This window comes from Pseudomonas sp. LLC-1, assembly GCF_002992185.1.
In the GTDB taxonomy this organism is placed as follows: Bacteria; Pseudomonadota; Gammaproteobacteria; order Pseudomonadales; family Pseudomonadaceae; genus Aquipseudomonas; species Aquipseudomonas monteilii.
The window spans coordinates 285100-334545 of record NZ_LUVY01000016.1 but is presented as its reverse complement, the minus strand read 5'-3'; the positions used below and the strand labels follow the sequence as shown (position 1 = coordinate 334545).

Annotated in this window: 47 protein-coding genes and 1 tRNA gene (1 of these 48 only partly in view); 33 read left to right on the top strand and 15 right to left on the bottom strand. The window is 62.7% G+C overall.

The window, feature by feature from the left end:
* From A0O30_RS18525 to A0O30_RS18500, 6 genes are all read left to right on the top strand, one after another.
* A partial coding sequence (locus A0O30_RS18525; protein WP_146256317.1) for an immunoglobulin-like domain-containing protein occupies positions 1–4720 on the top strand: 4720 nt, incomplete at its 5' end.
* A gap of 145 nt (positions 4721–4865) precedes the next feature.
* Positions 4866–5207, top strand: coding sequence for a tryptophan synthase subunit beta (locus tag A0O30_RS18520; RefSeq protein ID WP_105947449.1), 342 nt, complete (start codon positions 4866–4868; stop codon positions 5205–5207).
* A 198-nt stretch (positions 5208–5405) separates the two neighbouring features.
* Positions 5406–6305, top strand: coding sequence for a TauD/TfdA family dioxygenase (locus tag A0O30_RS18515; protein WP_105947448.1), 900 nt, complete (start codon positions 5406–5408; stop codon positions 6303–6305).
* A 17-nt stretch (positions 6306–6322) separates the two neighbouring features.
* Positions 6323–7342: an ABC transporter substrate-binding protein gene (locus A0O30_RS18510; RefSeq protein ID WP_105947447.1), complete on the top strand. Its 1020-nt coding sequence runs from the start codon at positions 6323–6325 to the stop codon at positions 7340–7342.
* 6 nt (positions 7343–7348) lie between these two features.
* Positions 7349–8212, top strand: coding sequence for an ABC transporter ATP-binding protein (locus A0O30_RS18505; RefSeq protein ID WP_105947446.1), 864 nt, complete (start codon positions 7349–7351; stop codon positions 8210–8212).
* Positions 8213–8226: 14 nt separating this feature from the next.
* On the top strand, positions 8227–9090 hold the full coding sequence (locus A0O30_RS18500) for an ABC transporter permease (protein WP_060499481.1): 864 nt from the start codon (positions 8227–8229) through the stop codon (positions 9088–9090).
* A 110-nt stretch (positions 9091–9200) separates the two neighbouring features.
* On the opposite strand, the gene A0O30_RS18490 is transcribed toward A0O30_RS18500, so the two are convergent.
* Complete coding sequence (locus A0O30_RS18490; protein ID WP_105947444.1) at positions 9201–9761, bottom strand: WYL domain-containing protein; 561 nt, start codon at positions 9759–9761, stop codon at positions 9201–9203.
* A 207-nt stretch (positions 9762–9968) separates the two neighbouring features.
* Here A0O30_RS18490 and A0O30_RS18485 point away from each other — a divergent pair, with 207 nt between their 5' ends.
* The 8 genes from A0O30_RS18485 to A0O30_RS18450 all read left to right on the top strand — a co-directional run bounded on the left by A0O30_RS18485 (position 9969) and on the right by A0O30_RS18450 (position 17117).
* Entirely contained in the window at positions 9969–10763 is a 795-nt protein-coding gene (locus A0O30_RS18485) for a tetratricopeptide repeat protein (protein ID WP_016714395.1), read from the top strand.
* A gap of 234 nt (positions 10764–10997) precedes the next feature.
* Positions 10998–11450 carry a MarR family winged helix-turn-helix transcriptional regulator gene (locus tag A0O30_RS18480; RefSeq protein WP_060499478.1) on the top strand — a complete coding sequence of 151 codons (453 nt, stop codon included), beginning with the start codon at positions 10998–11000 and terminating at the stop codon, positions 11448–11450.
* The gene (locus tag A0O30_RS18475) at positions 11447–13534 is read left to right on the top strand and encodes an FUSC family protein (protein ID WP_105947443.1); all 2088 of its coding nucleotides are present in this window, start codon (positions 11447–11449) and stop codon (positions 13532–13534) included. Before A0O30_RS18480 ends, A0O30_RS18475 begins: the two co-directional genes overlap by 4 nt.
* Positions 13531–13743: a DUF1656 domain-containing protein gene (locus A0O30_RS18470; protein ID WP_003255905.1), complete on the top strand. Its 213-nt coding sequence runs from the start codon at positions 13531–13533 to the stop codon at positions 13741–13743. Before A0O30_RS18475 ends, A0O30_RS18470 begins: the two co-directional genes overlap by 4 nt.
* Positions 13740–14615 carry an HlyD family secretion protein gene (locus tag A0O30_RS18465; RefSeq protein WP_019097418.1) on the top strand — a complete coding sequence of 292 codons (876 nt, stop codon included), beginning with the start codon at positions 13740–13742 and terminating at the stop codon, positions 14613–14615. Before A0O30_RS18470 ends, A0O30_RS18465 begins: the two co-directional genes overlap by 4 nt.
* Positions 14612–16030: an efflux transporter outer membrane subunit gene (locus A0O30_RS18460; protein WP_105947442.1), complete on the top strand. Its 1419-nt coding sequence runs from the start codon at positions 14612–14614 to the stop codon at positions 16028–16030. Before A0O30_RS18465 ends, A0O30_RS18460 begins: the two co-directional genes overlap by 4 nt.
* A gap of 563 nt (positions 16031–16593) precedes the next feature.
* Positions 16594–16869 (top strand): hypothetical protein, encoded by a 276-nt coding sequence (locus A0O30_RS18455; RefSeq protein ID WP_105947441.1) that lies wholly within the window; start codon positions 16594–16596, stop codon positions 16867–16869.
* On the top strand, positions 16866–17117 hold the full coding sequence (locus A0O30_RS18450; RefSeq protein WP_025337270.1) for a DUF3077 domain-containing protein: 252 nt from the start codon (positions 16866–16868) through the stop codon (positions 17115–17117). Before A0O30_RS18455 ends, A0O30_RS18450 begins: the two co-directional genes overlap by 4 nt.
* Positions 17118–17393: 276 nt before the next feature.
* On the opposite strand, the gene A0O30_RS18445 is transcribed toward A0O30_RS18450, so the two are convergent.
* A complete protein-coding gene (locus A0O30_RS18445; protein ID WP_105947440.1) occupies positions 17394–17849 on the bottom strand; it encodes a transposase in 456 nt (151 codons plus the stop codon).
* Between the two features lie 325 nt (positions 17850–18174).
* Here A0O30_RS18445 and A0O30_RS18440 point away from each other — a divergent pair, with 325 nt between their 5' ends.
* Positions 18175–20106 carry a cytochrome c/FTR1 family iron permease gene (locus A0O30_RS18440; protein WP_105947439.1) on the top strand — a complete coding sequence of 644 codons (1932 nt, stop codon included), beginning with the start codon at positions 18175–18177 and terminating at the stop codon, positions 20104–20106.
* A 27-nt stretch (positions 20107–20133) separates the two neighbouring features.
* Here the strand turns inward: A0O30_RS18440 and A0O30_RS18435 are convergent, their stop codons facing one another.
* Both A0O30_RS18435 and A0O30_RS18430 read right to left on the bottom strand, forming a co-directional pair.
* Complete coding sequence (locus tag A0O30_RS18435) at positions 20134–20379, bottom strand: TIGR02647 family protein (protein WP_016714401.1); 246 nt, start codon at positions 20377–20379, stop codon at positions 20134–20136.
* Positions 20380–20448: 69 nt separating this feature from the next.
* Positions 20449–20751 (bottom strand): hypothetical protein, encoded by a 303-nt coding sequence (locus A0O30_RS18430; protein WP_105947438.1) that lies wholly within the window; start codon positions 20749–20751, stop codon positions 20449–20451.
* Positions 20752–20898: 147 nt separating this feature from the next.
* On the opposite strand from A0O30_RS18430, the gene A0O30_RS18425 reads away from it, so the two are divergent.
* Positions 20899–21561 carry a glutathione S-transferase gene (locus A0O30_RS18425; protein ID WP_105947437.1) on the top strand — a complete coding sequence of 221 codons (663 nt, stop codon included), beginning with the start codon at positions 20899–20901 and terminating at the stop codon, positions 21559–21561.
* 131 nt (positions 21562–21692) lie between these two features.
* Here the strand turns inward: A0O30_RS18425 and argH are convergent, their stop codons facing one another.
* Positions 21693–23087, bottom strand: a complete 1395-nt coding sequence (gene argH, locus A0O30_RS18420; protein ID WP_105947436.1) for an argininosuccinate lyase — start codon at positions 23085–23087, stop codon at positions 21693–21695.
* Between the two features lie 296 nt (positions 23088–23383).
* On the opposite strand from argH, the gene A0O30_RS18415 reads away from it, so the two are divergent.
* The 7 genes from A0O30_RS18415 (at position 23384) to rsd (ending at position 29888) form a co-directional block, all read left to right on the top strand.
* On the top strand, positions 23384–24127 hold the full coding sequence (locus A0O30_RS18415) for a LytTR family DNA-binding domain-containing protein (RefSeq protein ID WP_015268539.1): 744 nt from the start codon (positions 23384–23386) through the stop codon (positions 24125–24127).
* A gap of 243 nt (positions 24128–24370) precedes the next feature.
* Positions 24371–25312 (top strand): hydroxymethylbilane synthase, encoded by a 942-nt coding sequence (hemC, locus tag A0O30_RS18410; protein WP_016714405.1) that lies wholly within the window; start codon positions 24371–24373, stop codon positions 25310–25312.
* Positions 25309–26076 carry a uroporphyrinogen-III synthase gene (locus A0O30_RS28035; protein ID WP_256589714.1) on the top strand — a complete coding sequence of 256 codons (768 nt, stop codon included), beginning with the start codon at positions 25309–25311 and terminating at the stop codon, positions 26074–26076. Before hemC ends, A0O30_RS28035 begins: the two co-directional genes overlap by 4 nt.
* 45 nt (positions 26077–26121) lie before the next feature.
* Positions 26122–27222, top strand: coding sequence for a uroporphyrinogen-III C-methyltransferase (locus A0O30_RS28030; RefSeq protein ID WP_198749558.1), 1101 nt, complete (start codon positions 26122–26124; stop codon positions 27220–27222).
* The gene (locus A0O30_RS18400) at positions 27219–28457 is read left to right on the top strand and encodes a heme biosynthesis protein HemY (RefSeq protein ID WP_105947435.1); all 1239 of its coding nucleotides are present in this window, start codon (positions 27219–27221) and stop codon (positions 28455–28457) included. Before A0O30_RS28030 ends, A0O30_RS18400 begins: the two co-directional genes overlap by 4 nt.
* A gap of 222 nt (positions 28458–28679) precedes the next feature.
* The gene (locus A0O30_RS18395; protein WP_105947434.1) at positions 28680–29186 is read left to right on the top strand and encodes a disulfide bond formation protein B; all 507 of its coding nucleotides are present in this window, start codon (positions 28680–28682) and stop codon (positions 29184–29186) included.
* Between the two features lie 231 nt (positions 29187–29417).
* Positions 29418–29888 (top strand): sigma D regulator, encoded by a 471-nt coding sequence (gene rsd / locus A0O30_RS18390; protein ID WP_105947433.1) that lies wholly within the window; start codon positions 29418–29420, stop codon positions 29886–29888.
* Positions 29889–29897: 9 nt separating this feature from the next.
* Here rsd and A0O30_RS18385 read toward each other — a convergent pair whose 3' ends face one another.
* Entirely contained in the window at positions 29898–30536 is a 639-nt protein-coding gene (locus tag A0O30_RS18385) for an FKBP-type peptidyl-prolyl cis-trans isomerase (protein ID WP_105947453.1), read from the bottom strand.
* Positions 30537–30715: 179 nt separating this feature from the next.
* On the opposite strand from A0O30_RS18385, the gene A0O30_RS18380 reads away from it, so the two are divergent.
* Positions 30716–31723 carry an AlgP family protein gene (locus A0O30_RS18380; protein WP_105947432.1) on the top strand — a complete coding sequence of 336 codons (1008 nt, stop codon included), beginning with the start codon at positions 30716–30718 and terminating at the stop codon, positions 31721–31723.
* Here the strand turns inward: A0O30_RS18380 and A0O30_RS18375 are convergent.
* Positions 31699–32181 carry a TIGR02444 family protein gene (locus tag A0O30_RS18375; protein WP_105947431.1) on the bottom strand — a complete coding sequence of 161 codons (483 nt, stop codon included), beginning with the start codon at positions 32179–32181 and terminating at the stop codon, positions 31699–31701. The two genes, A0O30_RS18380 and A0O30_RS18375, sit on opposite strands and share 25 nt — an antisense overlap.
* Positions 32182–32231: 50 nt before the next feature.
* Between A0O30_RS18375 and A0O30_RS18370 the strand changes: the two genes are divergently transcribed.
* The 3 genes from A0O30_RS18370 (at position 32232) to A0O30_RS18360 (ending at position 35441) form a co-directional block, all read left to right on the top strand.
* Positions 32232–34142: an ATP-binding cassette domain-containing protein gene (locus A0O30_RS18370; RefSeq protein WP_105947430.1), complete on the top strand. Its 1911-nt coding sequence runs from the start codon at positions 32232–32234 to the stop codon at positions 34140–34142.
* Entirely contained in the window at positions 34142–34729 is a 588-nt protein-coding gene (locus A0O30_RS18365; RefSeq protein ID WP_060499459.1) for a mechanosensitive ion channel family protein, read from the top strand. The genes A0O30_RS18370 and A0O30_RS18365 overlap by 1 nt, the downstream gene beginning before the upstream one ends.
* Positions 34730–34808: 79 nt before the next feature.
* The gene (locus A0O30_RS18360) at positions 34809–35441 is read left to right on the top strand and encodes a LysE family transporter (RefSeq protein ID WP_105947429.1); all 633 of its coding nucleotides are present in this window, start codon (positions 34809–34811) and stop codon (positions 35439–35441) included.
* Positions 35442–35471: 30 nt separating this feature from the next.
* Here the strand turns inward: A0O30_RS18360 and A0O30_RS18355 are convergent, their stop codons facing one another.
* Both A0O30_RS18355 and A0O30_RS18350 read right to left on the bottom strand, forming a co-directional pair.
* Positions 35472–36224: a slipin family protein gene (locus tag A0O30_RS18355; RefSeq protein WP_105947428.1), complete on the bottom strand. Its 753-nt coding sequence runs from the start codon at positions 36222–36224 to the stop codon at positions 35472–35474.
* A gap of 2 nt (positions 36225–36226) precedes the next feature.
* Positions 36227–37573 carry a nodulation protein NfeD gene (locus A0O30_RS18350; RefSeq protein ID WP_105947427.1) on the bottom strand — a complete coding sequence of 449 codons (1347 nt, stop codon included), beginning with the start codon at positions 37571–37573 and terminating at the stop codon, positions 36227–36229.
* 98 nt (positions 37574–37671) lie between these two features.
* Here A0O30_RS18350 and A0O30_RS18345 point away from each other — a divergent pair, with 98 nt between their 5' ends.
* From A0O30_RS18345 to A0O30_RS18335, 3 genes are all read left to right on the top strand, one after another.
* Positions 37672–38130, top strand: a complete 459-nt coding sequence (locus A0O30_RS18345) for an aminoacyl-tRNA deacylase (RefSeq protein WP_016714419.1) — start codon at positions 37672–37674, stop codon at positions 38128–38130.
* A 61-nt stretch (positions 38131–38191) separates the two neighbouring features.
* A complete protein-coding gene (locus tag A0O30_RS18340; RefSeq protein ID WP_105947426.1) occupies positions 38192–38434 on the top strand; it encodes a DUF2789 domain-containing protein in 243 nt (80 codons plus the stop codon).
* 69 nt (positions 38435–38503) lie between these two features.
* Positions 38504–39142 carry an NADH:ubiquinone oxidoreductase subunit N gene (locus A0O30_RS18335; RefSeq protein ID WP_105947425.1) on the top strand — a complete coding sequence of 213 codons (639 nt, stop codon included), beginning with the start codon at positions 38504–38506 and terminating at the stop codon, positions 39140–39142.
* A gap of 6 nt (positions 39143–39148) precedes the next feature.
* Here the strand turns inward: A0O30_RS18335 and A0O30_RS18330 are convergent, their stop codons facing one another.
* The 5 genes from A0O30_RS18330 to A0O30_RS18310 form a co-directional block, all read right to left on the bottom strand.
* Positions 39149–39586, bottom strand: a complete 438-nt coding sequence (locus tag A0O30_RS18330) for a CBS domain-containing protein (protein WP_043200239.1) — start codon at positions 39584–39586, stop codon at positions 39149–39151.
* Between the two features lie 354 nt (positions 39587–39940).
* Complete coding sequence (locus A0O30_RS18325) at positions 39941–41671, bottom strand: dipeptidase (RefSeq protein WP_105947424.1); 1731 nt, start codon at positions 41669–41671, stop codon at positions 39941–39943.
* Between the two features lie 162 nt (positions 41672–41833).
* Positions 41834–41910 (bottom strand) — tRNA-Arg (locus A0O30_RS18320).
* Between the two features lie 100 nt (positions 41911–42010).
* On the bottom strand, positions 42011–42871 hold the full coding sequence (locus tag A0O30_RS18315) for an ABC transporter ATP-binding protein (RefSeq protein WP_105947423.1): 861 nt from the start codon (positions 42869–42871) through the stop codon (positions 42011–42013).
* Positions 42868–44457, bottom strand: coding sequence for an ABC transporter permease (locus A0O30_RS18310; RefSeq protein ID WP_256589713.1), 1590 nt, complete (start codon positions 44455–44457; stop codon positions 42868–42870). The genes A0O30_RS18315 and A0O30_RS18310 overlap by 4 nt, the downstream gene beginning before the upstream one ends.
* A gap of 297 nt (positions 44458–44754) precedes the next feature.
* On the opposite strand from A0O30_RS18310, the gene A0O30_RS18305 reads away from it, so the two are divergent.
* On the top strand, positions 44755–45792 hold the full coding sequence (locus A0O30_RS18305) for an ABC transporter substrate-binding protein (RefSeq protein WP_105947421.1): 1038 nt from the start codon (positions 44755–44757) through the stop codon (positions 45790–45792).
* A 38-nt stretch (positions 45793–45830) separates the two neighbouring features.
* Positions 45831–46736: a TauD/TfdA family dioxygenase gene (locus tag A0O30_RS18300; RefSeq protein ID WP_105947420.1), complete on the top strand. Its 906-nt coding sequence runs from the start codon at positions 45831–45833 to the stop codon at positions 46734–46736.
* A gap of 123 nt (positions 46737–46859) precedes the next feature.
* On the opposite strand, the gene A0O30_RS18295 is transcribed toward A0O30_RS18300, so the two are convergent.
* Positions 46860–47774, bottom strand: coding sequence for a LysR family transcriptional regulator (locus tag A0O30_RS18295; RefSeq protein WP_105947419.1), 915 nt, complete (start codon positions 47772–47774; stop codon positions 46860–46862).
* Positions 47775–47966: 192 nt separating this feature from the next.
* Here A0O30_RS18295 and A0O30_RS18290 point away from each other — a divergent pair, with 192 nt between their 5' ends.
* A protein-coding gene (locus tag A0O30_RS18290) for a TonB-dependent receptor (protein WP_105947418.1) crosses the window boundary here: on the top strand, positions 47967–49446 show its 5' portion. It continues 857 nt past the right edge of the window; the window shows 1480 of its 2337 coding nt (coding positions 1–1480); the start codon lies at positions 47967–47969; its stop codon lies off the right edge, out of view.

Below are 49446 nucleotides of genomic sequence, written 5' to 3'. Positions count from 1 at the left end.
GACCACCACCGTCACCGACGAACCGGGTTCGGGTACTCCGGGCACCGGTAACCAGGGTGACCTGGTGCTGGTCACCATTACTGCCGACCAGACCTCGGTCGCCGAGAATGTGAAGCCGAGCTTCACCGTGCACATCAACACGGCACTGGCCAACGACTTGGTCGTGACCCTGAGCAACAACGCCCAGGTCACCATCAAGGCCGGCCAGACCAGCGCGCCATACGAGCACGCTGCCCAAGGCGACGACGTCTACAAAGACGGCGGTGAAATCAGCCTGGGCATCAAGTCGGCTGCCGACATCGGCAACCGTCCGTTCGAGAACCTGCAGCTGGGCGATGCGGCGAAAGTCACCGTCACCGACACCACCGACGAAGTGATCGCGAAGCTGACTGCCACGCCTTCGGTGACGGAAGGCGGCGTGATCACCTACACCGTGACGCTGACCAACAAAGACGGCTTGCCGATCAACAACCACTCGGCCCTGACCTTCACGCTGAACGATGGCAAGACCACCATCACCGTGCCGGCCAACGGCACTGTGGGTACTACCACCGTCACCGCGCCGGACAACGTCTACATCGGTACCAACGACTCGATCGTGAAATCGATCGCCTCGGTCAGCGGCACCGACGTCGGCAAGTTCGAACAGCTGACCCTGGACAAGGCCCCGGTCACCACCACCGTCACCGACGAACCGGGTTCGGGTACTCCGGGCACCGGTAACCAGGGTGACCTGGTGCTGGTCACCATTACTGCCGACCAGACCTCGGTCGCCGAGAACGTGAAGCCGACCTTCACCGTGCACATCAACACGGCACTGGCCAACGACCTGGTCGTGACCCTGAGCAACAACGCCCAGGTCACCATCAAGGCCGGCCAGACCAGCGCGCCATACGAGCACGCTGCACAAGGCGACGATGTCTACAAAGACGGCGGTGAAATCAGCCTGGGTATCAAGTCGGCCGCCGACATCGGCAACCGTCCGTTCGAGAACCTGCAGCTGGGCGATGCGGCGAAGGTCACCGTCACCGACACCACCGACGAAGTCATCGCGAAACTGACTGCTACCCCGTCGGTCACTGAAGGCGGCGTGATCACCTACACCGTGACGCTGACCAACAAAGATGGCTTGCCAATCAACAACCACTCGGCCCTGACCTTCACGCTGAACGACGGCAAGACCACCATCACTGTGCCGGCCAACGGCACTGTGGGTACTACCACCGTGACTGCGCCGGACAACCCGTACGTGGGCGCCAACGACCCGGTCGTGAAGTCGATCGCTTCGGTCAGCGGCACCGACGTCGGCAAGTTCGAGCAACTGACCCTGGACAAGGCGCCGGTCACCACTACCGTGACCGACGAACCAGGCTCGGGCACACCGGGTACGGGCAACCAGGGCGACGTCACCACGGTCGGCATCACCGGTACCACTTCGCTGACTGAAGGTGAAACTGGCCAGTACACGCTGACCCTGAGCAATGCGTCCAAGTCCGAAGTCACCATCACGCTCAGCTACAGTGGCACCGCCAAGAACGGTGAGGACTTCTCTGGTGTCACCACCGTGAAGATCCCGGCCAACAGCACAGGCACGACGTTCAACATCGCTACCATCGACGACAAGCTGGTCGAAAGTACTGAGAACTTCACCGTGAAGATCGAAACCGCCACCGGTGGTACCTTCGAGAACCTGCAAGTTGACAGCACCAAGTCGAGTGTGACCACTGCCATCCTCGACAACGACCACCTGCCGGTTTCGCCCGGTGGCGCGGTGTTTGGTGTGGAAGACACTGACTACGTGTTTGCATGGAGTGATTTCAAAACCACCGATGCCGATGGCAACACTGGCTTGTCCGTAACCATTACCTCGCTCCCGGCCGCTGGCACCCTGCAATTCTTCAACGGTACTGCATGGGTGAACGTGACGGTCAACCAGGTGATCAGCCAGGCCGACATCACTGCCAATAACCTGAAGTTTGTGCCGGCTCTCAACCAGTCGGGCGCGGACAACTATGGTGGCAACGGCGTAGGCAACAAGCAGGCCGACTACGCGCAGTTCAAGTTCAAGCCGAACGACGGCACCAACCTGGGCAGCGAAGTGACCATGAAGGTCGACATCAGCCCGGTTGCCGACAAGCCGACCCTGAGCTTCGGCAGCGCTGATATCGACTCCAAAGGCCTGACCAAGGAAGTCTGGAACACCCTGAAAAACTTGGGTACTGGTGGTAATGGCATTACCGGTGACGACCTGAAGACGGTCTTTGCCAACTCTGGCAGTGCCAACTCCAGCAGCACCATTATCAACGTGCAGTCCGATGGCAGCGTCACCGCTGGCACCGGTTCGAAGACCTCGGGCCTGATCTACCTGGAGGCTGGCAAGACCTATACCTTCAGCGGTACCGCTGACGACAGCTTCGTGCTCACCATCGGTGGCAACACTGTGGTCACGGCTACCTGGGGTGCTGGTGGCAAGATTTCGGGCACCTTTACCCCGACCACCAGCGGTTACTACCCGATCGAGGTCTACCATGCCAACCAGTCCGGTCCAGGCAGCTATGACCTGAACATCCAGGTAGGCTCGGGTACTGTTACCGACCTGAGCAGCTCGAACATCAAGATGTACCAGAACGTCACCGAGATGGCCAACGCTGGCCTGGGCGTGTCCGATCTGCACACCGTGAATGGTCAGAGCTACTACGACGGCTACAAGCTCAACGAAGGGCCGGAAGGTGGTTCGGTGAAACTGGTCGGTATCTCCACCGCCCTGACCGATACCGACGGTTCCGAAACCCTGAACGTAACCCTCAGCGGCATTCCGAAAGGGACCGTGCTGAGCGATGGTGCTGGCCATACCGTAACGGTAGGCAGTAGCCCGGTAGATGTGACGGGCTGGAAACTCAGCAGCCTGACACTGACTCCGCCGGCCTACTACAAAGGCTCGTTCGACATCACGGTCACCTCGACTGCCACCGAAAGCCTGGGCGGCTCGGCCATCACTACCGGCAATATCCCGGTGACGGTGTATGCCGCAACCTACAAGGCCAGCGTGGGTACCTCGGGTAACGACACGATGACCGGCAGCGAAGGCAACGACATCATCGTTGCTGACGTGGCGGGCCTGAACGTGGTTCAGGGCAAGAACTACAACATCGCCTTCATGGTCGACAGCTCGGGCAGTATGAGCGACAAGTCGATTGCCGACGCGAAGACGCAGCTGGCTTCGGTGTTCAATTCGCTCAAGGCCAGCCTGGGCTCCGACACCTCGGGTACCGTGAACATCTTCCTGGTCGACTTCGACACTCAGGTGAACAAGAACGTGGCGGTGAACCTTGCCGACCCGGATGCCCTGAGCAAGCTGCAGGCGGTGCTGAACTCGATGGTGGGTGGCTACAACGGTGGCGGTACCAACTATGAAGACGCGTTCAAAACCACGTCCAACTTCTTCAACAGCACCATGGCCACCAGCAATAAAGGTGCGGAGAACCTGACCTACTTCATTACCGATGGTAAGCCGACCTATTACCAGAGCGGGGAGAACACCAACCCTAGCCTGTGGAAGAATGGCAAGAACCTGGATGATGTGGTCAACGTCAACAACTACAAGATGGGCGATACCTTCAGTGCCTGGGCCGACGCGACTCACAAGGTCGAGATCAGCAGCAGTGGCGTAGTCAAGGTGCTGACATACTCCGAGAACCGCTGGGGTACGCTGGTGCTTGACTCCACCAAGACGGTCGGCACCCTGCATGCACAGGGCGATGGCACCTACGAGTTCTCCAACCTGGACGGTACTGGCTACGCAGAGTACTGGAACTACGTGGACTCGGCGGCAGGTTCCACCGCGAGTTTCGCTGTGCTGGGTGGCACCAGCGGCTTGAGCAAAGTCCAGGCTATCGGCCTGAACAGCGATGTCACGCTGAACGACTTGAAGCCATACGACAGCGCCGGCAAGCCGCAGACCAACATCGACCCGTCCGACCTGGCGAAGGCGATTCTCGGCCACTCCGAAGCAACGGTGCCAGGTGCCGACACCATCGATGGTGGTAATGGCAACGACATCATCTTCGGTGACTTGATCACCCTCAACGGTGTTGTCAGCGAGGGTTACCAGGCCCTGCAGACTTACGTCGCGCAGAAGAGCGGTGTCGAGGTCAGCTCCGTTACCACCAGCAATGTCCACCAGTACATCACCGAGCACTACACCGAGTTCGATATCTCCGGTGCCAAAGACGGCAACGACATCCTGTCGGGCGGCAATGGCAACGATATCCTCTTCGGTCAGGGTGGTAACGACACGCTCGATGGCGGCAAAGGTAATGACATCCTGCTGGGCGGTACCGGCAATGACACCCTGATCGGTGGCCAGGGCAACGATATCCTGATCGGTGGCAGCGGTGCCGACACCTTCGTGTGGAAGGCGGGCGACATCGGTAACGACGTGATCAAGGACTTCAAGGTGGCCGAGGGCGACCGTATCGACCTGAAGGACCTGCTCCAGGGCGAGAAGGGCAGCACCATCGACAACTACCTGAAGCTCACCACGGTGGAAGGCACGACGACGCTGCAAGTCAGCAGCGAAGGCAAGCTGAACGCCGAAGGTGGTATCGCCAACGCCGACGTGACCATCAAGCTGGAAGGGGTGAACTGGTCCAACACCACGATCAACTCGTTGATCAGCGGTGCCGACCCAACCATCATCATCCACAACAAAGACAGCTGATAGACCACCGGGGCCGCTTAGCGGCCCCGGCTCTTTCCTGCCATCTGCCAACAGCGCATACTCTTGCGCCGGGCCTGCGTGCCTGGCGATCTTTGCCTATGCTGCTGTCTACCAACAAGGAACCAACGTGACGAGGGACACCGCCATGTTCTACGTGCAACGCGACGCCGCTGGCCAGTTGCTGCGGGTAGAAGCAGCCGCTTTTGACCAGTTCACCGAAATGCTCCCCGCCGACCATGCCGATGTTCAGGAATGGTTCGCCGATGACGTTGTGGAAAACAGCCTGAACCAGCTCAAGCAAAGCGATCTGGACATGATCCGCGTGCTTGAAGACCTTATCGATGTGCTGACCGCCAAGGGCGTGTTCAAGATCACTGACTTGCCGCCAGGCGCGCAGGCCAAGCTGCTCAACCGCTCCACGGCACGCAAGGCGCTCAGCAGCCTGAATAACCTCATCGATGAAGAAGAGCAGGGCGGGCTGATCTGATCGCGGGCCGCCCCGCCCCCAGTGCTATGGTTATGCGTTAAAGGTATTTAAAATATTGCTCTTATGACTTTATAGTCACTTCCACTGCGTACCCGTCGACCAATCGATGCGCCGCACGACTTGAACCCACACGGGAAAACCCCGTGCGTTTCTGATCGTTGCGCGCCATTGAAGTCGCGCACTGCGTGGGAGTGAAAAATGTCAGCCGCCTTGAACGCCTTGTCGTCCATCGACAGCGCCCAGCCGCAAGTGTTTGAAATCCGCCCGTTCTCCGGTGCCGTAGGCGCCGAGATTATCGGCCTGGACTTGACCAAACCGGTCAGCGCCGAGGATTTCACCCGTATCCACCGCGCCCACCTCGACCACCATGTGCTGGTGTTCCGCGACCAGCGCATCAGCCCGGAACAGCAGATCGCCTTCAGCCGCCGCTTCGGTGAGTTGCAGATCCATGTGCTCAAGCAGTTCCTGCTGACTGGCCACCCCGAGATCCTGATCGTTTCCAACATCATCGAGAACGGCCAGAACATCGGCCTGGGTGATGCCGGCAAGTTCTGGCACTCGGACCTGTCGTACAAGGAGCTGCCAAGCCTCGGTTCCATGCTGCATGCCCAGGAACTGCCCAGTGAAGGTGGTGACACCCTGTTCGCCGACATGCACAAAGCCTGGGACGCTGTACCTGACGCCCTGCGCAAAGTGGTCGAGGGCCGCAGTGCCGCTCACTCCTACACCGCCCGCTACGCCGAGACCAAATTCGAAGGCAACTGGCGCCCGACCCTGACTGCCGAGCAACTGGCGCAGGTAAAGGAAGTCATCCACCCGGTAGTCCGCACTCACCCGGAAAACGGCCGCAAAGCCCTGTTCGTCAGTGAAGGCTTCACCACCCGCATCGTCGGCCTGCCAGACGACGAAAGCCGCGACGTGCTGCAGCAACTGTATGCCCTTAGCGTGCTGGAGCAGAACATTTACCGCCACCAGTGGCAGCCCCATGACCTGGTGTTCTGGGACAACCGCTCACTGATCCACCTGGCCACCGGCTGCCCCGCGCACCTGCGGCGCAAGCTGTACCGCACCACCATCCAGGGCGATGCCCCGTTCTGACGACTGAGGAAACCATCATGCGCAAATCCATCAGCCGCCTGGCGGCAAGCATCGGCCTGGGCGCAAGCCTGGTCGTCGGCAGCCTGGCTGCCCCCGCCGTGGCCCAGGCCGAAGGCAAGATCCGCATTGCCGAACAATTCGGCATCGTCTACCTGCTGCTGAACGTGGTGCGTGACCAGCACCTGATTGAGAAACACGGCAAGGAGCAGGGCATCGACATCGAAGTCGACTGGGCGCAGCTGTCGGGTGGCTCGGCCATCAACGACGCACTGTTGTCCGGTTCGGTGGACATCGCCGGCGCTGGCGTCGGGCCGCTGTTGACCGTCTGGGACCGCACCAAGGGCCGGCAGAACGTGAAGGCCGTGGCTTCGCTGGGCAACTTCCCGTACTACCTGGTCAGCAGCAACCCCAACGTGAAGACCATCGCCGACATCTCCGACAAAGACCGTATCGCCGTTCCGGCGGTAGGTGTTTCGGTGCAGTCGCGCTTCCTGCAGTACGCCGCTGCCCAGCAGTGGGGCGACAAGGAATACAACCGCCTCGACAAATACACCTTGGCCGTGCCGCACCCGGACGCCACCGCCGCGCTGCTGGCGGGCGGCACCGAGCTGAACGGGCACTTCTCCAACCCGCCGTTCCAGGACCAGGTGCTGGCCAACAAGGACGTGCACGTGGTGCTCAACAGCTACGACCTGCTCGGCCCCAACTCGCCGACCTTGCTGTTTGCTACCGAGAAGTTCCGCAAGGACAACCCCAAAACCTACAAGGCCTTCGTCGATGCTCTGGCCGAAGCCGCAGACTTCGCCCAGAAAGACAAGGCGGCTGCCGCCGACACCTATATCCGCGTAACCAAGGCCAAGATCGACCGCGACACGCTGATCAAGCTGATCGACAACCCACAGTACGAATTCACCGTTACGCCCAAGAACACCTACAAGCTGGCCGATTTCCTCTATCGGGTAGGCGCCATCAAGCACAAGCCGGAGTCGTGGAAGGACTACTTCTTCCAGGATGAACGCCCGCTGCAGGGGAGCTGACCGATCATGACCGCCCCATTGCCAGGCCACACGGCCAGCAACCTGAGCCGTGTCGCAACGCCGCCTTTGCTCAAGGTGGATAACCTCAGCCTCGAATACCGCACCGCGCAACGCGTGGTGCGGGCCACCCATCAGGTCAGCTTCGAAGTCGACCGCGCTGATCGTTTTGTACTGCTCGGCCCCTCCGGCTGTGGCAAGTCCACCCTGCTCAAAGCCGTGGCCGGTTTTATCCAGCCGCAAGAAGGGCAGATTCTGCTGCAGGGCCAGACAGTGCGTGGCCCAGGCCCCGACCGCATCGTGGTGTTTCAGGAGTTCGACCAGTTGCCGCCGTGGAAAACGGTGAAGCAGAACGTCATGTTTCCGCTGCTGGTGTCTGGCCAGCTCAAGCGGGCGGAGGCGGAGGAACGGGCGCTGCATTATCTGGAAAAGGTCGGTCTGGCTGCCTTTGCCGATGCTTATCCACACACGTTGTCCGGTGGTATGAAGGCACGTGTGGCAATTGCCCGGGCCTTGGCCACCCAGCCCAAGATCCTGTTGATGGATGAGCCGTTCGCCGCCCTGGATGCGCTGACCCGGCGCAAGATGCAGGAAGAGCTGTTGCTGCTGTGGGAGGAAGTGCGGTTCACCCTGTTGTTCGTCACCCACTCCATCGAAGAAGCACTGGTGGTTGGCAACCGGATCCTGCTGTTGTCGCCGCACCCGGGGCGGGTGCGTGCCGAAGTGCACAGCCACCAGTACAACCTGGGCAGCCTGGGTGGTAGCGACTTCCAGGCCAGTGCCCGGCATATTCACCGTTTGCTGTTCGACGAGGCGGATACCCCGGAACAGGCAGACGACCTTGGCTTCAACGATATCCGCATCGCCTACTGACAGGAGCTTCAGCCATGACCACTACACCTGTACGCCAGGAATACGAGGTGCAGCTGGAGCCCTTGCTCAGTGTGCCTGTAGAACGCCAACTCCCCTTGGTGCAGCGCTTGTGGCAGCAAGGCTGGCTGCGCAAGGCGGTTATCCTGCTGGTAATCGCCATGCTGTGGGAGGCCGTAGCCCGTTATCAGGGTAACGACCTGCTGCTGCCAGGCTTCTTGCAAACCGCCGCCGCCCTGTGGGACGGCCTGGCCAGCGGTGAACTGCCCGCCAAAGTCGGGGTTTCGCTGGTGATACTGCTCAAGGGCTATGTGCTGGGTATCGTCCTGGCCTTTGGCCTGACCAGTCTGGCGGTTTCGACCCAGCTGGGTCGGGACCTGCTAGGTACACTGACGTCGATGTTCAACCCGTTACCGGCCATTGCGCTGTTGCCACTGGCCTTGCTGTGGTTCGGGCTGGGCGACAACAGCCTGATCTTCGTGCTGGTGCATTCGGTGCTGTGGGCGTTGGCGCTCAATACCTACGCCGGTTTCCTTGGTGTGTCGGAAACGCTGCGCATGGCTGGCCGCAACTATGGCCTGAAAGGGCTGCGGCTGGTGTTGCACATCCTGGTGCCGGCGGCCTTGCCGTCGATCCTGTCGGGGCTGAAGATCGGCTGGGCGTTTGCCTGGCGTACCCTGATCGCTGCCGAACTGGTCTTTGGTGCCAGCAGCGGCAAGGGCGGGTTAGGCTGGTACATCTTCCAGAACCGCAACGAGCTGTATACCGACAAGGTGTTTGCCGGGTTGGCGGTGGTGATCCTGATCGGGTTGTTGGTGGAAGGGCTGGTGTTCAACACCCTGGAGCGGCTGACTGTGCGGCGTTGGGGAATGCAGCGTTGACCTGATCCGGCCCTATCGCCGGCAAGCCAGCTCCCACAGGAAAGCCACAAACCTCAAGACCTGTGGAGTACCTGTGGGAGCTGGCTTGCCGGCGATAGGGCCAGTTCAGGCTATACAGTCTGGTACTGCGCAGCTGCATTACTGAGGATTTTGCCAATTTCCTCGCGCAACCCCGCAGGCTGCTCCACCACCACCCCATCCCCATGGCTCAACAGCCACCAGCGCAATGGCCAGCCATCGTTCACCGTGGCCCGCAACCGATGCCCATGCTCCAGCGCCGTCAGCTGCATATCGTTGCTCAACGGTGCAACCCGCAACTGCCGCGCCAGTGCGTCGCTGATCCGCGCCACCAGCTCCACACCCTCACCCTGCGCCGGTTGCAACGCGTCCCCCCGCAGGTGCGTCAGCAAGTCGAAATTACCGCGCAATTCGCCCACCGCACTTGCCGACCAGTGCCAGCCGAACGGGATGCTCTTGTCATTGCGTTCCAGCGGAAATATCAGCGAAAGCTCGTTGAGGTCACGCTCGACCGTGCGTTTGCTGACCGTGAAGCCCACGTCACGCAGGCGCCACACCAACTCGGCGCTGGTTATGCCTGGGGAGCGGCTGGGCAGCTGGCGCAGCAGTGCCCACTGTCGGCTGAGGGTGGCGCGGGTGGTGGCGAACGGCAAAAGATAACGTCCTTGTCTAGGCTTGCCGCAATAGGATGGCGGCACGCGAGGGGCATGGCAATTGGCCACAGCCTGCTCAGATCAAGGAAGTCGCATTTGGTTGCCTGGTACCGAATCGTTCGCGACAGGTTTTGACGTGACGTCACGCAGAATCACGCCTCATCACAGCCGAAGGTTGGGGTTGTGCGTCGTTCAATGAGGATGAACATGTCTGCTGCCAGCAATATCCATTCGCTGCTTGCCCGCCTTCTGCCCGAGCGGGTCATCGCTCCACCGACCCCCGTCGGGAGGCGGCTACCCCTGTTCGCCGGCGTGGGCTTGCCCAGCCAGCGCTCATTGCTGGTCAACCGCCTGGATGAGGCCAGTGATCTGCAGGCGGTATACGTCGACCTGCGCCGTCAGGCGTTGCAAGGCAGTGTGGCGGCGCTGAACGACCTCGGCTGGATCTGGCTCAACGGAAAGTACTGGCGCGCCGATACCGTGCTGGCCGGTCACCTGCTGCGCATGGCTGCTCTGCAGGGCAATGCCGCCGCCTGGTTCAATCTCGGGCAGCAGCATTATTTTGGCAAAGGCATCGACCCCTCCTATGTGCAGGCGGCGGAGTGCTACCGGCAGGCCTTCGAACGGGGCATGTTGCATGCGGCTGCAGCATTGGGTGACCTGTATGAGGAGGAAGTGTGCGATGGCGACCAGGATTGGCAGGTCGACCTGGTGCAGGCTTACCAGTGGTTCATGCGCGGGGCCGAGCGGGGTGAGGCACGCTGCCGTTTCGAGGTGGGTTACCGGCTGATGCACGGGCTGTATGTGGATGCCGACCTCAAGGCTGCGTTGTACTGGCTGGAGCTGGCGGCAGCGGCGGGGGTGGTACAGGCAGCCGAGGAGCTGGCGGTGCACTTCAGCAGCCGGGACGCGGTGCGCTACCAGGAGTGGCGGGACCGGGCTGTGCAGATGGGCAGTACATTGGCCCTGACCATGAAACTGGAAGATCAGATTCAGCCCTGAGTTTTCTGTAGCTTGTGCCGGCCTCTTCGCGGGCACGCCCGCTCCCACAGGAAAACCACAAGGCTCAGGATTTGTGGGGTACCTGTGGGAGCGGGCGTGCCCGCGAAAGGGCCAGCACAGGCTGGAAAATGAACAACAATTCATTCATACCCTCTGTCACCCCCTGTTGACGACAGGGGGAGGGCAAGGCGTATATTGATAGTTAGCAAACTATGAATATCCTTGGTTCCTTCCATGTCCCTTGATCTCCTGCGCCTGCAAGTCAGCAGCGGCATGGTGGTTGCCGCCCGCCACTGGCGGCGCATCTGCCACACCGCCCTGACCGGTTACGGTATTTCCGAGGCCTGCGCCGCGCCTCTGCTGATGATCGTGCGCCTGGGTGATGGCGTGCATCAGGTGGCTGTTGCCCAGGCTGCCGGCCTCGAAAGCCCGTCGCTGGTGCGCCTGCTCGACCAACTGTGCAAGGCCGGCCTGGTATGCCGCAGCGAGGACCCACTGGACCGCCGCGCCAAAGCCCTGAGCCTGACCGCCGAAGGCCGCGCCCTGGCCGAAGCCATCGAAGCCGAGCTGGTTCGCCTGCGTCGCGATGTGCTGAACGGCATCGACCAGGCCGACCTGGAAGCTGCCTTGCGCGTGCTGCGTGCCTTCGAAGCGGCCGGCCTGGGCAGCACGGGCGGGGCGGCATGAACGGTTTCTTCAGCTCAGTCCCCCCGGCGCGTGACTGGTTCTACGGCGTGCGTACCTTCGCGGCCTCCATGATCGCCCTGTACATTGCGCTGCTCATGCAGTTGCCGCGTCCCTACTGGGCGATGGCCACGGTGTACATCGTCTCTAGCCCGTTCGTCGGCCCGACCAGTTCCAAGGCCCTGTACCGCGCCGTGGGCACACTGTTGGGGGCCGGTGGCGCGATTTTCCTGGTGCCGCCACTGGTGCAGTCGCCGTTGTTGCTGAGTATCGCCATTGCCTTGTGGACGGGCACCTTGCTGTTCCTGTCGCTGAACCTGCGTACGGCCAACAACTACGTGCTGATGCTGGCCGGTTATACCCTGCCGATGATTGCGCTGGCGGTTGTGGATAACCCGCTGGCAGTGTTCGACGTGGCATCGTCCCGGGCGCAGGAAATCTGCCTGGGTATCGTCTGCGCGGCAGTGGTCGGTGCCATTTTCTGGCCGCGCCGGCTTGCCCCTGTGGTGGTTGGCGCCACCGGTAGCTGGTTCACCGAAGCGATCCGCTACAGCGACACCTACCTGGCCCGCGAAGTCAGTGCCGACAAGGTTGGTGGCATGCGCGGGGCGATGGTCGCCACCTTCAACTCGCTGGAGCTGATGATCGGCCAGCTCGGCCATGAAGGCGCCGGCCCGCATACGCTGAAAAACGCCCGTGAGTTGCGCGGGCGCATGATTCACCTGCTGCCAGTGATCGACGCCCTTGATGACGCACTGGTTGCCCTGGAAGGCCGCGCCCCGGCGCAGTTCGTTCAGCTTCAGCCAGTGCTTGAGGCTGCCCGCGAATGGCTCAAAGGCACTGCCGAAAGTGCTTCGGTCGCACGCTGGACCGCACTGCATGAACAGATCGATCGCCTGCAGCCCGGCGCTGCTGCCCTCGACCAACGTGCCGAGCTGCTGCTGTCCAACGCCCTGTACCGTCTGAGCGAATGGGCTGACCTGTGGCAGGACTGCTGTACCCTGCAACATGCCCTGCGTACCGACGATGCCAAGCCTTGGCGCGCGGTGTACCGCCACTGGCGCCTAGGCCGCCTGACGGCGTTCTTCGACCGTGGCCTGATGCTGTATTCAGTGGCCTCCACCGTACTGGCGATCGTTGTCGCCTGCGGCCTGTGGATCGGCCTGGGCTGGAACGACGGCGCCAGCGCGGTGATCCTCGCCGCTGTGTCGTGCAGCTTCTTTGCCGCCATGGACGACCCGGCACCGCAGATCTACCGGTTCTTCTTCTGGACGCTGATGTCGGTCATCTTCTCCAGCCTGTACCTGTTCCTGGTGCTGCCCAACCTGCACGACTTCCCGATGCTGGTGCTGGCCTTCGCCGTGCCGTTCATCTGCGTCGGCACCCTGACCGTGCAGCCGCGCTTCTACCTGGGTACCTTGTTGACCATCGTCAACACCTCGACCTTCATCAGCATCCAGGGCGCCTACGACGCCGACTTCTTCACCTTCCTCAACTCCAACCTGGCCGGCCCCGTGGGCCTGTTGTTCGCGTTCATCTGGACCTTGGTAATGCGCCCGTTCGGGGTGGAACTGGCGGCCAAACGCATGACCCGCTTCGCCTGGCGCGACATCGTCGAAATGACCGAACCCGCCACCCTGGCCGAGCACCGCCAGGTGGGTGTGCAAATGCTCGACCGCCTGATGCAGCACCTGCCGCGGCTGTCGCAAACCGGCCAGGACAGCGGCGTGGCACTGCGCGACCTGCGCGTAGGGCTAAACCTGCTCGACTTGCTCGCCTACATGCCGCGTGCCGGCCAGCAAGCCCGCGAACGCCTGAACACGGTGGTCGAGGAAGTTGGCGCACATTACGCCGCCTGCCTGCGTGCCGGCGAACGCCTGCATGCCCCGGCCGCACTGCTGCGCAACATGGAGCGCGCACGCCTGGCGCTGAACCTGGATGAGCTGTACGAGCGCGGCGATGCCCGCACCCACCTGCTGCATGCCCTGAGCGGCTTGCGACTGGCGCTGCTGCCGGGGGTGGAAGTGATGCTCGAACCCGCCGAACAACCGCAACTGCCCCCCGGCCTCGACGGAGCACCCCTGTGATTGGTGAACTGGATATCAGCGGGGTGTTCCTGCCCACGCTGCTGGTGATGATGTTTGGCACCTACCTGTTGTTCCTGGGGGTGCACGCGGTGCTGGTGCGCCTGCACTTCTACCGCCTGGTCTGGCACCGGGCGTTGTTCAACGTTGCCCTGTATGCCGTGCTGCTTGGCGCGGTGGACCACTTTTGCCGAAACCTGATGCTGCCATGAAAAAACCTTTGCTGACCTTGGGCCGTGTGGTCCTGACCTTGCTGGTAGTGACCTTCGCCGCCGTGCTCGTGTGGCAGATGGTGGTGTACTACATGTTTGCCCCCTGGACCCGCGACGGCCACATTCGCGCCGACGTGATCCAGATAGCCCCGGATGTGTCCGGGTTGATCCAGAAGGTCGAGGTGCGCGACAACCAGACCGTCAAACGCGGCGACGTGCTGTTCACCATCGACCAGGACCGCTTCACCCTGGCCCTGCGCCAGGCCAAGGCCACCCTCGGCGAGCGCCAGGAGACCCTGGCCCAGGCCTCGCGCGAAGCGCAGCGCAACCGCAAGCTGGGCAACCTGGTGGCCGCCGAGCAACTGGAAGAAAGCCAGTCCCGCGAGGCCCGCGCCCGCTCGGCTGTGAGCGAGGCTCAGGTGGCGGTTGATACCGCCCAGCTCAACCTCGACCGCTCGGTGGTGCGCAGCCCGGTTGACGGCTACCTCAACGACCGCGCCCCGCGTAACCACGAATTCGTCACCGCCGGCCGCCCGGTGCTGTCGGTGGTCGACAGCGCTTCGTACCACGTCGATGGCTACTTTGAAGAAACCAAGCTGGGCGGTATCCAGATCGGTGATGCCGTGGACATTCGCGTGATGGGTGACAACACCCGCCTGCGCGGCCATGTGCAAAGCTTCGCTGCCGGCATTGAAGACCGCGACCGCAGCAGCGGCGCCAACCTGCTGCCCAACGTCAACCCGGCGTTCAGCTGGGTGCGCCTGGCCCAGCGTATTCCGGTGCGCATCGCCTTCGACGAAGTGCCGGCAGACTTCCGAATGATTGCCGGGCGCACCGCCACGGTGTCGATCATCGAGGGCCAGCACCCATGAAACAGCTGATCCTGGCCGGCCTGTGCCTGTCGCTGGGGGCCTGCATGATGGTGGGCCCGGACTATGAGGTGCCGAAGGACGCGGCGGTACAACGCAGCGACCTTAACGGCCCGTTGCGCCAGGATGCCGACAGCGTGGTCTCGGCACCGGTGCCTGAGGACTGGTGGCAGCTGTATCAGGATCAGCGGCTGAACGAACTGGTGCGCCAGGCTTTGAGTGCCAACACCGAATTGCGCGTAGCCGCCGCCAACATCGCCAAGGCCCGCGCGCAGGTCGAAGTGGCCGAATCGCAAGGTGGCTTCAACGGCGGCGTCAAACTGGGTGCCCAGCGCCTGCAGGAGTCGGGTGAAGCCTTCCTGCTGCCCGAGAAGGTGCCGGTGGCCAACATCGGCGAGGCCATCATCAGCGCTTCGTACCAGTTCGACCTGTGGGGCACTTTCAAGCGCGGTACCGAGGCTGCCAAGGCCAATGCCGACGCAGTGCAGGCCGCTGCCGACACTGCCCGCATCACCCTGGTGGCGGATGTGGTCAAGGCTTATACCCAAGTGTGCTCGGCCAACGAGGAATACCACATCGCCCGCGAGTCGCTCGATTTGCAGGAGCAGAGCGTGAAGCTGAACCAGCGCCTGCGCGATGCCGGCCGTGGTGATGAAACCCAGGTCACCCGGTCGCAAACCCAGTTCAAATCGTTGCGTGCCGAACTGCCGCGTTTCAAGGCCGAGCGCGAGACCGGCATGTATACCCTGGCGGCTCTGCTGGCCAAGCCTGTTGACCAGTTGCCTGCCGGCACCGCCGATTGTGCCGAGCTGCCGCACCTGAACCAGCTGGTGCCAGTGGGCGATGGCGCCGCGTTGCTCAAGCGCCGTCCAGACGTGCGTCAGGCCGAACGCCAGCTGGCTGCGGCCACCGCGTACATCGGCGTTGCCACTGGCGCGCTTTATCCGGATATCAGCATCGGCGCCCAGGTTGGCACCATCGGCATCCTGGAGAACCTGGGTGAGCCCGCGACCAACCGCTGGGGCTTCGGCCCGCAGATCAGCTGGACCATCCCTACCAACGGTACCCGTGCGCGCATTCGCATGGCCGAAGCCTCTACCCAAGCGGCCTTGGCAAACTTTGATGGTGTGGTGCTGAACGCCATTCGCGAAACCCAGACCCGCCTGGCGCAATACAGCGCGCTGCTGGACCGGCGCGATGCGCTGGCCGAGGCAGAAAAATCGGCCAAGGAAGCGGCGGACCAGACGCACCGGTATTACCAGGCGGGGCGTGAGTCGTTCCTGGCGGATTTGCAGGCGACGCGTACCTATACCGATATGCGCGCGCAGTTGGCGACGGCCAACAGCCAAGTGGCGATGGGGCAGATTGGGGTGTTCCTTGCCCTCGGTGGTGGCTGGAAGGATACCGCCAGGCCTTGAGGCCCAATCGCCGGCAAGCCAGCTCCCACAGGTACTCCACCGCTTTTGAGGCATGTGGTTCACCTGGGGAGCCGGCTTGTGCATGCCTTGAAGGTAGTGCGGACCATGTGGGAGCTGGCTTGTGCATGCCTTGAAGGTGGTGCGGACCATGTGGGAGCTGGCTTGTGCATGCCTTGAAGGTGGTGCGGACTATGTGGGAGCTGGCTTGCCGGCGATCGAGGGCAAAGCCCTCGCCTAGGTTCTAGAGCCGTAAGACATTTCCGAACCTGGAACCAACTGCTTCAGTTTGGATGTCCTGTCGAATTATCCTACAGCACCTGTCGGAAGGTGCTGTCTTGGCTGGGAAGTATTCCCGGAATACTGTCATGGGGTCGCCTCGCAAGGCGATCGGGCGTGAGACACCCGGATTCCATTCGGTAGCACCGCTTTATGGCGGTCGTGTGCGGACAGGCTTTGGCCTGGCCGGGGTTACCGTATGTCCCGGGTCTCACACCGTACACGACTGCCACCCAAATCCGTGAGACGAGGAGGAGAGCAGTTCAATTCCCATACGGAGTTCTGCGATGAAAAAGCTCGTCCCCGACCCACCTGTTACCGATTTGCTTCTGCTCGACCCTCCCGCCCTCTCGCTAGTCGACCCTCTCAGCCCCAAAGACTGCGAAGAGCTGATCAGCGCCCTCACCCTGACCATCGACCACACCACTACAGTCCTGCTCGACAATGCCCCCGGCGACATGCGCAATGCCATGGGCATGAACATTCGTTTGCTCTGCCGCCTGATCAATGCCGTGTGCGATCACGCACATGCAACCTGCCACGATCAAGGAGCGACCCGATGAGCAATGATCCCAGGGACTCTGCGACCGCAGGGGTGGAAACTTTTGACCTGTTCCGCCTGCAGCCTAATGTGCCGTTCAGCCATGCCTTTTCTCAGTTATCCGTGCTTCTCGGTTGTATCCGCCACCTCACTACCGAGGCGGAAATGGAAAATGACCGTATTGCCGGTAGTGCTGCGCGGATACTCAGTGAGATGGCCAAGGCACTGATCGATGATATGGAGCGAGGAATGAACAAGGTTCTTCAATAGCCTTCAAGAACCTGGGGCCGCTGTGCGGCCCATCGCCGGCAAGCCAGCTCCCACAGGCACTCCACTGCCATCGAGCACTGTGATTATCCTGTTGGAGCTGGCTTGCCAGCGATGAAGTCCTGACAGGTCAGCAACAGCTGCAAGGCAGATGAGGATCCTGTTGGAGCCGGCTTGCCAGCGATGAGGCCCTGGCAGGTCAGCACCTGCTGCAAGGCTGATGATTAACTCTGTGGGAGCTGGCTTGCCGGCGATAGGGCCCTGATAGGCAACATCCAGTCAGAGCCAGATCGCATCCCAATGGGGGTAATCCCCAACCCTTGAAACCAGGCCTGTCCGCTTCGGGTTCATGACGATGTACCGCGCCACAGCTTGCACATCCTCCTCTCGGCGCAAGGCCCGGTCATGAAACCCCTTCTGCCAGAGCTGGCCGCTTCGCCCTTGGTGCCTGTTGATCATCATGGTGCTGCGAGATTTCACCCGGCGCATCAGGCGCTTCAGACTGGCCGGGCCAAGCTCGACCAGCCAGTGAAAATGGTCTGGCATTACCACCCATGCCAAAGATCGGGCGGCACCTTCTTCCTCAGCCTGACGGAGCTCTGCCACCAGCAAGCGGGCTGAGTGAAAGTCATTAAAGATTGGGGCTCTGTTAAGAGTGGTGCTTGTAAGCAAATACAATCGGCTGGTTTCCGAAAACCGGCCAAGCCGCAACTGCTCTGAGTGGGGACGATCCATGTTCCCTGCCTCCTGATGAATTGTTCAACAGGCTAGCGGCTACAGTTCTACCCGCGATGGATCAATTGGTACCCGGTATTTCTAAGGCATCGGTGCAGCCTTCATCGCCGGCCAGCTCCCACAGGTCCAGCACTGAGCTTGAGGACAGCGCGGTACCTGTGGGAGCTGGCTTGCCGGCGATGAGGCCCTGACAGGCAACACAAGACAGTTCCTACAGCGATCGCGTCCGGCCCTCGTCCAGGTCATCCCGCTTTATCAGATTTGTAGCAAGATTTTTCATGAAATCCGCCCAGCACCCTTGAGGGAAGCCAAGTCGGAGTGAACAATGTTCTCTTTCGCATTCCCTCCGAGACTGGCCATGAAAACCCGTTCCCGTCTGCTTGCCTGGCTGCTGTGGCCGGTGCTGGCGCTGTGCAGCACCATGGCGATGGCCGAAGCCCCCGCCGAGGCCGCCAAGGCCTTGCACCTGCTCGATTACATCGGCGCCGACTACCCGCCGACTGTGCGCGATGGCAAGGTGATCGACGATGGCGAATACCGTGAACAACAGGAGTTCAGCACGGTATTGGCCGACCTGGTGAAGGCCTTGCCGGCAAACGCCGAGCAAGCGGGCCTGGAGCAGGGCGTCCAGGCGTTGAGGTTGGCTATCGACCAGCGCCAGGACGGCGCGTCCGTCGCCAGGCAGGCCCGGCAGTTGGGTGCTCGCCTGGCAGTTGCTTATGAAGTCAGCCAGGCTCCGGTGATCACCCCGGACCCGGCCCGCGGTGCTGCCCTTTATGCGCAAAACTGCTCAATCTGCCACGGCGACACAGGCGCAGGCGATGGCCCAGCGGGCGTAGGATTGGAACCTGCCCCGGCCAACCTGCGTGATGCCGCCCGCCTCGACCAGTTGAGCCTGTTCGACCTCTACAACACCCTGGCCCTTGGCATCGACGGCACCGAAATGCCGTCCTTCGCCGACCAGCTGGACGACCGTCAGCGTTGGGATGTGGCCGCCTACATCGCCAGTTTCTCAGCCAACCCACAGGCCGCCAAAGGCGACAAGACCTGGAACATCGCCGACCTGGCACGCCAGACCCCAGCCGAGGTCGCTGCCAACGAAGGTGCGGCGGTGCTGGAGGCGTTCCGCGCCCAGCGTGCCCAGCCGCCGCAGGTCAAACGTGGCCCGGCGCAATTGCTGGAATACACCGCCAGTACCCTGGACAAGAGCCTCGCCGCCTACCGTGCAGGGGATCACGACCAGGCCTATGACCTGTCGGTGGCGGCCTACCTGGAAGGCTTCGAACTGGTGGAAAGCTCACTGGACAACATTGACACCCAAGTGCGCAAGGACACCGAAAAATCCCTGATGGCCTATCGCCAATCGTTGCAGGACGGGCTGCCCGTGGCCCAGGCCGAGCAACGGCTGGCCGAAGCCAAGACCAAGCTCGACCAGGCCGCGAAGCTGTTGGGTAGCGATGGCTTGAGCTGGTCGCTGAGCTTTATCTCCGGCTTGCTGATTCTGCTGCGCGAAGGCCTTGAAGCCATTCTGGTTCTGGCGGCGATCCTGGCCTTCCTGCGCAACACCGGCCAGCAGTCGGCGGTGCGCAGCGTCAACATTGGCTGGGGCCTGGCGCTGGTTGCAGGCTTTGCCACCTGGGCGCTGGCGGCTTACGTGATCGATGTGGGTGGTGCCCAGCGCGAGCTGCTGGAAGGTTGCACGGCGCTGTTCGCTGCAGTGATGGTGTTGTGGCTCGGCGTGTGGATGCATGACCGACGCCACGCCGCAGCCTGGCAGAACTACATCAAGAGCAGCCTGGTCAGTGGCGGGGGGCGTTTCGGCTTCGCCTTGCTGGCGTTTTTCTCGGTGTACCGCGAACTGTTCGAAGTGATTCTGTTCTACGAAACCCTGTGGCTGCAGGCAGGCCCGGCCGGGCACCAGGCGGTGCTGGCGGGTGGCGCCACGGCGCTGGTGCTGTTGGTGGGGTTGGCTTGGGTGATCCTGCGTGGCTCGGCCAAGTTGCCGCTTTCACTGTTCTTCAGTATCAACGCCGCGCTGCTGTGCGCGCTGTCGGTGGTGTTTGCCGGGCATGGCGTGAAAGCGCTGCAAGAGGCCGGTGTACTGGGTACGCGGCCGGTGGCGTTCTTCGAGTTCGACTGGCTTGGGATTCATGCCGATGCCTACTCGCTGTCGGCGCAGGCGGTGGCCTTGCTGGCCATCATGTTCCTGTATGGGCGCTCGCGGTTGGCGGAAAAGCGCAGGGCGGCGGCCAACTGAGGCCGCCATCCTGAGAAACCTATTTGATCAGGCAGGTTGTGGTGCCTTGAGAATGTTCTGCAGCAGCTGGACACTTTCGACGGCGTCATGACCCAGGCTGGTCAGGTAGCCGCCATCGGGTTGATCGGTCAGCCCTTTTTCATGCAGGCGTTGCGCAGCCGCGATCAGGGCAGGGGCGGCGGTGCTGGTTATCTTGATGCCTTCCTGGCTGCTGTCGTGTTTGAACAGCGCGAGTACTTCCAGTTCGTCGATCAGATCGGGGGTAAAAGGCATGGCGGCTCCTGACTTCCAGACAAGGATGGCGGCACCGTCAGCGGTGCCTGACCTTGGAGTGTAGTCGGATTATTCGTCCTCGCTTTGATCCATCTCAGGCGGCAGCTCCGGCAGCGCCCGCAGGGCGTTCTCGTACCACTCGCCGTTGAACTCGCGGTCGTCTGTCAGCATGTTGTCGATCTCGAAAGCCAGCACATGGGCCATCAGGTTAAGGATGTCCTCGCGCTCGTAGCCAACCAGGGTCAGCTTGTTGAACGTGGCCTTGGCGGCTGGCGGCTCGCCGCTTTCGATCTGGTTCTCGATGGCCTGGGTCAGCGTTGCCTCGGCGAAGGCTTCGTCGTCGTCATTATCGATGTCGGTGGGCTCGCTCATGGCGGTACTCCTGTGATGGGATGCACAGTGTGCCACGCCTGTGGCGGCAATGCCCGGGCATTGACGGGGTGCATGACGCTGGTCAGGGGCGGGCGTACGGTCTATAAAAGCCGGGCCAACCCCTTACGGCCTGGAGGCTGTTACCTCATGCTCAAGCTTTACGGATTCTCGGTCAGCAACTACTACAACATGGTCAAGCTGGCCCTGCTGGAAAAAGGCCTGCCCTTCGAGGAAGTCGCATTCTATGGCGGCCAGGCGCCACAGGCGTTGGCAGTGAGCCCACGCGGCAAGGTGCCAGTGCTTGAAACCGAACACGGCTTCCTGAGTGAAACCAGTGTGATCCTCGACTATATCGAACAGACCCAAGGCGGCAAGGCACTGCTGCCGGCCGACCCGTTCGGGCAGGCCAAGGTGCGTGAGCTGCTCAAGGAAATCGAGCTGTATATCGAGCTGCCAGCGCGTACTTGCTATGCCGAATCGTTCTTCAGCATGTCGGTTGAGCCGCTGGTCAAAGAGAAAGCCCGGGCCGATTTGCTGGCCGGATTCGCAACCCTCAAGCGTAACGGTCGCTTTGCGCCGTTTGTAGCAGGCGAGCAACTGACGCTGGCAGACCTGATGTTCTGCTTCTCGGTCGACCTGGCTTATGCCGTGGGCAAAAAGGTGCTGAACATCGACTTCCTGGCGGACTTTCCGCAGGGCAAGGCGTTGCTGCAACTGATGGGCGAGAACCCACACATGGCGCGGATCGTGGCGGACAAGGAGGCGGCGATGCCAGCCTTCATGGAGATGATTCGAAGCGGTAAACGCTAAAAGCAGGGGCTGCTTCGCAGCCCATCGCCGGCAAGCCAGCTCCCACAGGTACAGTGCAACTTTCAAGGAAAGCGCCGTCCCTGTGGGAGCTGGCTTGCCGGCGATCGAGGGCAAAGCCCTCGCAATGGGCCTTAGCGCGAAGCCAGCAGGCTCTTGCCGCGCACAACCGCCGCACGCACCTGCGCCGGCGCCGTACCACCAATGTGGTCACGGGCATTCACCGACCCTTCCAGGGTCAGCACGGCAAACACGTCCTGCTCGATCTGGTCGCTGAACTGGCGCAGTTCGTCCAGGCTCATCTCGGCCAGGTCCTTGCCGGTGTCCACGCCATACTTCACCGCGTGACCAACGATTTCGTGGCAGTCACGGAACGGCAGGCCACGGCGCACCAGGTAGTCGGCGAGGTCGGTGGCGGTGGAGAAGCCGCGCAGGGCCGCTTCACGCATGATGGCATGCTTGGGCTTGATCGCCGGGATCATGTCGGCAAAGGCACGCAGCGAGTCACGCAGGGTGTCGGCGGCGTCGAACAGCGGCTCCTTGTCTTCCTGGTTGTCCTTGTTGTAGGCCAGCGGCTGGCCTTTCATCAGGGTCAGCAGGCCGGTCAGGGCGCCGAACACGCGGCCGCTCTTGCCACGTACCAGCTCTGGTACGTCCGGGTTCTTTTTCTGCGGCATGATCGAGCTGCCGGTGCAGAAGCGGTCCGGCAGGTCGATGAACTGGAACTGCGCGCTGGTCCACAGCACCAGCTCTTCGGAGAAGCGTGACAGGTGCATCATCGCCACGCTGGCAGCGGCGCAGAATTCGATGGCGAAGTCGCGGTCCGACACGCCGTCCAGCGAGTTGCCGGCCACGGCTTCGAAGCCCAGCAGCTTGCAGGTGAGTTCGCGGTCGATCGGGTAGGTGGTGCCCGCCAGCGCGGCGCTGCCCAGGGGCATGCGGTTGGTGCGCTTGCGGCAGTCGACCAGGCGCTCGTAGTCGCGGCTGAGCATTTCGAACCAGGCCAGCAGGTGGTGGCCGAAGGTGACCGGCTGGGCCGTCTGCAGGTGGGTGAAGCCAGGCATGATGGTTTCGGCTTCACGCTCGGCCTGCTCCAGCAGGCCCTGCTGCAGGCGGGAGATTTCGGCCAGGATCAGGTCGATTTCATCGCGCAGCCACAGGCGGATATCGGTGGCCACCTGGTCGTTGCGGCTACGGCCGGTGTGCAGCTTCTTGCCGGTGATGCCGATACGGTCGGTCAGGCGTGCTTCGATGTTCATGTGCACGTCTTCGAGGTCGACGCGCCAGTCGAAGTTGCCAGCCTCGATCTCGCCCTGGATGGTTTTCAGGCCATCGATGATGGTGTCGCGCTCGGCATCGCTGAGCACGCCGACCTGCGCCAGCATGGTGGCATGGGCGATCGAACCCATGATGTCGTGGCGGTACAGGCGCTTGTCGAAATCGACCGAGGCGGTGAAACGGGCGACGAAGGCGTCGACGGGCTCACTGAAGCGGCCGCCCCAGGACTGATTGGTCTTGTCGGTGCTCATGGATTCACTCATTGCAGGCGTGAACGAAAAAGTGGCGCCGATGATAGCAGGGTTGGGCTGGCCGCCGCAGGGCGCTGGTCGAGAGAAATGCCCGGAAAATGGTGGTGAACGATTTTAAGGAATGAACGGCAGTGTTCCACGGACCGTCTACAGTTGGACAGAGGACTGGCAGTGAATCTGCCGGCCGAGTGAATCTTTGGCCATCGCACCGGTCTAGAGCGTGACCGCAGTGTCGCTCGAACCACACCTGTCTACGCTATACCTGTGCGAGACTCATTCAGGAATCCAGCGCAATTATGAATGTCCTGATCGTTGATGACGAACCCCAAGGCCGTGAACGGCTTAGCCGGCTGCTCGGCGAACTGGAGGGTTACACCGTGCTGGAGCCTAGCGCCACCAACGGCGAGGAGGCCCTGGCGCTGATCGAAAGCCTCAAGCCCGATGTGGTCCTGCTGGACATCGGCATGCCAGGCCTGGATGGCCTGCAGGTTGCCGCACGCTTGTGCGAACGCGAGGCGCCGCCGGCGGTGGTGTTTTGCACCGGGGATGATGAATACGGTGCCGAGGCATTCAAGGACAGTACCCTCAGCCATGTGACCAAGCCTTTCCAGGCCCAGGCGCTGCGCGATGCCTTGCGCAAGGCCGAAAAACCCAACCGCGCCCAGTTGGCGGCGCTTACCCGGCCGGCCAATGAAGGTGGCGGCCCGCGTAGCCACATCAGTGCCCGCACGCGCAAAGGTATCGAGCTGATCCCTTTGCCCCAGGTGATCTATTTCATTGCCGACCACAAATACGTGACCTTGCGCCATGAGGCCGGGGAGGTGCTGCTCGACGAGCCGCTCAAGGCCCTGGAAGACGAGTTTGGCGAACGCTTCGTGCGGATCCACCGCAATGCGCTGGTGGCCCGTGAACGTATCGAGCGCCTGCAGCGCACCCCGCTGGGGCATTTTCAGTTGTACCTGAAAGGCCTGGACGGTGATGCCCTGACCGTCAGCCGTCGGCATGTGGCTGGCGTGCGCAAGATGATGCAAACCCTCTGAGGCTTTTTCGTAAGTTTGTGGATTTGCTCGCGCCTTGTGGGAGCGGCCTTGCGTCGCGAAAGGGCCGCAAAGCGGCCCCAGCAAATTGTGCATTGCTGCCGAAACCTTGGGGTCGCTGTGCGACCCTTTCGCGACGCAAGGCCGCTCCCACACAAAGCTGCGCATGACCTGTTGATCCGTATCTGCTAGCGATACCGGCGATGCTGTTATCATCGACGGTATTTCTCTGGATCGGGGCGTTTCATGTCCACTCGCGAAATCCGCATTGCCACCCGTAAAAGTGCCTTGGCCCTGTGGCAGGCCGAATACGTCAAAGCCCGCCTCGAGCAGGCTCATCCCGGTCTGCTGGTGACCCTGGTGCCCATGGTCAGCCGTGGTGACAAGCTGCTCGATGCGCCGCTGGCCAAAATCGGCGGCAAGGGCCTGTTCGTCAAGGAACTGGAAACTGCCCTGCTGGACAACGAAGCCGACATCGCCGTGCATTCGATGAAGGACGTGCCCATGGACTTCCCCGAAGGCCTGGGCCTGTACTGCATCTGCGAGCGCGAAGACCCGCGCGATGCCTTCGTTTCCAATACCTTCGACAGCCTTGAAGCGCTGCCTGCCGGCAGCATCGTCGGCACCTCCAGCCTGCGCCGCCAGGCCCAGTTGCTGGCACGCCGCCCAGACCTGCAAATCCGCTTCCTGCGAGGCAACGTCAACACCCGCCTGGCCAAGCTGGATGCTGGCGAGTACGACGCCATCATTCTCGCTGCAGCCGGCCTGATCCGCCTGGGCTTTGAAGACCGCATCACCTCCACCATCAGCGTCGATGACAGCCTGCCGGCTGGCGGGCAGGGTGCGGTGGGTATCGAATGCCGCAGCGCCGACGTCGAGATCCACGCGCTGCTGGCGCCACTGCACCATGCCGACACCGCCGACCGGGTAGTGGCCGAACGTGCCCTGAACAAACGCCTGAATGGCGGCTGCCAGGTGCCGATCGCCTGCTACGCGGTGCTCGAAGGCGACCAGCTGTGGCTGCGTGGCCTGGTCGGTCAGCCTAGCGGCGGTACTTTGTTGGTGGCCGATGCCCGCGCCCCCCGCTCTGCCGCTGAAACGCTCGGCGTACAGGTAGCCGAAGACCTGCTGGGTCAGGGCGCCGAGGCCATCCTCAAGGAAGTCTACGGCGAGGCCGGCCACCCGTGAGCCAATGGCGCCTGTTGCTGACCCGCCCTGCCGAGGACTGCGCAGCACTGGCGCAAAGCCTGGCGGCAGCGGGGGTGGGCAGCAGCTGCATGCCGCTGCTGGAGATAGAGCCCGTCACCGTGCAGGCCCGGCAACGCCTGTTGCTGGAAGGCCTGCATGGCTTCCAGGCGATCATCGTGGTCAGCAAACCTGCCGCCTGGCTGTTGCTTGAGCAACTGGCCGAGGCCGGTTTGCAGCCGCCAAGGCAAGGCTGGTTCACCGTGGGCGAGGCCACTGCCGCAGTGTTGCAGGAGAAAGGCCTGGGGGTGAGCTGCCCGCCGCGTGGCGATGACAGCGAAGCCTTGCTGGCGCTCCCGGCCCTGCGCCAGGCCGTTGCCATGCCTGCGCCGCGTGTGTTGATCGTTCGCGGCGTCGGAGGTCGCGAACTGCTGGCAGAGCGTCTTGCAGAGCAAGGTGCTAGTGTCGAATATCTGGAACTGTATCGTCGCTGCCTGCCGGCTTATCCGGCGGGCACCCTGAAGCGTCGCATCGAAGCGGAACGCCTCAATGGCCTGGTGGTCAGCAGTGGGCAGGGTTTTGAACATTTGCAGCAGCTGGCCGGCGCCGATTGGCCGCAGTTGGCACAGTTGCCGCTGTTCGTGCCCAGCCCCAGGGTCGCCGAGCAGGCCAGGGCCGCCGGGGCCCAACAGGTTGTGGATTGCCGTGGCGCCAGTGCCACGGCCTTGCTGGCAGCCGTGCAGCGCAGCGCTGCACCTGCCTCTTAAGGCGCTAAGCTGAACGCGATGCGCCCCCATGCAAAGGATGGATACGTGAGCGAGACTGTCTTGTCCAATAACGATCAGCCGTCGGCACAGGCGCCGGCGGAACCCGTCACCGCCCCACCCGCCAAGCGCTCCGGCAGTGGCCTGGCAGCGCTGGCCTTGCTGCTGGGTGCAGCCGGGGTGGCGGTAGGTGGCTGGGGTGTCTGGCAGGTACGCCAACTGCAAGGCAGTGAGTTCAACCAGGGCCAGCACATCGAAGCGCTGAACCAGCGCGCCGAAGCCCTGCAACAGCGCGAACAGCAAATCAGCGCGCAATTGGCCAGCCTGCCGGCTGCCAGCGAACTGGAAGACCGCCGCCGCCTGGTGGCGCAGTTGCAAGGTGACCAGCAACGCCTCAGCCAGCGCCTGGAAACCGTACTTGGCGAGAGCCGCAAGGAATGGCGCCTGGCCGAGGCCGAGCACTTGCTGCGCCTGGCCACCCTGCGCCTGTCGGCGCTACAGGACATCACCAGCGCCAAGGCCCTGGTCGAGGGCGCTGACGAAATTCTGCGCGAACAGAGCGACCCAGGTGCCTTCGCCGCCCGCGAACAACTGGCACGCAGCCTGGCCACGCTCAACAGCACCCAGCAGCCAGACCGTACCGGCCTGTTCCTGAAGCTGGCCGCTCAGCGCGAGCTGGTGCAGCAGCTCAGTGCCCAGTCCCCCGAGTTTGCCAGCAACGCCGATGCACTCGGCGCCCTGACTGCCGACGGTGATGGTGCCAGTCGCCTGTCGCAGTGGTGGGCAGAAATCTCCAAGTACTTCCAGATCGACTTCAATGCCGATGACAATGTGCGGCCGTTGCTGGCCGGGCAGCAACTGAACCAGCTGCGCCTGGCCCTGAGCCTGACCATCGAGCAGGCCCAGTGGGCCGCACTCAATGGTGATGCCAAGGTTTACACCCAGGCGCTGGACGACGCCCGTAGCGTACTGTTGGCCAACTTCAACGCCGACAACCCACAAAGCAAGGCCATGCTCGACAGCCTGAATGCCCTGGCCGATCAGCCAGTGTCGGTGGTTACCCCCGACCTCAGCGAGAGCCTGGCGGCCGTGCAGGCTTACATTCAGCGCCGCCACCTGCCGGCCGAGGCTGAAGGGGGCAAGCCATGAAGCGTGTCTACCTGCTGGCTGTGCTGGCGATTGTGGTCGCTGCGGCGTTGGGGATCGCGGTCGCCAAGCACAGCGGCTACGTGCTGATTTCCTATGGTGGCTTCCGCTATCAGTCGGGGCTGTGGGCGGCCTTGGCCGGCCTGCTGGCCGTGGTCGCACTGCTGTGGCTGTTGCGTTACCTGGTTGGCCTGGTGCTGACCTCCAGCGGCGTGGTCAACCCGTGGTCGCGGCGCAACCGTAGCCGGCGCATTCGCGTGGCCATCGAACAGGGCCAGCTGGACCTCGCCGAAGGCCGCTGGGCCAGCGCCCAGCGCCACTTGCACCGTGCCGCCGAGGCCGAGCGTCAACCGCTGCTGTATTACCTTGGTGCAGCGCGTGCCGCAAACGAGCAAGGCCGCATCGAAGACAGCGACAACCTGCTGGAGCGGGCGCTGGAGCGTCAGCCGCAAGCGGAACTGGCCATTGCCCTGACGCATGCCCAGTTGCAGATGGACCGTGGCGAAAGTGACGGGGCCCTGGAAACCCTGCTGGCCATGCAGGAGCGTCACCCGCACAACACCCAGGTGCTGCGCCTGCTGCAACGCCTGCACCTGGAACGTGGTGACTGGTCGGCCCTCATCCGCCTTTTGCCCGACTTACGCAAGGGCAAGGTACTGCCGCCCGCCGAGCTGGCTGCCCTTGAACAACGCGCCTGGGGCCAGAACCTGAGCCTGGCCACCACCCGTGGCGAAGACGCACAAAGTGCGCGTCAGGCCCTGGAGCGAGCCTGGCAGCAATTGACCGCAGCCCAGCGTCAGGAGCCACAGCTGGTGCTGGCATACGCCGAGCAATTGCGCCAGGTGGGCGCGCAGAGCGAGGCCGAACAGGTGCTGCGCACTGCGCTCAAGCGTGAATACGAAAGCCACCTGGCCCGCTTGTACGGGTTGGTGCGCGGTGATGACCCGGCGCGCCAGCTGCAAACCGCCGAAGGCTGGCTCAAGGCTCATCCGCAAGACGCCAGCCTGCTGCTGACCCTGGGCCGCCTGAGCCTGCAGAACCGCCTGTGGGGCAAGGCACGTGACTATCTGGAAAGCAGCCTGCGCATGGAGCGCAACCCCGAGGCCTGTGCCGAACTGGCCCGCCTGCTTGCTGGCCTGGGCGAGACCGAGCGCAGCAACCAGCTGTTCCAGGAGGGCCTCGGCCTGCTGGACGAACGCCTGCTGGCCCTGCCGTTGCCAGAAGGCGTACGCGCCTGACCCACCCCAAAGCCCGCGCCAAGGTGCGGGCTTTGGAGGTTGGTAATTTATCTACGCCTGCACGTTGGCGCTGCAATCCCTTTCTTCAGTCACCTCCTACCACCACTCTGGAAATTTCCTACACGATTCAGCGACTTGTCGTTGCTGTCGCGCCTTGAAACAAAGCGCGTCTTTCCTCTACCGTTTCAAGCCACTCCATCTTCCCCGGGACCTTCACCGCCCATGCTGCCGGCCCGTTTGCGCTCCTTTTTCCTTCCTGCCTGCCTGGCCGCACTGGCGGTGCTGGCTGCGTCTTTCCAACTGGAAAACATGCCAGGGCTGGTGCCGTGCCCCTTGTGCTTCAGCCAGCGTTTGCTGCTCGCGGCGTACGCGTTGCTGTGCCTGGGGGCTGTGCTGCAGGCGCCAGGCTTGCAGGGCATCCGCCAGTACGCGCGGGCGACGCTGGGCTGCTCGCTGGCCGGTGCGTTGCTGGCGGCGCGGCATGTCTGGTTGCAGGGCGCTGGTGCGGTCATCCATGTATGCCCGGTGCCGATTGGGCGGGTGTTCGAGCAATCCTGGGGCGAGGCGGCGCGGCAACTGTTGCTGGGTGGCCCGGATTGCAACTCGCTGACCTGGAGCTTTCTCGACCTGACGCTGCCCGAGTGGAGCCTGCTGGCCTTCCTGCTGCTGGCGACGCTGCCCTTGAGTTGCCTGCTGGCGTATCGTTTCCGCACCCTGGCAAGAACTTGACCTGGCGCAAGGTTGCGTCATGAGTACGACCAATGGCGATGTAACGGGGTATTAAACACTTGTATGAACTTTGTGTGCTGCGTACCTTGATGGGCAGCACGCGCGGGAATAATCTCGCAGCACGTATACCGAAAACACAACTGCTCGATGCCGTCCTGCTGATGTCACCTTTGTGCTGCGCGGTCGTGGTGCGAGGTGCAGCGGCATCTACCCAGAAGGGAAGAGATCGCCATGCTCGATAGTTGTCAGAACGCCCAGGAACGCTGGGGTGGGGTTCACGATCTGATCGACCGTTGGCTGAAGGAGCGCCAGGAACTGGTGCAGGCTTTCCGCGCATTGCGCGATGTAAAGCTGGCCTTTGCCGACAAAGACACGAACGGGGATTTTTGCGGCCTGCTTGTCGACTACTGTTCGGCGTGGCATTTCGAGGTCTGTGAGCAGTTGGTCAGTGAGGCCAAGGCTTTCGATGACGAGAAAGCGCTGAAACTGGCCGAAGAGATCAATCCGCGGATCAACGACATCACCCAGATCGCGCTGGCCTTCAATGACCATTGTGCGAAAGGCGAGTGCAAGGACACCGAGCGCTTCGCCGAGAAGCTGGCCAAGCTGGGCGGCCTGTTGCACGAGCGCTTCGAGCTGGAGGACTGCCTGATCGAAGTGCTGCACACCGCGCACAAGGAAGAGGGCGCAGTCGAGGCCTGAAGGTTGGCGTCAGTCACCAACCGCCAGCAGCTCGATCTCGAATACCAGAGGTGTATAGGGTGCGATCAGGTCACCCGCTCCTTCGGCGCCGTAGGCCTGCGCTGAAGGAATCACCAGGCGCCATTTGGCGCCAGCGTGCATCTGCGGCAAGGCTACCTGCCACCCTTCGATCACCGAATCCAGGCTGAACCACTGCGGTGTCTGGTTCTGGTCGAACACCGAGCCATCCGGCAGCCTGCCCACATAGCGAACCTGCACTTTGCCGCCTGCTTTGGGCTGTGCGCCCGTGCCTGCCTGCAGTTCACTGTACAGCACACCCTCCGGTAGTTCGTGCACACCATAACGGCCACGCTCATTGGCCATGAAGCGTGTTTCGGCTGCCCGCAGTTTCTGCGTGTCGGCATCACCTGCCTGTGCTTCATGCTGCTGGAGCACAGCCTGCATGCGAGCCTTGTCCAGCTTCAGTGGTTGGCCCTGATAAGACTGCTTCAGGCCTTCGACCAGTGCATCCAGTTGCAAGCCCGGCATCTCTTGGCGTAACCGCTCACCCAGGCTTGCGCCCAGGCTGTAGGCCAGGTCGTGCTCGTCACTGTCGGCCATGGCGATGGGGGCCAGCAGGCATAAACCTAATACAAGATATCGAGGCAACACCCTGGCTCCCAAAGATCAGCAATGATTAATTCAGCAACTACACTTTCACGCAGCTGCAAGATAACAACTTTGCCCAGGCATGCAACGCGGCGTCACTATTACGGTCAACATGCCCTAGCGGCGGTAGCAGCAGAAGCATAGTATGAGCCGCAATCTCGTCAGCCAGGAGGTAAACCATGTCGGCCAAAAAGAAGCCAGTAAGTACGCCGTTACACCTGCTCCAGCAACTTTCGGGCAGCCTGCTCGAACACTTGGAAGAGGCCTGCTCGCAAGCGCTGGCTGATGCGGAAAAACTGCTGGCCAAGTTGGAAAAGCAGCGTGGCAAAGCGCAGGAAAAACTGCACAACGGCCGCCTGAAATTGCAGGATGCCGCAAAGGCAGGTAAAGCCAAGGCGCAGACCAAAGCGCAAAAAGCCATCGGCGAACTTGAAGAACTGCTCGATTCCCTCAAGGAACGCCAAACCCAGACCCGCTCTTATATTCAGCAACTCAAGCGTGACGCTCAAGACAGCCTCAAGCTGGCCCAGGGCGTAGGCAAGGTTCGCGAGGCCGCAGCCAAAGCGCTGGATTCGCGTGCTGCCAAAACCAGCAAGCCGGCTGCTGCCAAACCTGCGGCGAAGCCAGCTGCCAAAGCGACTGCTGCTGCCAAGCCTGCGGCGAAGCCAGCCGCCAAAGCGACTGCTGCTGCCAAACCTGCGGCGAAGCCAGCTGCCAAAGCGACCGCTGCTGCCAAGCCTGCGGCGAAGCCAGCTGCCAAAGCGACTGCTGCTGCCAAGCCTGCGGCGAAGCCAGCCGCCAAAGCGACTGCTGCTGCCAAGCCTGCGGCGAAGCCAGCCGCCAAAGCGACTGCTGCTGCCAAGCCTGCGGCGAAGCCAGCTGCCAAAGCGACCGCTGCCGCCAAACCTGCGGCGAAGCCAGCCGCCAAAGCGACTGCTGCAGCCAAACCTGCGGCGAAGCCAGCTGCCAAAGCGACTGCTGCTGCCAAACCCGCAGCCAAGCCAGCCGCGAAACCAGCTGCCGCCAAAGCCCCGGCACGCAGGGCCGCCAAGCCAGCCGAAGCCAAACCGGCTACGCCTGCCGCCAGCACCCCGGCTGCTGCAACCAACTCGGCCACCCCGGCTGCTTCGGTAGCATCGTCGACACCCGCCAGCACTTCGGCTCAGGCGCCGTCTTCGGCGTCCTGAAGCGTAGCCGCTGCGGCGCGCAAATGATCCAGCGCGTCGTGGCGGCGGGCAGGCTCCGGCGCCAGCCGGGCCAGCCAGTCGTCCGTGAGCCCATGCGAGTCCGTGGGCCACTGTCGCGAGCATTCCTGCAAACGCTCAAGCAAGGTCTTTTCGGCCTGCAACTCCAGCCCCTTCACTTGTTCACGCAACGCCGCCAGTTGCGCATCACCCGATGCCGCTGCTCGCCATTGTTGGCGAAGGCCGCGTAACGGGGCGACCACGTCACGCTGCCAGGCCCCGGCTATTTCGGTTAACGCCTGCACGCGCTCATCCAGCACCGCCACGCCTCGTGCTTGCAGCCAGGTCGCGCACAACAGCAGGCAGACATCGCCACCCAGTGCCTGTAGCTCAAGGCAGGCCGCTTCCGCGCCGGGCCTGGCATACAGGGCCAGGGCATGATTCCACAGGTCGGTGTGCATGGTTCCACTCGCGCTATGGGCCGAGGAAGCTGGTAGACTCCGCGACCATCATGATCAGACTATCCAACCTCACTTTACAGCGTGGTCCGCAGCGCTTGCTAGAAGGCGCCGAGATGACCCTGCACGCCGGTCACAAGGCCGGCCTGATCGGCGCCAACGGTGCCGGAAAATCCAGCCTGTTCGCCTTGCTGCGCGGTGAGCTGTCACCCGATGCCGGTGACTGCCAACTGCCCGGTGACTGGCGCATCGCCCACATGCGCCAGGAGGTCGATACCCTCGACCGCCTGGCCGTGGACTATGTGCTCGACGGCGACGTGCGCCTGCGCAAGGTTCAGGCCGAACTGGCCGCCGCCGAGCAGGCCCACGACGGCACTGCCCTGGCGCGCCTGCACAGTGAGCTGGAAAGCGCCGACGGCTATACCGCCGATGCCCGTGCGCGCAAGCTGCTGGCCGGCCTGGGCTTCACCAACGAGCAGATGGATCGCCGCGTCGGTGACTTCTCGGGTGGCTGGCGGATGCGCCTGAACCTGGCTCAGGCGCTGATGTGCCCGTCCGACCTGCTGCTGCTCGACGAGCCCACCAACCACCTCGACCTGGACGCCATCCTGTGGCTGGAAGACTGGCTCAAGGGCTACCCCGGCACGCTGTTACTGATCTCCCACGACCGCGACTTCCTCGACGCTGTGGTCGACCATGTGCTGCACGTCGAGCAGCGTAAGCTGAACCTGTACAAAGGTGGCTACACCGCCTTCGAGCGCACCCGTGCCGAGCGCCTGGCGCAGCAGCAGCAAGCCTACGAGAAGCAGCAGGCGCAGCGCGCGCACATGGAAAAATACATCGCCCGCTTCAAGGCCCAGGCCACCAAGGCTCGCCAGGCGCAAAGCCGGATCAAGGCCCTGGAGCGCATGGAAGAGCTGTCGGCGGCGCACGTGGATTCACCGTTCGACTTCGTCTTCCGCGAATCGCAGAAAATCTCCAGCCCGTTGCTGAGCCTGTCCGAAGGCCGGCTGGGGTATGGCGACAAGGCCATCCTCGACAAGGTCAAGTTGCAGCTCACCCCAGGCGCGCGTATCGGATTGCTTGGGCCTAACGGCGCGGGCAAGTCGACGCTGATCAAGAACCTTGCGGGTGAACTGGAACCGTTGTCTGGCCGCCTGGTACGGGGCGAAAACCTGGCCGTTGGCTACTTCGCCCAGCACCAGCTCGACTCGCTGGACGACAAGGCCAGCCCGCTGCTGCACCTGCAGCGCATCGCGCCCACCGAGCGTGAGCAGACCCTGCGCGACTTCCTGGGCGGTTTCGACTTCCATGGCGCTCGTTGCGACGAGCCGGTCGTGAACTTCTCTGGTGGCGAAAAGGCCCGCCTGGCGCTGGCGCTGATCGCCTGGGAACGGCCGAACCTGCTGCTGCTCGACGAACCGACCAACCACCTCGACCTGGAAATGCGCCTGGCGCTGACCATGGCCTTGCAGGAGTTTGCCGGTGCCGTGGTGGTGGTATCCCACGATCGACATTTGCTCAAGAGCACCACCGACGACTTCCTGCTGGTGGCCGATGGCAAGGTAGACGCCTTCGACGGTGACCTGGACGACTACAGCCGTTGGCTGGTCGAGTACCGCCAGCGCAGCGCGCCGGCCAGTAGCGCCCCGGTCAACCCGGACAAGACCGACAAAAAAGCCCAGCGTCAGGCTGCCGCCGCTTTGCGTCAGCAGCTTGCCCCGCACAAGAAGGCCGCCGACAAGCTGGAAACCGAGCTTAACCAGGTGCATGCGCAACTGGCCGAGATCGAGACCGCACTGGGCGATGGTGACCTCTACGAGGCCGCGCGCAAGGATGAGCTGCGTGACCTTCTGGCGCGCCAGACCAAGCTCAAACAACGCGAAGGCGAGCTGGAAGAAGCCTGGATGGAAGCGCTGGAAACGCTCGAGGGCATGCAGGCCGAGCTCGAGGCGCTGTCCTGATGGAGGAACTGCGTTCGCTGCTGCCAGGGCAATGGATGGACACCTTCTGGCTGGGCTTGCAGATTCTGTTGATCCTGGTGGCAGCCTTCGTCCTGCAGCGCATCGTCGCCCGCGGGTTGAGCCGCCTGGGTCAGCGTTACCCGTTGCCACCGGAGCTGCTGGTGCCGGTGCGGGGCGGCTTGCGCTGGCTGATCATGGGCAGCGCGCTGTTGTTCGTGCTGGAGCGGTTGGGCGTTTCCGCAACGGTGCTGTGGACTGCACTGTCCGGCTTCGTCGCGGTGGCGGCAGTGGCCTTCTTCGCCATGTGGAGCGTGCTGTCCAACCTGTTGTGCGCGGTGCTGATTTTCACGGTGGGGCCGTTTCGCATCGGCGATGTGGTCGAGCTGGTCGACACCCTGGACAAGCCGGGCGTAAAAGGCCGGGTGATCGCCATCAACCTGCTGTTCACCACGCTGATGGAGCTGCCCGAGGCGGGTGGGGCGCTGGTGCAGGTGCCCAATAGCCAGTTCTTCCAGAAGTCGGTGCGGCGCTGGCGTGGGGCTGAAGTGCAGGCGATGCACAAAGATCCGACGGTCGAGGCAGATTAAACCTGAAGAATTTGCTGGTTATTTTTTCACCAACACCTTAGCTTAACGTTTTGCAACATATGTTCGAGCGAGGTGTGTGATGTCGATGGAAGTATGGTTGGGCTTCTTTGCCGCCTGTTGGGTGATCAGCCTTTCACCCGGTGCCGGGGCGATTGCCTCGATGTCCAGCGGCCTGCAATACGGCTTCTGGCGTGGTTACTGGAATGCTCTGGGCCTGCAACTGGGCCTGATCGTACAGATCGCCATCATCGCCGCCGGCGTCGGTGCCATCCTTGCCGCCTCGGCCACGGCTTTCCAGATCATCAAATGGTTTGGCGTCGCCTACCTCGTCTATCTGGCCTACAAGCAATGGCGTGCCTTGCCGATGGACATGGCCGATGAGTCTGGCGTGCGCCCGATCGGCAAACCGCTGAGCCTGGTGTTCCGCGGTTTCCTGGTCAACGTCAGCAACCCCAAGGCACTGGTGTTCATGCTGGCGGTGCTGCCGCAGTTCCTTAACCCGCATGCGCCGTTGCTGCCACAATATGTGGCGATCACCGTGACCATGATCAGTGTGGACATGTTGGTGATGGCGGGCTACACCGGGTTGGCTTCGCGGGTGTTGCGTCTGCTGCGTACGCCCAAACAGCAGAAGCGCCTGAACCGTACCTTTGCCGGGTTGTTCATTGGGGCGGCCACCTTCCTGGCCACGTTGCGCCGCGCACCTCTCTGATAGCCAGCTGGGGCCTTGTAGAGGCCCCAGCTATTTCTGTTTGTCCACCAATCCCTTGAGCAGATCTACCGGCAACGGGAAGACAATGGTCGAGCTCTTGTCCCCGGCAATCGTCCCCAGCGTCTGCATGTAGCGCAACTGCATCGCCCCCGGCTCCTTGCTCAGCATCTGTGCCGCCTGCATCAGCTTCTCCGACGCCTGCAACTCGCCCTCGGCATGAATGACCTTGGCCCGCCGTTCACGTTCGGCCTCGGCCTGCCGGGCGATGGCACGCACCATCGATTCGTTCAGGTCGACATGCTTGATCTCGACATTGGCCACCTTGATGCCCCAGGCATCGGTCTGCGCATCCAGCACCTGGCGGATGTCCAGGTTCAACTGCTCGCGTTCGGCCAGCAACTCGTCCAGTTCATGTTTGCCCAGCACAGCGCGCAATGTGGTCTGGGCCAACTGGCTGGTCGCCACCAGAAAATCCTCGACCTGGATAATCGCCTTCTGCGGATCCAGCACGCGGAAGTACACCACCGCGTTGACCTTGACCGACACGTTGTCGCGTGTGATCACGTCCTGCGGCGGCACATCCAGCACCACGGTGCGCAGGTCGACCCGTACCATCTGCTGGACCACCGGAATCAACAGGATCAGCCCCGGCCCCTTGACCTGCCAGAAGCGGCCCAGCTGGAACACCACGCCGCGCTCGTATTCGCGCAGGATGCGAAACGCCGATAGCAACAGCATCGTCAGCACGATCAGCACCGCGCCGAAACCCACTTGCATGAACATGCTCATTCTCCTTGCGCCGCAGGCGTGGCGGCGCTCACTTCCAGCATCACGCCATGGCGCGCGGTCACCCGCACGTTCTGGCCAGCTTGCAGCGGCGTTGCGCATTGCACTTGCCATTGCTCGCCCTGGGCCAGCACCACGCCACAGAACGGGTTGCCTGGCATTACCTGGGTGACGGTGGCCAGGCTGCCGACCAGGCCGGCGTCGCCGCTCACCAGCGCCCGCCGTCGTGCCTTCAGGGCCATGCCCAGCACGCCACCGATCAGCAGCGCCGAAAGCACGGCCAAGGTACCGATCAAGGTCAGCGGGATACCGAAGCCTGGGGCATCGGTGTCGATCAGGATCAACGCGCCGACCACGAAGGCGACGATGCCGCCAAAGCCGACCACGCCGAAGCTGGGCAGGAAGGCTTCGGCGATCATGAAGGCGATGCCCAGCAGGATCAGCGCCATCCCGGCGAAACTCACCGGTAGCAGTTGCAGGGCATACAACGCCAACAGCAGGCAAATGCCGCCGACCACACCGCCCACCGCGGAGCCGGGGTTCATGAACTCGAACAACAGGCCATACACGCCGATCATGATCAGGATCAGTGCTACGCCGGGATTGGTAATCACGGCCAGCACCCGTGTGCGCCAGTCCGGCAGGTGCTCGACCAGGCTGGCGCCGACAGTCTGCAGCGGGTGCGGTTGGCCGGCGACCTGCAGCGTTTTGCCATCCAGCTTGCGCAAAAGGTCGGGCAGGTCATCGGCTATCAGGTCGATCACATTCAGCCGCAAGGCTTCGCTGGCGGGCAGGCTGACGGCCTCGCGCACGGCCTTCTCCGCCCACTCGGCATTGCGCCCACGCAGTTGCGCCAGGCTGCGGATGTAGGCCGCGGCGTCGTTGACCTGCTTGCGTGCCAGGGTTTCATCATCGCTGCCCTTGGTCTTGTCGTCCTTGGGGGCACCTGGGGGGCCGCCGACCTGTACGGGGGTGGCGGCGCCCAGGTTGGTCCCGGGCGCCATTGCGGCAACATGGCTGGCGTAAAGGATATAGGTGCCTGCGCTGGCGGCGCGGGCACCGCTGGGCGCAACGTAGGTGGCCACTGGCACGGGACTGGCGAGAATCGCCTTGATCATCTGGCGCATGGCGCTGTCCAGCCCGCCTGGGGTATCCATGCGGATGACCACAAGCTGCGCGCCCTGTGCCCGGGCCTGGTCGAGGCTGCGTACCAGGTAATCGGCGCTGGCAGGGCCGATGGCATCGTCGATGCCCAGCACCCACACTGCGCCGGGCGCTGCCTGACCGCCGGGCGTAATGCCAAGCAGCAACAGCAGCAACAGCCAGCGCCAGCAGCGGGCGATCACCTGTCGTCACCTCGTTTGCCTCTATTGCACAAGTTTAGCCCTGCCTGCCGCTGCCAGGCCTAAAATTGGAGATTGGGGGGTGAAACCGGAGGTGCATCATGCGTATGGCTAAAACCCTGCAGGCCCGCCTGGACAAGGCCAACTGCGATTACGACATCATTCCCCATCCCCATTCGGCCACCAGCCTGGAGTCGGCCCGTACGGCCGGCGTGCCCGCCGAGCGGGTCGCCAAGTCGGTGATGCTCGATGACCGTCATGGTAACTACATCATGGCCGTGCTACCGGCCAACCGGCACCTGGACATGACCAAGGTGCGCATGTCCGGGGCCTGGCAACTCACCCGGGAAAGCGGCTTGCCTAGCCTGTTCAGTGACTGCGAGCGTGGCGCCGTGCCGGCCCTTGGTGATGCCTACCAGATAAAAATGCTGCTCGACCCGAGCCTTACCCGCCAGGGCGATGTCTACCTGGAGGCGGGTGACCACGATCACTTGATCCACATGAGCATGGAGCAGTACATGAAACTGGTGCCGCACGCCGAAGTGCGCGAGCTGTGCTGATGTTTTCACACCACTGCCAGGCGGGCGTCGTGGACGGCTTGCCTGGCACCGAGGAGGAACCATGGAAGCGCCGATTCATCGCTTTGCCGACCTGTTCAAACAGCTGGGCCTGCCCGACGATCCCGAGAGTATCGATCAGTTCATCACCAGCCATTCACCGCTGAAGAACGAAATCAAGCTGGTGGATGCGCCGTTCTGGACCGACTCCCAGCGTGCCTTTCTCAAGGACAGCATCATTGAGGATGCCGATTGGGCGGAGCCTTTCGATCAACTCAACGAAGCGTTGCGCCGCCCCCGAAAATAAAGCGCCGAGCGGCACCTGACGAGTGATTGGCCGTTGCTATGCTCAGGAAAACAATAAGGGGATAGCGCGATGAAAGATCCCTACGCACCAGGCTTCTGGTGCTCCGTGACGATCCTGGGCACCCTGACGGCCAGTTACTTCTACGGCATCAGGCAGACGCAACAGATGAATCAGGCAGTGCATTTTTTGTATGCCGCTGCCGCTGTCACTGTGGCGGTTGCACTGGTGGCCCTGACGTGGATTGCCTGGCAGCAGTTGCACCTGAACAAGCGTGAAGTGATCCAGGGGCGAACGTTGCTGACCATCTGGAACACCAAGGTGGCCTTACGCCGTGTCGAGACGGTGTTCGACCGCTACTTCTGGGGTAGCTACTGGCATTCGGGGCGCACCTTCGAAGAGGTCATGGGCGAACTCAAGGGCACGCCGCTGGAGCAGAGCCTGGATGCCCTGAAGCGCCAGTGTCGAGCACTGGACCGTGAAATCCATGACCACCATCACCACTGGCTGGCCAACGCCCGCGACCTGTCCAGCGTGGCCCAGGCCATGGCCCGTGAACGCTACCAGCTGGACCTGGGCGAGCCCACCTGCAGTGGCCATGGCAATACTGCCGTGCTCAACCGTGACCTTGAGGTGCTGGTGTACACGTGGTCGGCGCGCCTGCGCAGCTTCGACCATCAGCTGGACGAGCTGGAGCGCGCCTACCATTGAGAGGCGTCATTCTCCGCGGATGTATTGCTCCAGTTGCTGAATCAGGCTGGCCTGTTCGGTGATGGTTTCCTTGACCAAGTCACCGATCGACAACAGGCCAAGCAGTTTGCCATTGTCGACCACCGGCAGGTGACGCAGGTGGCGATCGGTCATCAGGTTCATGCAGAAATCGAGCTTCTGCTTGGGCTCCACGGTGACCACTGGAGCACTCATGATTTCGCGCACGGGGGTGGCGGCGGACGAGCGGCCCTTCAGCACCAGTTTGCGCGCATAGTCCCGTTCACTGACGATACCCACCACCTGGTTGCCCTCGACCACGGGCAGCGCACCGACGTTTTTCTCCGCCAGCATTTTCAGGGCGTCGAGCACCGAGTCATCCGGGCCGATGGTGTACACGGTCTGGTGCTGGGACTTGGTCTTGAGGATTTGTTCGACGGTCTTCATACGGGCCTCTGCGGGTGAAAAAAGCGCTGTCTCGGAGTAACTAAAGCATCCGGCACGGCGCTCTGCACGGCAATGCAGGAAACGGCATGGAGTCGATTGAAAAACGTCATGGGTTGAATGCCTGTTCCGGCTTCTTCGCGGCTGAAGCCGCTCCCACAGGAATTGCACCACCTTTGAATTCTGTGTGGTTCACACTGTGGGAGCGGGCAAGCCCGCGAAGCAGGCAATGCGATAGATGGCACCGGCTGCGCCGGTGTTCGCGGGCACGCCCGCTCCCACAAGTACAGCGCAAACCTCAGGCATATGCTGTACCTGTGGGAGCGGCTTTAGCCGCGAAGAGGCCGGTACTGCCAATCAGAGCTTCGGCATCTGCCCGAGCCGCGCCACCATCTCGCTCACGATCTGCAAGTCCAGCATGAACTGCTCCACGGTCTTGAACTCGTTGTCGTTGTGCCCCGTGTACTTTACATCCGGCATGGCCAGGCCGAACTGCACGCCGTTTGGCAAGTCGTGCACCGAAGTGGCGCCGGCCGAGGTGCCGAACTCATGCTTCATGCCCAGGTTCTCGGTGGCCACCGCGAGCAGGGCCTTGACCCATTCGCCCTCGGGGTTGCGGTACATCGGCTCGTCCAGGCTGTAGTCGAAGGCTACCGAGGTGTGGCTTTGGCGGGTCCACTTGCCCAGTTTGTCAGCCAGTTCGTCCTTGATCGTGGCGATCGGCTTGCCCTTCGGAATACGCAGGTTCACCGCCAGTTTCAGGCCTTTGTCATCCACCCCGACAAACGTCAGCGAGGCAGTCAGCGGGCCCATGAATGCGTCCTTGAACGCCACGCCGAGTTTGTTGCCCAGGTAGTCCAGGCCCCAGTTGTCGGCGGCGTAGCGGGCGGCGTCGGTGAAGTGGTTGTGCTTGAGCGGAACCTGCTTGTCCACGCCGTTGATGAAGTCGAGCATGCGGGCCACCGGGTTCACCCCGGACTCCGGCTCCGAAGAGTGGGCGGAAACACCGGTCACCGTGAGCAGCACGTTCTTGCCCTCAGCTTTGGCGTCGATGCTGAAGTCGCCGCCATGCTGCTTCACGTACTTGGCACCGGCTTGCTGCAACTGTTTGGCCAACTGCGTCGGGTTGTCTGAAACCAGGGTCGCTACCGAGGTGGTCGGGATCTGGTTGGTGGCCAGGCCGCCAGTCAGGTTGACGATTTCTGCGCCCTTGCCAGTGCCCGCCCGCTTGCTGAAGCTGGCCATGACCGTGCCGTAGCCTTTCTCGGCGATCACCACCGGGTAGCCGCCGTCGAGGGCCAGGTTGTAGTCGGGCGTGGGGTTGCGCTCGAAGTAGTAAGGGATGGCGTCACCGCTGGTTTCTTCGGTGGTGTCGATCAGCAGCTTGAACTGCCGGGCCAGCGGCAGGTTCTCGTCCTTGGCCACTTTCAGCGCGTACATCGCCACCACGATGCCGTTCTTGTCGTCTTCGGTGCCACGGCCGTACATGCGGTCGCCAACCAGGGTGACCTTGAACGGGTCCAGGCGTGTGCCGTCGGCCAGCTTCCAGTTGTCCGGGTTGACCGGCACGACGTCGGCATGGGCATGGATGCCGATTACTTCCTTGCCGCTGCCGAGCGAAATCTCGTACACGCGGTTGTCGATGTTGCGGAAGGCCAGGCCAAAGCTGTCGGCCAGGGCCTTGATCTTGTCGGCAATCTTGAGGAACTCGGGGTTCTGGTACTGCGGCGTACCCTCGACATTGAAGGTGGGGATGGCCACCAGCTCGCGCAGGGTTTCGGTGGCGGCCTTGCCATACTTGATGCGGGTATACAGGCCGAGCAGGCGGTTGATCTCGTCTTGCTGCTCGGCGGCCAGTGGCTTGCCGGCCAGGTAGGCGTCGAGGGTTGCCCCGAGGTTGTCGGCCTTGGCAAGGTCGCTGCCTTTGAGCTTGTCGAGGAACTGCTTGAAGTCGCTTGGGTTGCTGCCGTCGAAGGCTTTGACGATGGCAGCGGACTGCTGCTGGGTGAGGTTGGCCTGGGCCGGCTGGGTGAACAGGCCGATGCTGGCCAGCAGCAGGGTGGTGGCGGTGAGTTTTTTCAGGTGCATGGTTGCGTGCATTCCTTCGCCAATCATTGTTGTGGGTTACCCGTTCGAAAAACGGGAAGACGCCCACGCTAACACCAATGACCTATGGCACGGGAGTGCCAGAAACGCGACATGTCGCACAAACGAAAAAGCCCCGGGCTCAGGCCCAGGGCTTTTTTGATATGGCGCACTCGGCGGGATTCGAACCCACGACCCCTGCCTTCGGAGGGCAGTACTCTATCCAGCTGAGCTACGAGTGCAACGCGCACGCATGATACCCATCTGAATCGGTGGCGTCCATCGCCTTGATCTGTAGCTGTTTTTACCTGCCAAGTCACTCCGGCTGGGCGTTCAACCCGATCAGAGCGCGATCAGTTCTGGCCTTAGCCCTTCCACGCGGCGTACTGGCGGCAGGTAACCGCCAGTTCCAGTAATCTGGTGCAGCACCTTCTCGCGCAGGCCATGCAGCGCAACGCCGGTGCGCAACCGTGGGTGCGGCAGGTCGATTTCCACCACCGACTTGATCCTGCCTGGGCGTGGCTCCAGCACCACGACCCGGTCCGCCAGGTACGTCGCCTCTTCGGCATCGTGAGTGACCAGCAAGGTGGTGATGCCGGCACGTTCGCGAATGGCCAGCAACTCGTCCTGCAGCTGCTGGCGGGTCAGCGCATCCAGCGCGCCGAATGGCTCGTCGAGCAGCAGGATCCGAGGGCTGGCGACCAGGCCACGGGCGATAGCCACGCGCTGTGCCATGCCGCCGGACAGCTGGTGCGGGTAAGCCGATTCGAAGCCCACCAGCCCCACCAGTTGCACGAACTCATGCACGCGCCGCGCACGTTCACCTTGCGTCAGCGACTCATTGACCAGGCCCAGGGCAATGTTCTGTTCCACGGTCAGCCATGGGAACAGACGATGCTCCTGGAACACGATGCCGCGCTCACCACCAATGCCTTTCACGGTATGGCCGTCGACGCGAATGCTGCCGCTGTAGTCGGTATCCAGCCCAACCAGCATGCGCAGCAAGGTGGACTTGCCACAACCGGATGCGCCGACAATGGCGATGAACTCGCCTTCGTTGATCGACAGGTTGAAGTTGCGGATGGCCTCGAACGGTTGGCCGTCCACGGTGAACACCTTGCCGACCCCTTCGAAGCTGACCAGGGGCGGGGTGGTGTCGGGCTGGTTGGCCGCGTGCAGGTGCGAGGTGTTGAAGGCGTTCATGCGGTTCTCCAGCGCGTGGCGCGCGATTCGAGGCGTTGTCCAAGGTTGCCGAGCAGGGCGCCGACCAGGCCGATCAGGACCATGGCGGCCATTACCTGGTCCATGCGGAACAGTTGCTGGGCGCCGATCATCAGGCTGGCGATGCCGCCGTCCGAAGGCATGAAGTATTCGGCGCCGATGGTGCCCAGCCAGGCGTAGATCAGCGACAGGCGCAGGCCGGCGAAAATCGCCGGGGCCGCACCGGGCAGTACCAGCAGACGCAAGCGTTGCCACAGGTTCAGGCGCAGCGTGCGGGCGGCTTCGCCCAGCTGTGGCGAGAGGCTGGCGATACCGCGTTGGGTAGCGATCAGCAGCGGGAAGAACGCGGCCAGGGCTACGAAAACGTGCTTGGCCCCTTCACCCAGGCCGAACCAGGCGGTGAGCAGCGGCACCCAGGCGAACAGCGCCACCTGGCGCAAGGCCGAAAGGCTTGGCCCGAAAAGGCGTTCTGCGTGGTTTGAAAGCCCTAGCAGCAACCCGGTCAGCAGGCCGGCGCCACCCCCCAGCAGCAGGCCGGTGAGGGTGCGTTCCAGGCTCAGCAGCAAGGCCTGCGGCAGCGACCCATCGGCCAAACCGACCAGCAGCGTGCGCAGTACCTCAAGTGGTGAGGTGAGAATGTTCGGGTCAACCCAGCCAAAGCTGCTGCTGGCTTGCCACACTGCCAGCAGTGCCAGCGGCAACAGCAGGCTTTGCCAGCCCCGTGGCACTGGCCCGCGCTGCTGTTCGCCGGTGGCCGGTTGCGGCCAGAACAGCACGTGCTTTTCCAGGATAGAGAAGCTGCGCTCCAGCACGGCACCGACCAGGCCAATCACCAGGATGCACAACAGCACAAGGTCGAGCATGAACAGCTGCCGACCCCACACCATCAGGTAGCCGATCCCTTCGCTGGAGGCCAGCAACTCGACCGCCAGCAGCGAGGTCCAACCGGTGGCAAGGGCCAGACGCACGCCGGTGAGAAACGCGGGCAGGGCAGCCGGCAGCAGCAGGCGCAGGAACAGCAAGTGCCGGGGCAGGCGCAGGGCCAATGCGGCTTCACGCAGTTTGGGCTGGGCATCGCGCACACCTACCAGCGTGTGCAAGGTGACGGGAACCACCACGGCCTTTACCAGCACCACGAGCTTCAACAGTTCGCCGATGCCGAAGAACAGCATGAACAACGGAATCCAGGCCAGCGTAGGAATCTGTGCCAGTGCCACGAAGGTTGGCAGCACCAGTGTCTGTGCCCGCTGCGAAGCGCCCAGCCATACGCCCAGCAGCAAGCCGCTGCCGATACCTACCGCCAGCCCCCAGAACAACCGTTGCAAGCTTATCCACAGGTGCCCCCAAAGCTCGCCGGAGCCAAACTCCACCGCGCTCTGCCACACCAGCGCTGGCGCCGGCAGAATCTGCTCGCTCATCCAGTGCTGCCGGCTGGCTATCACCCAGAGCACGGCAACTACCGCAGGCACGAGGTACGCAAGGCCCCTGTAGGAGCGGCCTTGTGTCGCGATCGGGCCGCGCAGCGGCCCTCGAAGCCACCTCCGATTCCTGCTCAGAACTCCATTCATCGGCCATCTCTCGAAGCGTTGTTATGTTATTCACTTATGGAATTAGAAATTCTCAAAAGCACATTTCAAGAGATAAGAGCATGCGTCCCCTGCATACGGAAGCCCCCCGCCGTTGCGTTTTCCTCATATTTTCCATGCGCTTTTCGCAAGCCTGGCGCAGGCCCGCATGCCGCCTGGTTTATGCTTTTCAGTTACTAAAAAATGAAGTTTTGATCTTTGTAGGTTCTAACCAGACCTGCCTAGCTTCTGGCCAAAGCGCCGGCCATCGCCGGTGGCAGCCTGCCAAGGAGCCTTGCCATGAAAACCCCGTTGCGCCACCTCGTCACCGCCCTTGGGCTGGCCTTCACCCTCAGCGCCCAGGCGGCCGAGCCCGCCAAGCCTGAAAGCATCCGCATCGCCGTACCCGACCTCAGCGCCGGCAGCAAGCCCAGCGCGGGCGGCGTAGTCGATGTATTGCGTGACCAGCAGTTGCTGGAGAAGGAATTCGCCAAGGATGGCATCCGCATCTACTGGCACTTCTTCAAGGGGGCCGGCCCCGTGGTGAACGAGGCGTTGGCCAATGGCCAGGCCGACTTTGCCTACCTGGGTGACCTGGCCGCGATCGTTGGCAAGGCCAATGGCCTGGATACCCGCGTGCTGACGGCGGGCGTGCGTGGGGTCAAGAGCTACCTGGGCGTGGTGCCTGGCTCTGGCATCAAGACCCTGCACGACCTCAAGGGCAAGCGCGTAGCGGTGTTCCGCGGCACAGCCAACCAGCTGTCGTTCGCCAGCGCCCTGGCCAGCCAAGGGCTGACCGAGCGTGAGCTGAAGGTGATCAACCTGGACTTCAACGCCGCCAACGCTGCGCTGGCGGCCAAGCAGATCGACGCCACCTGGGGTCTGTCCAACCTGCTGTCGCTGCGTGAACGTGGACTGGTCGAGCTGCCGGTCAACTCGCGGGACCTCGAAGGCGCCGGTAGTACCCAGGCAGTGCTGCTGGGCACGGGCGACTTCATCCGCAAGTACCCCGAACTGGTCCAGCGACTGGTCAACGCCCAGGAGCAGGCCAGTACCTGGTTGCGTGACGAACATAACCGCGACGCCTACATCAACCTGGTGGCCAACAACGCCAACTGGCCACGCAGCATCCTCAGTGATGACCTGGCCAAGGAAGACCTCGCCCATTACTTCGACCCACGCCTGGACGCCGAATTCGTCGGCCAGTTGCAGCAGGGCGTCGACCTGGCAGCCAAGGAGCGGCTTATCCGCCGTGGCTTCCAGGTTGCCGACTGGATCGAACCGCGCTTTCTCGATGCCGCGCTGAAACAGGAACAGGCCGTGCAGGCCGCCCGCTGAACCCGAACAACCCGACAACAACCGCAAGGACCACGACCATGAGCAATGCCGCCCTGGCCACCGCGCCACAAACCCTCGAACTCGACATTCACCCGGTTGCCGGCCGTATCGGCGCCGAAATCCGCGGTGTGCAGCTGTCTGCCGACCTTGATGCCGCCACCCTGGACGCCATTCAGGCGGCGCTGGTGAAGCACAAGGTGATCTTCTTCCGTGGCCAGACCCACCTGGATGACCAGAGCCAGGAAGCCTTCGCCAAGCTGCTTGGCGAGCCGGTCGCCCACCCCACCGTGCCGGTAGTGGACGGCACCAGCTACCTGCTGCAACTCGATGGCGCCGAAGGCCAGCGGGCAAACTCCTGGCACACCGACGTGACCTTCGTCGACGCCTACCCCAAGGCCTCGATCCTGCGCAGCGTGGTGGCGCCGGCTTCGGGTGGCGATACCTTGTGGGCCAACACCGCTGCGGCCTATCAGGAGTTGCCCGAGCCGCTGCGTGAGCTGGCCGACAAGCTGTGGGCGGTGCACAGCAACGAATATGACTACGCCAGCATCAAGCCCGATGTGGACCCGGCCAAGCTGGAGCGCTATCGCAAGGTATTCACATCGACCGTTTACGAGACCGAGCACCCGGTGGTGCGCGTACACCCGATCAGTGGCGAGCGGGCGCTGCAACTGGGGCATTTCGTGAAGCGCATCAAGGGTTATTCGCTGGCGGATTCGCAGCACCTGTTTGCGGTGTTGCAGGGGCATGTGACGCGCCTGGAAAACACCGTGCGCTGGCGCTGGCAGGCGGGGGATGTGGCGATCTGGGATAACCGGGCGACGCAGCATTATGCGGTGGATGATTACGGGACCCAGCCACGGGTGGTGCGCCGGGTGACGTTGGCGGGTGAGGTGCCGGTGGGGGTGGATGGGCAGTTGAGCCGAACTACGCGTAAAGGCTGATATCGCCGGGGGCCGCTTTGCGGCCCTTTCGCGACACAAGGCCGCTCCCACAAAAGCACGGCGTACGCCGGTCCATTGTGGGAGCGGCCTTGTGTCGCGAAACGGGGGCAAAGCCCCCGCCAGCTACAACTCGGTATCACAGGCAATCAGCTGCCTGACCAGCCCTTGAGCCAATGGCGATAGCCCATACCCCACCCGGCTCACCACCCCATAGCGGGTATAGAACGTCTCCTCCTGCTCCGCTGTCAGGTCCGCCAGCTTCAGCGCCACCAGTCCCCGCTCCATCTGATACGGCCGCAAATTGGCATTGCAGGCAATGCCAATGGTGTCCGAATGCATCACCACATTCAGCAACGCATAGCCATGCTCGCACTCCACTGATGGCAGGAAATCCTGCCGTCCGCTCAGGTCGCTGAGGATCTTGCGGATATTCGGCGGGCGAAAGGTCGTGGCCAGCGGGTAGTCGAACAGGTCACGCGCCTGCACGCTCTCCTGTTCGGTCAGCGGGTGCCCGGCGCGGCAGCAGAAATGCCAGCGTTGCGGGGCCAGCTTGTGCACCTGGTAATCCGGGTCGGACTCGAACTGGCGGGTGTCGGCAACAAAAAACTCGATCTCCTCGGCAACCAGCTTGCGGTTCAGCGCCTGCCAGTTGTCCACCTGAAAGCACGTGCGCGCCGCCGGGTACTCGGCCACGAAGCGCGCCACTGCCCGTGGCACCAACCCTCCGGCCGGTGCCGGGCCGGAGCCGAAACGCACCACGCCCGTGGTGGCGCCGTTGAACTGGTGAATTTCGTTGACCAGGTTGTGCGCCCCATGCACCAACCGCCGCGAATGCTCCAGCACCAACAGGCCTTGGCGGGTGGGCGCCAGCTCTTTGCTGGCGCGGTCCACCAGGCGGCAGCCAATGTTGTGCTCCAGGGTCTGGATGCTGCGGCTGAACGCCGATTGCGACAGGTTCACGGCAGCCGCAGCGGCCACGAAACTGCGGTGCTCGACAAGGGCGATGTAGTGGCGCAGCTGACGCAGATCGATATGCATTTTCTACATTAAAACCTTCGGTCAAATGCAATTGCTGACAAGGGTGAGTCCCCTTATAAAGGGAGTTACTTATTCCACTAAATATGATTTAAAAATATTTATATCACTTAAAAGAATATAAGCCCGACTGACCGCGATTCGGTTCCGCCAACGGAAATGCTCGCCAGGGCCCATGCCTCAAGGAGCATTTGCATGTCCGGACTTTCCCGTTGGCCTGCGCGCGCGTCGCGTTTCACCTTGCAACCCTTGGCCGCTGGCGTGCTGCTGGCGGCGTCCTCTGGCAGCTTCGCCGAAGAACCGGTCAGCGCCAGCCCGGCAGTGGAACAGGAAGCCAAGCTTGGCACCGTCACGGTCAATGCCCGCCGCCGCGAAGAAACCGCGCAAAGTGTGCCCACACCAATCAGCGTGCTCGACAGCGAGACATTAGAAACCCAGCGCATCTACCGTGTGCAGGATCTGCAACAGCTGGTGCCCAGCACCAACGTCGCCTATGTGCATGCCCGCCAGTCGAGCATCTCGATCCGCGGCCTGGGCAACAACCCGGCCAGCGATGGCCTGGAGGGCAGCGTCGGCATCTATCTGGATAACGTCTACCTCGGCCGCCCCGGCATGGCGGTATTCGACCTGCTGGACGTGGAGCAACTGGAGGTGCTGCGCGGCCCGCAGGGCACGCTGTTCGGCAAGAACACCACCGCCGGGGTGCTGAACATCACCACGCGCAAGCCCACCTTCCACCGTGAGGGCAGCATCCAGCAGTCGATTGGCGAAGACGGCTACCTGCAAACGCAAGGCAGCTTCTCGGGGCCGATCAGCGAGACCTTGGCCGGGCGTATCAGTGCCTACCGCACCGAAGATGATGGCTATGTGAAGAACATCCACAACGGCGACGACCTCAACGGCGGCAAGCGCCAGGGCTTTCGTACGCAGTTGCTGTTCAAGCCTAGCGACACCTTCAACCTGCGCTGGATCGGCGAGTACAACGAGGAGGACTCCAACAATGGCATCCTCAGCCTGTACAGCACCGGCCCCACCATCAATGGCGTCAACCGCTACGAAAGCCTGGCCGCCCAGGCGGGCGCGACACTGGTGTCGGGCAAGGACCGCAAGGTCAATTTCGACGCCGACCAGCAGGTAACGGTGTTCCAGGGTGGCACCTCGGTGGAGGCCAACTGGACGTTGCCCAACGACTTCACCCTGACTTCGATCACCGCCTACCGCTGGTGGGACTTCACCCCGCGCAACGACGATGGCCTGAACGTGCCGGTGTTCTACAGCGCCGGGGTGTCGGTGCGTGACAAGCAGTACTCGCAGGAAATCCGCCTGGCTTCGCCCACCGGTGGCGCCTTCGACTATGTGCTGGGGGCGTACTACTTCAAGCAGGACCTGGACAACAAGTCCTTCACTTATTACGGACCGCAGGCGGATGTCTGGAACCTGACGCCCGCCGGTGCCTTGAACAATGTCGACACCATCGGCAACGGCCACATCAACACCGACAGCTACGCGCTGTTCGCCCAGGGCACCTGGCATGTCACCGACCGCCTGGATTTCACTGCCGGCATTCGCGGTACCTATGAGGAGAAGAGCGCCTGGGTAACCCGCGATGCACCAAGCGGCGGTGCGGCTGTAACGGGTGCTGCTGCAGCGGCGCGGCAGGCCCGGATAGGGGCCT

What these genes read in the sequence shown, in the direction of transcription:
- A0O30_RS18520 (WP_105947449.1), top strand. Translation starts at nt 4,866, where the DNA reads ATGTTCTACGTGCAACGCGACGCCGCTGGCCAGTTGCTGCGGGTAGAA.
- A0O30_RS18515 (WP_105947448.1), top strand. Translation starts at nt 5,406, where the DNA reads ATGTCAGCCGCCTTGAACGCCTTGTCGTCCATCGACAGCGCCCAGCCG.
- A0O30_RS18510 (WP_105947447.1), top strand. Translation starts at nt 6,323, where the DNA reads ATGCGCAAATCCATCAGCCGCCTGGCGGCAAGCATCGGCCTGGGCGCA.
- A0O30_RS18505 (WP_105947446.1), top strand. Translation starts at nt 7,349, where the DNA reads ATGACCGCCCCATTGCCAGGCCACACGGCCAGCAACCTGAGCCGTGTC.
- A0O30_RS18500 (WP_060499481.1), top strand. Translation starts at nt 8,227, where the DNA reads ATGACCACTACACCTGTACGCCAGGAATACGAGGTGCAGCTGGAGCCC.
- A0O30_RS18485 (WP_016714395.1), top strand. Translation starts at nt 9,969, where the DNA reads ATGTCTGCTGCCAGCAATATCCATTCGCTGCTTGCCCGCCTTCTGCCC.
- A0O30_RS18480 (WP_060499478.1), top strand. Translation starts at nt 10,998, where the DNA reads ATGTCCCTTGATCTCCTGCGCCTGCAAGTCAGCAGCGGCATGGTGGTT.
- A0O30_RS18475 (WP_105947443.1), top strand. Translation starts at nt 11,447, where the DNA reads ATGAACGGTTTCTTCAGCTCAGTCCCCCCGGCGCGTGACTGGTTCTAC.
- A0O30_RS18465 (WP_019097418.1), top strand. Translation starts at nt 13,740, where the DNA reads ATGAAAAAACCTTTGCTGACCTTGGGCCGTGTGGTCCTGACCTTGCTG.
- A0O30_RS18460 (WP_105947442.1), top strand. Translation starts at nt 14,612, where the DNA reads ATGAAACAGCTGATCCTGGCCGGCCTGTGCCTGTCGCTGGGGGCCTGC.
- A0O30_RS18455 (WP_105947441.1), top strand. Translation starts at nt 16,594, where the DNA reads ATGAAAAAGCTCGTCCCCGACCCACCTGTTACCGATTTGCTTCTGCTC.
- A0O30_RS18450 (WP_025337270.1), top strand. Translation starts at nt 16,866, where the DNA reads ATGAGCAATGATCCCAGGGACTCTGCGACCGCAGGGGTGGAAACTTTT.
- A0O30_RS18445 (WP_105947440.1), bottom strand. Translation starts at nt 17,849, where the DNA reads ATGGATCGTCCCCACTCAGAGCAGTTGCGGCTTGGCCGGTTTTCGGAA.
- A0O30_RS18440 (WP_105947439.1), top strand. Translation starts at nt 18,175, where the DNA reads ATGTTCTCTTTCGCATTCCCTCCGAGACTGGCCATGAAAACCCGTTCC.
- A0O30_RS18435 (WP_016714401.1), bottom strand. Translation starts at nt 20,379, where the DNA reads ATGCCTTTTACCCCCGATCTGATCGACGAACTGGAAGTACTCGCGCTG.
- A0O30_RS18430 (WP_105947438.1), bottom strand. Translation starts at nt 20,751, where the DNA reads ATGAGCGAGCCCACCGACATCGATAATGACGACGACGAAGCCTTCGCC.
- A0O30_RS18425 (WP_105947437.1), top strand. Translation starts at nt 20,899, where the DNA reads ATGCTCAAGCTTTACGGATTCTCGGTCAGCAACTACTACAACATGGTC.
- argH (WP_105947436.1), bottom strand. Translation starts at nt 23,087, where the DNA reads ATGAGCACCGACAAGACCAATCAGTCCTGGGGCGGCCGCTTCAGTGAG.
- A0O30_RS18415 (WP_015268539.1), top strand. Translation starts at nt 23,384, where the DNA reads ATGAATGTCCTGATCGTTGATGACGAACCCCAAGGCCGTGAACGGCTT.
- hemC (WP_016714405.1), top strand. Translation starts at nt 24,371, where the DNA reads ATGTCCACTCGCGAAATCCGCATTGCCACCCGTAAAAGTGCCTTGGCC.
- A0O30_RS18400 (WP_105947435.1), top strand. Translation starts at nt 27,219, where the DNA reads ATGAAGCGTGTCTACCTGCTGGCTGTGCTGGCGATTGTGGTCGCTGCG.
- A0O30_RS18395 (WP_105947434.1), top strand. Translation starts at nt 28,680, where the DNA reads ATGCTGCCGGCCCGTTTGCGCTCCTTTTTCCTTCCTGCCTGCCTGGCC.
- rsd (WP_105947433.1), top strand. Translation starts at nt 29,418, where the DNA reads ATGCTCGATAGTTGTCAGAACGCCCAGGAACGCTGGGGTGGGGTTCAC.
- A0O30_RS18380 (WP_105947432.1), top strand. Translation starts at nt 30,716, where the DNA reads ATGTCGGCCAAAAAGAAGCCAGTAAGTACGCCGTTACACCTGCTCCAG.
- A0O30_RS18375 (WP_105947431.1), bottom strand. Translation starts at nt 32,181, where the DNA reads ATGCACACCGACCTGTGGAATCATGCCCTGGCCCTGTATGCCAGGCCC.
- A0O30_RS18370 (WP_105947430.1), top strand. Translation starts at nt 32,232, where the DNA reads ATGATCAGACTATCCAACCTCACTTTACAGCGTGGTCCGCAGCGCTTG.
- A0O30_RS18365 (WP_060499459.1), top strand. Translation starts at nt 34,142, where the DNA reads ATGGAGGAACTGCGTTCGCTGCTGCCAGGGCAATGGATGGACACCTTC.
- A0O30_RS18360 (WP_105947429.1), top strand. Translation starts at nt 34,809, where the DNA reads ATGTCGATGGAAGTATGGTTGGGCTTCTTTGCCGCCTGTTGGGTGATC.
- A0O30_RS18355 (WP_105947428.1), bottom strand. Translation starts at nt 36,224, where the DNA reads ATGTTCATGCAAGTGGGTTTCGGCGCGGTGCTGATCGTGCTGACGATG.
- A0O30_RS18345 (WP_016714419.1), top strand. Translation starts at nt 37,672, where the DNA reads ATGCGTATGGCTAAAACCCTGCAGGCCCGCCTGGACAAGGCCAACTGC.
- A0O30_RS18340 (WP_105947426.1), top strand. Translation starts at nt 38,192, where the DNA reads ATGGAAGCGCCGATTCATCGCTTTGCCGACCTGTTCAAACAGCTGGGC.
- A0O30_RS18335 (WP_105947425.1), top strand. Translation starts at nt 38,504, where the DNA reads ATGAAAGATCCCTACGCACCAGGCTTCTGGTGCTCCGTGACGATCCTG.
- A0O30_RS18330 (WP_043200239.1), bottom strand. Translation starts at nt 39,586, where the DNA reads ATGAAGACCGTCGAACAAATCCTCAAGACCAAGTCCCAGCACCAGACC.
- A0O30_RS18325 (WP_105947424.1), bottom strand. Translation starts at nt 41,671, where the DNA reads ATGCACCTGAAAAAACTCACCGCCACCACCCTGCTGCTGGCCAGCATC.
- A0O30_RS18315 (WP_105947423.1), bottom strand. Translation starts at nt 42,871, where the DNA reads ATGAACGCCTTCAACACCTCGCACCTGCACGCGGCCAACCAGCCCGAC.
- A0O30_RS18310 (WP_256589713.1), bottom strand. Translation starts at nt 44,457, where the DNA reads ATGAATGGAGTTCTGAGCAGGAATCGGAGGTGGCTTCGAGGGCCGCTG.
- A0O30_RS18305 (WP_105947421.1), top strand. Translation starts at nt 44,755, where the DNA reads ATGAAAACCCCGTTGCGCCACCTCGTCACCGCCCTTGGGCTGGCCTTC.
- A0O30_RS18300 (WP_105947420.1), top strand. Translation starts at nt 45,831, where the DNA reads ATGAGCAATGCCGCCCTGGCCACCGCGCCACAAACCCTCGAACTCGAC.
- A0O30_RS18295 (WP_105947419.1), bottom strand. Translation starts at nt 47,774, where the DNA reads ATGCATATCGATCTGCGTCAGCTGCGCCACTACATCGCCCTTGTCGAG.